Origin of the sequence: Streptomyces sp. NPDC058274, assembly GCF_042881375.1 — a bacterium.
In the GTDB taxonomy this organism is placed as follows: Bacteria; Actinomycetota; Actinomycetes; order Streptomycetales; family Streptomycetaceae; genus Streptomyces.
The window spans coordinates 237786-294598 of record NZ_JBHVXW010000004.1 but is presented as its reverse complement, the minus strand read 5'-3'; the positions used below and the strand labels follow the sequence as shown (position 1 = coordinate 294598).

General features: G+C 69.7%; 51 protein-coding genes, 2 tRNA genes and 1 pseudogene (1 of these 54 only partly in view). 29 read left to right on the top strand and 25 right to left on the bottom strand.

Going from position 1 to position 56813, the window contains the following annotated elements; all coding sequences use genetic code 11:
• Window positions 1-234: the 3' end of a GNAT family N-acetyltransferase gene (locus ACFVYF_RS11195; protein ID WP_389454263.1), read on the top strand. Its footprint begins 243 nt before the window's first position; only the last 234 of its 477 coding nucleotides appear in the window; its start codon lies beyond the left edge, outside the window; it ends in the stop codon at window positions 232-234.
• 73 nt (window positions 235-307) lie between these two features.
• Here ACFVYF_RS11195 and ACFVYF_RS11190 read toward each other — a convergent pair.
• From ACFVYF_RS11190 to galU, 7 genes are all read right to left on the bottom strand, one after another.
• Window positions 308-381, bottom strand: a tRNA-Ala gene (locus tag ACFVYF_RS11190).
• Window positions 382-508: 127 nt separating this feature from the next.
• A complete protein-coding gene (glpR, locus tag ACFVYF_RS11185; RefSeq protein ID WP_389454260.1) occupies window positions 509-1924 on the bottom strand; it encodes a gephyrin-like molybdotransferase receptor GlpR in 1416 nt (471 codons plus the stop codon).
• A gap of 208 nt (window positions 1925-2132) precedes the next feature.
• Entirely contained in the window at window positions 2133-2804 is a 672-nt protein-coding gene (locus ACFVYF_RS11180) for a GNAT family N-acetyltransferase (RefSeq protein ID WP_389454713.1), read from the bottom strand.
• Window positions 2801-3313, bottom strand: coding sequence for a molybdenum cofactor biosynthesis protein B (locus tag ACFVYF_RS11175; RefSeq protein WP_389454257.1), 513 nt, complete (start codon window positions 3311-3313; stop codon window positions 2801-2803). Before ACFVYF_RS11175 ends, ACFVYF_RS11180 begins: the two co-directional genes overlap by 4 nt.
• Complete coding sequence (gene moaC, locus ACFVYF_RS11170) at window positions 3310-3822, bottom strand: cyclic pyranopterin monophosphate synthase MoaC (RefSeq protein ID WP_389454254.1); 513 nt, start codon at window positions 3820-3822, stop codon at window positions 3310-3312. Before moaC ends, ACFVYF_RS11175 begins: the two co-directional genes overlap by 4 nt.
• A gap of 215 nt (window positions 3823-4037) precedes the next feature.
• Entirely contained in the window at window positions 4038-5360 is a 1323-nt protein-coding gene (gene glp, locus ACFVYF_RS11165) for a gephyrin-like molybdotransferase Glp (protein ID WP_389454251.1), read from the bottom strand.
• A gap of 4 nt (window positions 5361-5364) precedes the next feature.
• Complete coding sequence (gene galU / locus ACFVYF_RS11160; RefSeq protein ID WP_389454249.1) at window positions 5365-6267, bottom strand: UTP--glucose-1-phosphate uridylyltransferase GalU; 903 nt, start codon at window positions 6265-6267, stop codon at window positions 5365-5367.
• Window positions 6268-6400: 133 nt separating this feature from the next.
• Here galU and ACFVYF_RS11155 point away from each other — a divergent pair, with 133 nt between their 5' ends.
• Entirely contained in the window at window positions 6401-6976 is a 576-nt protein-coding gene (locus tag ACFVYF_RS11155; RefSeq protein WP_389454246.1) for a 5-formyltetrahydrofolate cyclo-ligase, read from the top strand.
• Window positions 6977-7083: 107 nt separating this feature from the next.
• On the opposite strand, the gene ACFVYF_RS11150 is transcribed toward ACFVYF_RS11155, so the two are convergent.
• Complete coding sequence (locus tag ACFVYF_RS11150) at window positions 7084-9843, bottom strand: penicillin acylase family protein (protein WP_389454243.1); 2760 nt, start codon at window positions 9841-9843, stop codon at window positions 7084-7086.
• 246 nt (window positions 9844-10089) lie between these two features.
• On the opposite strand from ACFVYF_RS11150, the gene ACFVYF_RS11145 reads away from it, so the two are divergent.
• From ACFVYF_RS11145 to mscL, 6 genes are all read left to right on the top strand, one after another.
• Window positions 10090-11607 (top strand): potassium/proton antiporter, encoded by a 1518-nt coding sequence (locus ACFVYF_RS11145; protein ID WP_389454711.1) that lies wholly within the window; start codon window positions 10090-10092, stop codon window positions 11605-11607.
• Between the two features lie 270 nt (window positions 11608-11877).
• Window positions 11878-13146, top strand: coding sequence for an MFS transporter (locus ACFVYF_RS11140; protein ID WP_389454240.1), 1269 nt, complete (start codon window positions 11878-11880; stop codon window positions 13144-13146).
• 68 nt (window positions 13147-13214) lie between these two features.
• Complete coding sequence (locus ACFVYF_RS11135) at window positions 13215-13547, top strand: FmdB family zinc ribbon protein (protein ID WP_389454237.1); 333 nt, start codon at window positions 13215-13217, stop codon at window positions 13545-13547.
• Window positions 13548-13622: 75 nt separating this feature from the next.
• A complete protein-coding gene (locus tag ACFVYF_RS11130; RefSeq protein ID WP_389454234.1) occupies window positions 13623-14522 on the top strand; it encodes an S-methyl-5'-thioadenosine phosphorylase in 900 nt (299 codons plus the stop codon).
• Window positions 14523-14800: 278 nt separating this feature from the next.
• On the top strand, window positions 14801-15331 hold the full coding sequence (locus tag ACFVYF_RS11125) for a hypothetical protein (RefSeq protein ID WP_389454231.1): 531 nt from the start codon (window positions 14801-14803) through the stop codon (window positions 15329-15331).
• Between the two features lie 126 nt (window positions 15332-15457).
• Complete coding sequence (mscL, locus tag ACFVYF_RS11120) at window positions 15458-15928, top strand: large conductance mechanosensitive channel protein MscL (protein ID WP_389454228.1); 471 nt, start codon at window positions 15458-15460, stop codon at window positions 15926-15928.
• A gap of 52 nt (window positions 15929-15980) precedes the next feature.
• On the opposite strand, the gene ACFVYF_RS11115 is transcribed toward mscL, so the two are convergent.
• The 4 genes from ACFVYF_RS11115 to pflB form a co-directional block, all read right to left on the bottom strand.
• Complete coding sequence (locus tag ACFVYF_RS11115) at window positions 15981-16163, bottom strand: hypothetical protein (protein WP_389454225.1); 183 nt, start codon at window positions 16161-16163, stop codon at window positions 15981-15983.
• Window positions 16164-16203: 40 nt separating this feature from the next.
• Entirely contained in the window at window positions 16204-17652 is a 1449-nt protein-coding gene (locus ACFVYF_RS11110; protein ID WP_389454222.1) for a NarK family nitrate/nitrite MFS transporter, read from the bottom strand.
• Window positions 17653-17718: 66 nt separating this feature from the next.
• Window positions 17719-18594, bottom strand: a complete 876-nt coding sequence (gene pflA, locus ACFVYF_RS11105; protein WP_389454219.1) for a pyruvate formate-lyase-activating protein — start codon at window positions 18592-18594, stop codon at window positions 17719-17721.
• Between the two features lie 9 nt (window positions 18595-18603).
• Window positions 18604-20886: a formate C-acetyltransferase gene (gene pflB, locus ACFVYF_RS11100; RefSeq protein WP_389454216.1), complete on the bottom strand. Its 2283-nt coding sequence runs from the start codon at window positions 20884-20886 to the stop codon at window positions 18604-18606.
• Window positions 20887-21114: 228 nt separating this feature from the next.
• On the opposite strand from pflB, the gene ACFVYF_RS11095 reads away from it, so the two are divergent.
• The 4 genes from ACFVYF_RS11095 to ACFVYF_RS11080 all read left to right on the top strand — a co-directional run bounded on the left by ACFVYF_RS11095 (window position 21115) and on the right by ACFVYF_RS11080 (window position 25885).
• Window positions 21115-22338: a low temperature requirement protein A gene (locus ACFVYF_RS11095; protein ID WP_389454213.1), complete on the top strand. Its 1224-nt coding sequence runs from the start codon at window positions 21115-21117 to the stop codon at window positions 22336-22338.
• A 168-nt stretch (window positions 22339-22506) separates the two neighbouring features.
• Window positions 22507-23535 (top strand): P1 family peptidase, encoded by a 1029-nt coding sequence (locus ACFVYF_RS11090; protein ID WP_389454210.1) that lies wholly within the window; start codon window positions 22507-22509, stop codon window positions 23533-23535.
• A 225-nt stretch (window positions 23536-23760) separates the two neighbouring features.
• On the top strand, window positions 23761-24975 hold the full coding sequence (locus tag ACFVYF_RS11085; protein WP_389454208.1) for an Ig-like domain-containing protein: 1215 nt from the start codon (window positions 23761-23763) through the stop codon (window positions 24973-24975).
• A 157-nt stretch (window positions 24976-25132) separates the two neighbouring features.
• Window positions 25133-25885, top strand: coding sequence for a DUF6227 family protein (locus ACFVYF_RS11080; RefSeq protein ID WP_389454205.1), 753 nt, complete (start codon window positions 25133-25135; stop codon window positions 25883-25885).
• Between the two features lie 474 nt (window positions 25886-26359).
• Here ACFVYF_RS11080 and ACFVYF_RS11075 read toward each other — a convergent pair whose 3' ends face one another.
• The 6 genes and pseudogenes from ACFVYF_RS11075 to ACFVYF_RS11050 all read right to left on the bottom strand — a co-directional run bounded on the left by ACFVYF_RS11075 (window position 26360) and on the right by ACFVYF_RS11050 (window position 33400).
• Window positions 26360-26620, bottom strand: a complete 261-nt coding sequence (locus ACFVYF_RS11075; RefSeq protein WP_389454203.1) for a hypothetical protein — start codon at window positions 26618-26620, stop codon at window positions 26360-26362.
• A gap of 149 nt (window positions 26621-26769) precedes the next feature.
• Entirely contained in the window at window positions 26770-28689 is a 1920-nt protein-coding gene (locus tag ACFVYF_RS11070; protein WP_389454709.1) for a PTS fructose transporter subunit IIC, read from the bottom strand.
• Window positions 28690-28707: 18 nt separating this feature from the next.
• Window positions 28708-29153, bottom strand: a pseudogene (locus tag ACFVYF_RS11065) (PTS sugar transporter subunit IIA); the annotation flags it as partial.
• Between the two features lie 391 nt (window positions 29154-29544).
• Window positions 29545-30498: a 1-phosphofructokinase gene (gene pfkB / locus ACFVYF_RS11060; RefSeq protein ID WP_389454200.1), complete on the bottom strand. Its 954-nt coding sequence runs from the start codon at window positions 30496-30498 to the stop codon at window positions 29545-29547.
• A 252-nt stretch (window positions 30499-30750) separates the two neighbouring features.
• The gene (locus ACFVYF_RS11055; protein ID WP_389454197.1) at window positions 30751-31512 is read right to left on the bottom strand and encodes a DeoR/GlpR family DNA-binding transcription regulator; all 762 of its coding nucleotides are present in this window, start codon (window positions 31510-31512) and stop codon (window positions 30751-30753) included.
• A 292-nt stretch (window positions 31513-31804) separates the two neighbouring features.
• Window positions 31805-33400, bottom strand: coding sequence for an MFS transporter (locus ACFVYF_RS11050; RefSeq protein ID WP_389454194.1), 1596 nt, complete (start codon window positions 33398-33400; stop codon window positions 31805-31807).
• A gap of 199 nt (window positions 33401-33599) precedes the next feature.
• Between ACFVYF_RS11050 and ACFVYF_RS11045 the strand changes: the two genes are divergently transcribed.
• A complete protein-coding gene (locus tag ACFVYF_RS11045) occupies window positions 33600-34562 on the top strand; it encodes a helix-turn-helix transcriptional regulator (protein ID WP_389454191.1) in 963 nt (320 codons plus the stop codon).
• A 174-nt stretch (window positions 34563-34736) separates the two neighbouring features.
• Here ACFVYF_RS11045 and ACFVYF_RS11040 read toward each other — a convergent pair whose 3' ends face one another.
• Window positions 34737-35525 carry a TetR family transcriptional regulator gene (locus ACFVYF_RS11040; RefSeq protein ID WP_389454188.1) on the bottom strand — a complete coding sequence of 263 codons (789 nt, stop codon included), beginning with the start codon at window positions 35523-35525 and terminating at the stop codon, window positions 34737-34739.
• A gap of 815 nt (window positions 35526-36340) precedes the next feature.
• Window positions 36341-37342 (bottom strand): RNA polymerase sigma factor RpoD/SigA, encoded by a 1002-nt coding sequence (locus ACFVYF_RS11035; protein WP_389454185.1) that lies wholly within the window; start codon window positions 37340-37342, stop codon window positions 36341-36343.
• 172 nt (window positions 37343-37514) lie between these two features.
• On the opposite strand from ACFVYF_RS11035, the gene ACFVYF_RS11030 reads away from it, so the two are divergent.
• A complete protein-coding gene (locus tag ACFVYF_RS11030) occupies window positions 37515-38033 on the top strand; it encodes a GNAT family N-acetyltransferase (protein ID WP_389454182.1) in 519 nt (172 codons plus the stop codon).
• A 66-nt stretch (window positions 38034-38099) separates the two neighbouring features.
• On the opposite strand, the gene ACFVYF_RS11025 is transcribed toward ACFVYF_RS11030, so the two are convergent.
• Entirely contained in the window at window positions 38100-38897 is a 798-nt protein-coding gene (locus ACFVYF_RS11025; protein ID WP_389454179.1) for a dioxygenase, read from the bottom strand.
• 233 nt (window positions 38898-39130) lie between these two features.
• On the opposite strand from ACFVYF_RS11025, the gene ACFVYF_RS11020 reads away from it, so the two are divergent.
• The gene (locus ACFVYF_RS11020) at window positions 39131-39634 is read left to right on the top strand and encodes a MarR family winged helix-turn-helix transcriptional regulator (protein ID WP_389454176.1); all 504 of its coding nucleotides are present in this window, start codon (window positions 39131-39133) and stop codon (window positions 39632-39634) included.
• 285 nt (window positions 39635-39919) lie between these two features.
• On the opposite strand, the gene ACFVYF_RS11015 is transcribed toward ACFVYF_RS11020, so the two are convergent.
• Window positions 39920-41464 (bottom strand): MFS transporter, encoded by a 1545-nt coding sequence (locus ACFVYF_RS11015; protein WP_389454174.1) that lies wholly within the window; start codon window positions 41462-41464, stop codon window positions 39920-39922.
• Window positions 41465-41500: 36 nt separating this feature from the next.
• Between ACFVYF_RS11015 and ACFVYF_RS11010 the strand changes: the two genes are divergently transcribed.
• Entirely contained in the window at window positions 41501-41644 is a 144-nt protein-coding gene (locus ACFVYF_RS11010) for a hypothetical protein (protein WP_389454171.1), read from the top strand.
• Window positions 41645-41801: 157 nt separating this feature from the next.
• Here the strand turns inward: ACFVYF_RS11010 and ACFVYF_RS11005 are convergent, their stop codons facing one another.
• On the bottom strand, window positions 41802-42446 hold the full coding sequence (locus ACFVYF_RS11005; protein WP_389454169.1) for a TetR/AcrR family transcriptional regulator: 645 nt from the start codon (window positions 42444-42446) through the stop codon (window positions 41802-41804).
• Window positions 42447-42880: 434 nt separating this feature from the next.
• Here ACFVYF_RS11005 and ACFVYF_RS11000 point away from each other — a divergent pair, with 434 nt between their 5' ends.
• The 3 genes from ACFVYF_RS11000 (at window position 42881) to ACFVYF_RS10990 (ending at window position 46351) form a co-directional block, all read left to right on the top strand.
• Window positions 42881-44155, top strand: a complete 1275-nt coding sequence (locus ACFVYF_RS11000) for a M6 family metalloprotease domain-containing protein (protein ID WP_389454166.1) — start codon at window positions 42881-42883, stop codon at window positions 44153-44155.
• A 165-nt stretch (window positions 44156-44320) separates the two neighbouring features.
• On the top strand, window positions 44321-46165 hold the full coding sequence (locus ACFVYF_RS10995; protein WP_389454163.1) for an IclR family transcriptional regulator C-terminal domain-containing protein: 1845 nt from the start codon (window positions 44321-44323) through the stop codon (window positions 46163-46165).
• Window positions 46166-46278: 113 nt separating this feature from the next.
• Window positions 46279-46351 (top strand) — tRNA-Arg (locus ACFVYF_RS10990).
• A 47-nt stretch (window positions 46352-46398) separates the two neighbouring features.
• On the opposite strand, the gene ACFVYF_RS10985 is transcribed toward ACFVYF_RS10990, so the two are convergent.
• A complete protein-coding gene (locus tag ACFVYF_RS10985; protein WP_389454160.1) occupies window positions 46399-46689 on the bottom strand; it encodes a hypothetical protein in 291 nt (96 codons plus the stop codon).
• Window positions 46690-46701: 12 nt separating this feature from the next.
• Between ACFVYF_RS10985 and ACFVYF_RS10980 the strand changes: the two genes are divergently transcribed.
• The 5 genes from ACFVYF_RS10980 (at window position 46702) to ACFVYF_RS10960 (ending at window position 50703) form a co-directional block, all read left to right on the top strand.
• Window positions 46702-46968: a hypothetical protein gene (locus tag ACFVYF_RS10980; protein WP_301973745.1), complete on the top strand. Its 267-nt coding sequence runs from the start codon at window positions 46702-46704 to the stop codon at window positions 46966-46968.
• A 21-nt stretch (window positions 46969-46989) separates the two neighbouring features.
• A complete protein-coding gene (locus ACFVYF_RS10975) occupies window positions 46990-47238 on the top strand; it encodes a hypothetical protein (RefSeq protein ID WP_389454157.1) in 249 nt (82 codons plus the stop codon).
• Between the two features lie 155 nt (window positions 47239-47393).
• Entirely contained in the window at window positions 47394-48737 is a 1344-nt protein-coding gene (locus ACFVYF_RS10970; protein WP_389454155.1) for a hypothetical protein, read from the top strand.
• A 110-nt stretch (window positions 48738-48847) separates the two neighbouring features.
• Window positions 48848-50140, top strand: a complete 1293-nt coding sequence (locus tag ACFVYF_RS10965) for a NucA/NucB deoxyribonuclease domain-containing protein (RefSeq protein WP_389454153.1) — start codon at window positions 48848-48850, stop codon at window positions 50138-50140.
• Between the two features lie 26 nt (window positions 50141-50166).
• Complete coding sequence (locus ACFVYF_RS10960) at window positions 50167-50703, top strand: hypothetical protein (RefSeq protein WP_389454151.1); 537 nt, start codon at window positions 50167-50169, stop codon at window positions 50701-50703.
• Between the two features lie 225 nt (window positions 50704-50928).
• Here the strand turns inward: ACFVYF_RS10960 and ACFVYF_RS10955 are convergent, their stop codons facing one another.
• Window positions 50929-51288, bottom strand: a complete 360-nt coding sequence (locus ACFVYF_RS10955) for a hypothetical protein (protein WP_389454148.1) — start codon at window positions 51286-51288, stop codon at window positions 50929-50931.
• A 511-nt stretch (window positions 51289-51799) separates the two neighbouring features.
• Between ACFVYF_RS10955 and ACFVYF_RS10950 the strand changes: the two genes are divergently transcribed.
• From ACFVYF_RS10950 to ACFVYF_RS10930, 5 genes are all read left to right on the top strand, one after another.
• On the top strand, window positions 51800-53020 hold the full coding sequence (locus ACFVYF_RS10950; protein ID WP_389454145.1) for an argininosuccinate synthase: 1221 nt from the start codon (window positions 51800-51802) through the stop codon (window positions 53018-53020).
• Window positions 53021-53096: 76 nt separating this feature from the next.
• Window positions 53097-54116 (top strand): ornithine carbamoyltransferase, encoded by a 1020-nt coding sequence (locus tag ACFVYF_RS10945; RefSeq protein WP_389454142.1) that lies wholly within the window; start codon window positions 53097-53099, stop codon window positions 54114-54116.
• Window positions 54113-55504 (top strand): argininosuccinate lyase, encoded by a 1392-nt coding sequence (argH, locus tag ACFVYF_RS10940; protein WP_389454139.1) that lies wholly within the window; start codon window positions 54113-54115, stop codon window positions 55502-55504. Before ACFVYF_RS10945 ends, argH begins: the two co-directional genes overlap by 4 nt.
• Before the next feature lie 29 nt (window positions 55505-55533).
• Complete coding sequence (locus ACFVYF_RS10935) at window positions 55534-56325, top strand: phytanoyl-CoA dioxygenase family protein (RefSeq protein WP_389454135.1); 792 nt, start codon at window positions 55534-55536, stop codon at window positions 56323-56325.
• Window positions 56326-56327: 2 nt separating this feature from the next.
• On the top strand, window positions 56328-56813 hold a 486-nt coding region (locus tag ACFVYF_RS10930; RefSeq protein ID WP_389454132.1), incomplete at its 3' end, for a hypothetical protein.

Below are 56813 nucleotides of genomic sequence, written 5' to 3'. Positions count from 1 at the left end.
CTCAAGCGGATGTACGTGATCCCGGAGGCCCGCGGCCTCGGCCTGGCCCGCCGCATCCTGGCCGGCCTGGAGGACGACGCCCGCGCGGCCGGCCGCATCCGGATGGTCCTGGAGACGGGCACCATGCAGCCGGAGGCGATCGCCCTCTACGTCTCCAGCGGCTACGAGCCCTGCACCAAGTTCGGCCTCTACCGCAACGACCCCCTGAGCCGCTGCTTCGCCAAGCCGCTGTAACCCCGGCCGAACCGGGGCGCCGGGCCCATGCAAGAACCCCGCCGGACGAATCCGACGGGGTTCTCAATTGCGGTGGACCTGTGGGGATTTGAACCCCAGACCCCCTCGATGCGAACGAGGTGCGCTACCAGACTGCGCCACAGGCCCTTGCAACGAGAGAAACTCTAGCATCCCCATCCGGGTGCTTGGAAATCCGTTCCTGGCTGGTCAACAGAGGTGGACCGAGCGGCCACGACCGTCGCCTCGACCGAGGGTCCGGGACCCGCGGGGACCGCTACTCGTTGGCCGCCCGCGGCCGGTCCCCGTCCTCGTACTGGTCGAAGAGGGGCGTGCGCCCGCGCTCGCGCGCACGCCGGGCGGACGCGGCGCGACGCGCGTCACATCGGCCGTCGTCGTCCGCCGCTTCCGCGCCGTCCGCACCGTCCTCCGCAACGGCCTCCGCCTCGGGGGCACTCGGCTCGGCGGCACTGGACCGCGCCGAACTCCACGCGTCGGGCGCACCGAGATCGACACTGGACGTCGCCCGCGGCGCGACAGGCGCGGTCACGTACGTCGGCAGCGGTACCGGGACCGGATCCCAGCTGTCTCCGCGCCCGGGCCGCCGCTGCCGCTCACGCTGCTGGTCGACCCACTCGGCGTGATCGGTCTGCTCGACCAGGGCGCGCCGGTCGGCCGCGAGCGCCGACAGACCGGGGTCGGCCTCCGGCTCGGGCAGGTCGTCCGGCTCGTCGGTGCCCGGGTCCACGGCCGGCCGCCGCCGGGGCTGCCGCTCGCGCAACCGCTGCGCCGCCGCCTCGGCCCGCTGCCGGTCCATCGTGTACGTGAAGCGCCGGCGCTCCTGGACGCGCAGATAGGCGATGTATGTGCTCAGCAGCACCGCGGGAGCCGCCGGCGCCCACAGGAACGCGAGCCCGCCGACCGCCGCGACGATCGCGCCGAGCGTGAAGGCCATGAAGAGCATCACGGTCGTACGCCGCCGGCGCGCGAGCACCTTCGTGCGCCGGGCGCGCGCGGCGGCCTCCGCCGAGGACGCCCGCCGCGCCGCCGGCACACCCTTGGCCGCCGGCTTGGGCGAACCCCCGGCGTGCGCCGAAGCCCCGGCGTGCACCGAAGCAGACGGTGCGGACGACGAGTTGGACGGCTTGGCGGACTTGCCGGCCTGCCGCGGTACGGACCTGTCGGCCGTCCTGGAACCGGACTGATCGGCTCCCCGGGCACCGTGATGATCGTCCGCGCGCGAGGCGTGTCGGTCGGCCGCCCGGGACGCGGGCCGCTCCGTCGCCCGGGAAGCGGGTCTCCCGTACGACTGCGGCGCCTCCTCCCGCTGAGCGGCGGGTTCCACCGGAACCTGCGCTTGCACCTGCTGTCGTTGCTGGGCCTGTGCCTGCGCCCGCTTCTGCGCCGGCGCGTGCGACTCGGCCGGCGGCACGGCGAAGGCCCGGACGTCCACCGAGTCGGTGACGCCGTCCGGTTCGGCGCTGGGCTCCGCCTCGTCGGTGGAGCGCGCCTGCAGGTCCTTGGCGTACCGGCGCTCCATCCCCGCCCGTCCGGACAGCAGCCGGATGGCGGTGCTGAAGCGTTCCGTCGGACGGGCTTCGTTCAGCTCGTCCTGCCTACGGAGCCACATCGGCACCAAGTAGGCGGCCCAGGCCCCGACGATGACTGCGTAGATGAGGCCGCTGCTGCTCACGCCTCACACGGTAGAGGGGTTTGCGTGAGGCCATCTGCCAATTGAGCCGGTGTGTCGCACGATCTGGCTGATATTTCGAGCTTTTTTTGTGACCGATGCGATCAGCAGGCCGCCGGGAGCGCGAATTTAACGCCCCGAGACGATCGCCCACCGATCAATTTCGAACACCTATTTCATTTGTCTCCGGCTGCCGACGTATCCGGACGGCTTACGCGGAGTTCCGCGGAGCGTTCGGGGAGGAGTCCCCCGGAGTGTTCTGCCGGGGCCCCTGCGAGCGTCTGCGCTGCCAGCGGGCGAGCAGTCCCTCCGGCACCTCTTCCGCGGTGAGCGCGAAGACGAGATGGTCGCGCCAGGCTCCGTCGATGTGGAGATAACGCGGCCGAAGGCCTTCCTCGCGGAATCCGAGTTTCTCCACGACTCTGCGGCTCGGCCCGTTCTCGGGGCGAATGCAGACTTCGATGCGGTGCAGACCCACGGTGCGGAAGCAGTGGTCGACCACGAGTGCGACTGAGGTCGGCATCACGCCTCGCCCGGCGACCGACTCGTCGACCCAGTAACCGACATGCCCGGAGCACATCGAGCCCCAGGTGATGCCCGCGACCGTCAATTGCCCGACCAGCCGCCCCTGGTACTCGATGACGAAGGGCAGCATCCGGCCGGCGTTGGCCTCCGCGCGCAAGTGCCGGACCATCTGCCGGTAGGTCGGCCGGTGCGCGATCGGACCGGCGGGGGTGGGCGGCGGAATCGTCGCCTCCCACGGCCGCAGCCAGTCGCGGTTGCGCCGGTTGACCTCGCGCCACGCCCGCTGGTCGCGCGCCTTTATCGGCCGGAGGACGACATCGCCTTCCACCAGCTCGACGGGCCAGGATGGGCTGTTCAGCTCGCACCCCCACTGCCGCCGGATCTGGGGTGGTCGCCGCCGCGGATCTGGTCGACGGCGTGGACGAGCAGGGGCTCCAGGACCGCGAGACCGTCCTTCACTCCGCCCGTGGAGCCCGGCAGATTGACGATCAGCGTCCCTCCCGCGACCCCGGCGAGCCCGCGCGACAGAGCTGCCGTCGGCACCTTCTCCCTCCCGAAGGCCCTGATGGACTCGGGAATGCCCGGCACCTCGTGGTCGAGCACGCGCCGGGTGGCCTCGGGGGTCCGGTCGGTGGGCGAGATGCCCGTGCCGCCGGTGGTCACGATGACGTCGTACCCGGCCGCGACGCCGGCCCGCAGCGCGGCCTCGACGGGATCCCCGTCCGGCACGACCTGCGGACCGTCCACCTCGAAGCCGTACGAGGTGAGCCCTTGGGCGATCAGAGGGCCGCCCTTGTCCTCGTAGACCCCGGCGGCGGCTCGGTTGGAGGCGGTGACGACGAGCGCGCGGTACGGCTGTGCGGTCATGCCCTGCTCCAGTGGCCCGACTTTCCGCCCGTCTTCTCCTCCACGCGTACGTCCGTGATGACCGCCCCCTTGTCGACCGCCTTGACCATGTCGATCACGGTGAGCGCCGCCACGCTGACCGCGGTGAGGGCCTCCATCTCGACCCCCGTACGGTCCGTGGTCTTCACGGTGGCGAGGATCTCGACGGCGTCGTCCGCGACCGACAGGTCCAGCTTGACACCCGACACCGACAACGGGTGGCACAGCGGGATCAGATCCGGGGTCCGCTTGGCGCCCATGATGCCTGCGATCCGCGCGGTGGCCAGGGCGTCACCCTTGGGGACCCCCTCGCCGCGCAGCAGCTCGACCACCCGGGGCGAGACCAGCACCCGGCCGCTGGCGCTGGCGGTGCGCGCGGTCACGTCCTTCCCGGAGACATCGACCATGCGGGCTGCGCCGGCCTCGTCGATGTGCGTCAGTCGGTCCTGCTCAGGGGGTCCGGGGGTGTCCCCCCGGGAAGATACGGTCATCTGCTGTGGCGCTCCCGGTCAGGGCCCGTCGCGGTGCGGCGCGTGGCCTGTTGTGCGCGACACGGTACCGCCAACTCGGACCTCTCAGCGGAGCAGGACCCTCCCGGGACCGGCGGCTCGGCCGGGCAGGACCCTCCCGGGACCGGCGGCTCGGCCGAGCAGGCGCTCCCGGGGCGGGCGGCTCAGCCCGAGCAGGCTCTCCCCGGACCGGCCGCTCAGCCGAGCAGGACCACCTCGACCTCGGCACCGGGCTCGACCGAGGTGTCGTCCTCGGGGATCACGATCAGGGCGTCGGCATGCGCGAGCGCCGCGATCAGATGGGAGCCGGCGCCGCCGACGGGTGTCGCCTTCCCCTCCGCGTACGTCCCCCGCAGGAACTGCCGGCGGCCCGCGGGCGAGGTCAGCGCCTTGTCGACGCCGAGCGTCGCCCTGGTCGTGGGCCGGTGGACGTCCTTGAGGCCCATCAGCGTGCGGATCGCGGGGCGGACGAACAGTTCGAAGGAGACGTACGACGACACGGGGTTGCCCGGCAGCGCCAGCAGGGGCGTGTGCTCGGGGCCGATGGAGCCGAAGCCCTGGGGCTTTCCGGGCTGCATGGCGAGCTTGCGGAAGTCGATGCCGCTGCCCGCCTCGTCCTCGTCGCCCACGGAGGACAGCGCCTCCTTGACGACGTCGTACGCGCCGACGCTGACCCCGCCGGTGGTGACCAGGAGGTCCGCCCGGATGAGCTGGTCCTCGATGGTGGAGCGGAGGGTCTCGGCGTCGTCGGCGACCGCGCCCACGCGATAGGCGATCGCCCCGGCGTCGCGGGCGGCCGCGCACAGGGCGAAGCTGTTGGAGTCGTAGATCTGGCCGCTGCCCAGCGCCTCGCCGGGCTGGACCAGCTCGCTGCCGGTGGACATCACGACCACGCGCGGGCGCGGGCGCACGCGGACCGTGCCGCGGCCGATCGCGGCGAGCAGGCCGATCTGCGGCGGGCCGAGGATCGTGCCGGCCTCCAGCGCCCGGTCGCCGGCCTTCACGTCGCTGCCCTTCGCGCGTACGTGCGCGCGTGCCTCCGCGGGACGGTGGACGTGCACCTGGCCGGAGGCGCCTTCGGGGGCCGTGCTGTGGGCGCGCATCCCGGAGACGGCGCCCTCCCCGAGGCCGCCGTCGGTCCACTCCACGGGGACGACCGCCTCGGCGCCGGGAGGCAGCGGCGCGCCGGTCATGATGCGGGCGGCCTCACCGGGACCCACGTACGGCTGCTCGGCCTGGCCCGCCGCCACGTCGCCGACGACCGTCAGGACGGCCGGGTACTCCTCGCTCGCGCCCGCGACATCGGCGACCCGGACCGCGTACCCGTCCATCGAGCTGTTGTCGAACGGCGGCAGGGAGACCGGCACCGTGACGTCCTCGACCAGGACGCAGCCCTGGGCGTCGAGGAGTTGCAGCTCGATGGGTTCGAGGGGGCGGACGGTCGCGAGGATGTCCTCCAGGTGTTCGGTCACCGACCAGAGGTGGTCCTGGCCGGTGACGTGGGTCGCGGCGCTGCTCAAATTGCTACATCTCCTCGGCTACGTAACTGCGAAGCCAGGTCCGGAAGTCCGGGCCCAGGTCTTCACGTTCGCACGCGAGTCTGACAATGGCACGCAGATAGTCGCCGCGGTCCCCGGTGTCATAGCGGCGGCCCGTGAAGACCACGCCGTGCACCGGGCCGCCGACCTTCTCGTCGGTGGCGAGCTGCTGGAGGGCGTCGGTGAGCTGGATCTCGCCGCCGCGGCCGGGCTCCGTCTTGCGCAGTATGTCGAAGATGTGCGGGTCGAGGACGTAGCGGCCGATGATCGCGTAGTTGCTGGGGGCGTCCGCCGGGTCCGGCTTCTCGACCAGGCCGGTCACCTTCACGAGGTCGTCCTCGCCGGTGGTCTCGACGGCCGCGCAGCCGTAGAGGTGGATCTGCTCGGGCGCCACCTCCATGAGCGCGATGACGCTGCCGCCGTGCTGCTCCTGGACCTGGACCATGCGCGCGAGCAGCGGGTCGCGCGGGTCGATCAGGTCGTCGCCCAGCAGGACGGCGAACGGCTCGTGGCCGACGTGCGGGGCCGCGCACAGGACGGCGTGGCCGAGACCCTTGGGGTCACCCTGGCGCACGTAGTGCATGGTTGCGAGGTCGCTGGACTCCTGGACCTTGGCGAGCCGCCCGGCGTCGCCCTTCTTCTGGAGGGCCGACTCCAACTCGTAGTTGCGGTCGAAGTGGTCCTCCAGGGGGCGCTTGTTGCGGCCCGTGATCATGAGGACGTCGTCGAGCCCCGCGGACACGGCCTCTTCGACCACGTACTGGATCGCCGGCTTGTCGACGACCGGCAGCATCTCCTTGGGAGTGGCTTTGGTGGCCGGCAGGAACCGGGTGCCGAGGCCTGCTGCGGGGATGACAGCCTTGCTGATCCTGGGGTGTGACTCAGTCATGTCCGCAACCATATCCGGTGGCTATGTGCGGAAACTGAGGCTCCGGTTAATTCATTCTCATATGAGCGCATTACGAAAGGTACCGGAACGACCTGTGAGTCACCTGGGACGCGAGGCTGAGCCTGCCAAGGGAATGTTGCGACGAGAGATCCTCTCGGTGAGAAGCCGGTTGACGGCTGATGACGTGCGGGAAACAGCCGGGGCTCTCGCCGACCGGGCCCTGGAGCTGCCGGAACTGGCGCACGCGCGCACGGTGGCGGCGTACGTGTCCGTGGGGAGTGAGCCGGGCACCCTCGCGCTCCTGGACGCGCTCCACGCGCGCGGGGTGCGCGTGCTCCTGCCGGCCTTGATGGCGGACAACGACCTGGACTGGGGGGCGTACGCCGGGCAGGACGCGCTCGTTCGTGTCCAACACGGCGGGAAGATGGCCCTCTTGGAGCCGACGGGCGAGCGGCTCGGGCCGGCGGCCGTCCAGGAGGCCGACGCGGTCCTGCTGCCCGGCCTCGCGGTGGATGCGCGCGGGATGCGCCTGGGGCGCGGCGGGGGCTCGTACGACCGCGTACTGGCGCGTCTGGAGCGTGCGGGGGCCGGTCCCGCGCTGGTGGTGCTGCTGTACGACACGGAGGTCGTCGAGCGGGTTCCCGCCGAGGCGCACGACCGGCCGGTGCACGCGGCGGTGACCCCTGCGGGAGTACGGCGCTTCCGCTGACCGTCCTCGCGCCGGCCCCCACCGTGGCCGGCGTCACCCCTTCTGCACACGGACGAAAAGGGCCCTCCACGCACGCGTGGAGGGCCCTTTTCACGATCCGCCCGGCGTCACGGCTTCAGCAGCAACGTGTCCCTGGTGTCCCCGTCCACGGCCTTCTCGGAGAAGGACCAGGACAGCAGCTCACCCTTGACCCACTTGTCCGTCTGGTCGGTGTAGTGGGCGCTGTAGGCGTGCCCCGAGGCACCGGAGAGGTTGATCCACTTGGACTTGTCGAAGTCCCCGAGGTTGACCACCATGCGCATCGACGGGACCCAGACGACTCCGTAGCCGCCCGCCGCGTTCCAGCCGGTCGCGTTGACCGTCGCCTCGCCGCCGCTGAGCTTCCAGGGCCCGCGGTTGAGCATGTACTTCACGACGGCGGGACCGTCGGTGCCCAGCGTCTGGTTCTTCAGGAACAGGCGGTGCAGCCGGCCCCAGCTCCAGGTGTCGATGTCCTTGCCGAGCTTGGCGGTCAGCTCCCAGCGGGCGTCCTTCATGGCGCGGGCGAACAGCTGGTCGCGGTTGGTGACCTCGGTGTCGGTGCGCGTCTTGGGCGCCTTCCACCAGTCGTTCTTCTCGTCGTCGACGATCTTGCGGACCACCTCGAACCAGCGGTCGCCGCCGTCCGGTTGCGCCTGGTCCGCGTCACGCTGGCCGCACTCGCGCACCTTCTGGTCGTCGTCCACGGGGCCGGTGGTGTTGACCGGTTCGACGTACAGGCACTGCCCCTTGACCCGCAGTTCCTTGGGCAGCTTGTTGCCGAAGGCGAGCTTGAGGATGTTGCGCCAGGTCGCGTTGAAGTACGCGGCCGCCGCGGAATCGGCGTCCTGGGTGTAGTCCCAGCCCTCGAGGAGCTTCTGCGCCTCGCGCACGTTCTTGTCGGCGACGTCGATCTTGAGCAGCTTGGGCACCAGCAGCTTGGCGATCTCACTGCTGTTGTCGAGCTGCATCTGGCGCATGTCGTCGGTGGAGATCTTGCCGCCGCCGTCGATCTTCGTCTTGATGAGGTCGGTGATGCGCTGGCTGCGCGTGCCGTAACCCCAGTCCGTGGTCAGCGTGTAGGGGTACTTGTCCTTGTCGACGACGGCCTGGTTGGCCGTCACGATGTAGCCGCGCTCGGGGTCGTACTCGTAGGGCAGCGCGGACTGGGGGATGTAGCCGGTCCAGCGGTACTTGGAGTCCCAGCCGGGCGACGGGAGCGAGCCGTCGCCCTTGCCGCGCGTGGGGATCTTGCCGGGCAGCTGGTAGCCGATGTGGCCCTCGGTGTCGGCGTAGACCAGGTTCTGCGAGGGCACGTCGAAGGACTGGGAGGCCTTGCGGAACTCGGTCCAGTTGCTCGCCTTGTCCAGCTCGAAGACGGCGTCCATGGAGTTGCCCGGCTGCAGCGCGGTCCAGCGCAGCGAGATGCCGTAGCCGTCCCCGCGGTCGGGCGCCGCGCTGTCGACGGTGGCCTTCTTGCCGACCTTGACCAGTTCGTCGTCGCGGTCGGACAGCAGGGGTCCGTTGTTGGTCTCCCGGACGATGATCGTCTTGCTCTTGGCACCCGCGATGTTGATCTTTTCCTTGCGGGTCGTGAAGGGCAGCACCTTGTCGTCGTACTGGTAGCCGTCGCCGGTGAGCTTCTCCAGGTAGAGGTCCGTGACGTCGACCCCCGAGTTGGTCATGCCCCAGGCGATGTCCTGGTTGTGGCCGATGACCACACCGGGCATCCCCGCGAAGGTGTAACCGGACACGTCGTACTGGCACTTGTCGCTGACGCTGCGGCAGTGCAGCCCCATCTGGTACCAGACCGACGGCAGCGACGCCGACAGGTGCGGGTCGTTGGCCAGCAGTGGCTTGCCGGTGATGGTGTGGTCCCCGGAGACCACCCAGGAGTTGGAGCCGATGCCGTTGCCGTTCACACCGACGGCCGTCGGGACGTCGTCCAGGACGTCGTAGAGGCCCGACAGCTGGCTCTGCAGGCCGTTCGGAGCCGTGGTGTTCCCCGCAAGCCCGGTGCCCGCCGTGGACCCCGTGGAGCCGCCGCCGGCGGTGCTGCCGCCCTGGGCGTACGACCCGGTGGCGCTGTCGTACTGACCCTCCTGGACGATCGTCTTGTTCCGGCTGTACGGGTACTCCGGGTACAGGTCGGCGATCTGCTTCGGGCCCAGGCGGCTGGTCATCAGGGAGCGGTCGATCTCCTCCTGCATGTTGCCGCGCAGGTCCCAGGCCATCGCCTTGAGCCAGGCCACCGAGTCGACCGGGGTCCACTCCTGGGGCTTGTAGTCGTTCCTGAAGCCGAGGGCGGCGTACTCCAGGGAGATGTCCGCCCCGTCCTTGCCCTTCAGGTAGGCATTGACCCCCTTGGCGTACGCCTGGAGGTACTTCTTCGTGGCGGGGGACAGCTTGGTGTCGTACTCCTTCTGCGCCACCCGGTCCCAGCCCAGGGTGCGCAGGAATTCGTCGTCCTTGACCTGGCCCTTGCCGAACATCTCGGACAGCCGGCCCGAGGTCATGTGACGGCGGACGTCCATCTCGTAGAACCGGTCCTGCGCCTGTACGAAGCCCTGCGCCATGAACAGGTCCTCGTCCGAGGAGGCGTAGATCTGCGGGATCCCGTAGCTGTCACGCTTGACGTCGACGGGTCCTGACAGACCGTCGAGCTGGATCGAGCCCTTCGTCTGCGGGAAGGAGGCACGGACGGTGCTGATGCTCCAGTACGCGCCGTAGGCGACGCCTCCGACGAGGGCCAGAACCAGAACGATCACGAGCAGACGGGCTCTGCGCCCCTTCTTCCTGCCGGACTTGCCGGGCTTTTGGCCGGAAGAGGCGGTGGTGTTGGGGGGCATCGCTGTCCTTGCTGTCCTAACGCGAGCGGCAGGCGGGGCTGTGCATTTGACTGAGCGCTGGAGCAACCATAGGCGCAGGGCCAACCGCGCCTTGACGCGGAGTCGGCAACCCAGCAGTACGGGCGTTCGATCTTGCACCTGGAAGTGTCAAGAAATCGTCAAGAGTTAGGTAAGGTAACGAAGTACTTGAGTTCGTAGTACGTGAGCTCGCGCCTGAAACGCGTGAGCTAAGGAAGGGAACGGCCGCTGACTGTCCACCACCTCAACCAGCTCCTGCTCGTCTGCTCGCTCGTCCTGCTCATCGCGGTGGCAGCGGTTCGCATCTCGTCGCGCAGCGGGCTCCCCAGCCTGCTCGTCTACCTGGGCATCGGCGTCGCCATGGGCCAGGACGGAATCGGCGACATCCACTTCAACAGCGCCGAGTTGACCCAGGTCATCGGGTACGCGGCCCTGGTCGTGATCCTGGCCGAGGGCGGCCTCGCCACGAAGTGGAAAGAGATCAGACCGGCCCTGCCGGCCGCCACCTCACTGGCGCTCGTCGGCGTCGCGGTGAGCGTCGGAGTGACGGCCACGGCCGCCCACTATCTGATCGGGCTGGAATGGCGGCAGGCGCTCATCATCGGGGCGGTGGTGTCCTCGACGGACGCGGCGGCGGTCTTCTCCGTACTGCGCAGAATTCCCCTCCCCGCGCGCGTGACGGGTGTCCTGGAGGCCGAGTCGGGCTTCAACGACGCTCCGGTGGTCATCCTGGTCGTCGCGTTCTCCACGGCGGGCCCGGTGGAGCACTGGTACGCGCTGCTCGGCGAAATAGCCCTGGAGCTGGCCATCGGCGCCGCCATCGGCCTCGCGGTGGGGTGGCTCGGCTCATGGGGACTGCGGCATGTGGCGCTGCCGGCCTCGGGCCTCTACCCGATCGCGGTCATGGCCATCGCGGTCACGGCGTACGCGGCCGGGGCGCTCGCCCACGGCAGCGGCTTCCTCGCCGTCTATCTCGCGTCCATGCTGCTCGGCAACGCCAAGCTGCCGCACTGGCCCGCCACGCGCGGCTTCGCGGAGGGCCTCGGCTGGATCGCCCAGATCGGCATGTTCGTACTGCTCGGCCTGCTGGTGACGCCGCACGAGATGGGCGACGACATCTGGCCCGCGCTGGTCATAGGCCTGGTGCTGACCATGGTGGCGCGGCCGCTGAGCGTCGTCCTCAGCCTGATGCCGTTCCGGCTGCCCTGGCAGGAGCAGACGCTGATGTCCTGGGCCGGGCTGCGCGGCGCCGTGCCCATCATCCTGGCGACCATCCCGATGGTGAGCGGCATCCAGGAGAGCCGCCGGATCTTCAACATCGTCTTCGTCCTGGTCGTCGTCTACACACTCATCCAGGGGCCCACACTCCCCTGGCTGGCCCGCAAGCTGCGACTGGGGGCCTCCGCGGGGCCCGCCGACCTGGGGATCGAATCGGCGCCCCTGGAGCGGCTGCGCGGGCATCTGCTGTCCGTGGCGATCCCCAAGGGGTCGCGGATGCATGGCGTCGAGATCAACGAGCTGAGGCTGCCTCCCGGGGCCGCCGTGACGCTCGTGGTGCGCGAGGGCACGTCCTTCGTGCCGCTGCCCACGACCGTGCTGCGGCTCGGGGACGAGCTGCTCGTCGTCGCCACCGACCCGGTCCGGGACGCGGCCGAACAGCGGCTGCGCGCGGTGGGTCAGGGCGGCAAGCTGGCCGGCTGGCTGGGCACGGCGGCCAACGGGACGGAACACCAAACGCGACATTAAGGGACGATATGCATTCGCAGGCGAGCAGCGCCACGGTGCTCGTTTTCACAGGCGTCCTATGCCTTCACCCCTGTACGATGAAGGCATACTTTGATCGAACCAACTCTGCTTGATCGAACCAACTCTGCCTGACGCAGAGCTGGCGCGACCGTATGGCGGCCGGGACGCCCTCCCGCAGTGGGCGCCGGTATCTACCGCAGTTCCGCGCAAGAGGACAGCTCTCGGCACCCCCGCACGGGCGCGCTACCAGGCGGCAGAAAGGCACGGGCCGTGGCATCCACGGTCACCTCCCGCCCGGGATACGGACAGCTGCTGCGCACCCGCGGCGCCTGGACGTTCCTGCTCCCCGGCTTCGCCGCGCGACAGCCGTTCGCGATGCTCACCATCTCCATCGTGCTCCTCGTCCAGCACACCACCGGCTCGTACGGGGCCGCGGGCGCCGTCGCGGCCGCCACCGGTGTCTCCATGGCGCTGTTCGCGCCCTACAGCGGACGACTCGCCGACCGCTACGGACAGCGCGCCGTCCTGCTGCCCGGTGTCCTCGTGCACACCCTGGCCGGCCTCTCCCTGACGGCGCTCGCGCTGACCGGCGCCCCCTTGTGGGCCCTTTTCGTGGCGGCCGTCCCGACCGGCGCCTCGGTGCCGCAGATCGGTCCCATGGTGCGCGCCCGCTGGGGCGTGAAGCTCCAGGACTCGCCCCTGATGACCACCGCGGCCGCCTTCGAGTCCGTCACAGACGAGCTGACCTTCGTATTCGGCCCGCTGGTGGCGACCGCCCTGTGCACCGCCCTGGACCCGGCAGCGGGCCTGCTGACCGAGTCCGCGCTGACCCTGATCGGCGGGCTGCTGTTCGCGGCGCAGAAGAGCACGCAGCCCGCCGTCGCCCCCTCCGGCACGGGGCACGCACGCGTGGAGCGCGTTTCCGCGCTGAGCGTCCCCGGGGTGCGCGTGCTGATCGTGGCCTTCCTGGGCATCGGCTCCGTCTTCGGCGGCATGCAGGTCTCACTCGCCGCGTTCAGCGAGTCGATCGGCGAGCCCGGCCTGAACGGCGTCCTCTACGGGATCTTCGCCGCGGGCAACATGCTCTCCGGCATCGTCTGCGGCGCCGTCGCCTGGAAGGTGGCTCCGCAGCGGCGCCTCGTCCTCGGGTACGCGGCGCTCGCGCTGACCGCCTCGGGGCTGTGGGCCGCCCACTCGGTGGTCGTGCTCGCCGGCATCGGCCTGCTGGTCGGCATGTGCATCGCGCCCGCCCTGATCACCGGCTACACGCTCGTCGAGAGCCTGGTGCCGGCGAACGCCAGGACCGAGGCCTTCACCTGGCTGACCGGTGCGGTCGCGCTCGGCCAGGCGGCGGCCGTCACGGTCGCCGGACAGCTGGAGGACCGCCTCTGGGACGGCGCCGGATTCCTGGTGCCGCTGGCCGGCACGGCACTGGCTCTGGTGACCCTCGTGGCCCTGCGTTCACACCTCGCGCCGCGCTCGCGCACCCGCACGGTGGCACGTGGCGTCGGTCACCGCATGCCGGTGACGGTGGACTGATCCCGAGGAATACGTCACTATGGACCGTCGTTAGCACTCACTGAGTGAGAGTGCCAGGAGGAAGACAAGTGCCGACGTACCAGTACCAGTGCACCGAGTGTGGCGAGGGCCTCGAGGCGGTGCAGAAGTTCACGGATGACGCTCTGACCGAGTGCCCCAGCTGTGAGGGACGCCTGAAGAAGGTGTTCTCTGCGGTCGGCATTGTCTTCAAGGGCTCCGGCTTCTACCGCAATGACAGCCGCGGTTCGTCGTCGAGCGCCAGCCCGGCCTCGTCCACGAAGACGTCGGGTTCGTCGTCCGACTCGAAGTCGACGTCCTCGTCGGACTCGAAGTCGTCGTCGAGCGGCTCGTCCAGTGGGTCGTCGAGCGGCTCCTCCTCGGCCGGCAGCACCGCCGCGTAAGGCTTTCCTGCGAGACCCTGTCGTCCTGTGACGGCGGGGTCTTCGGCGTTTCCCGCCCCGGCTAGGGTGCGGGTCATGGCGAACACGGAGAACGCACAGAGCCCGGCGGGTGCGGTGGCCCCGGCGCAGACAGCCCAGCCGTCGGTCACGGCCGAGATCGGGGTCATCGGCGGATCGGGTTTCTATTCCTTCCTCGACGACGTGACCGAGGTCCAGGTCGACACCCCCTACGGGCCACCCAGCGACTCCCTGTTCCTCGGTGAGATCGCCGGCCGGCGGGTCGCCTTCCTCCCCCGCCACGGCCGCGGCCACCATCTGCCGCCGCACCGCATCAACTACCGTGCCAATCTCTGGGCGCTGCGCTCCGTCGGCGTACGCCAGGTGCTCGGCCCCTGCGCTGTCGGCGGCCTGCGCCCCGAGTACGGTCCCGGGACCCTGCTCGTACCGGATCAGCTGGTCGACCGTACGAAGGCCCGGACCCAGACGTACTTCGACGGACTGCCGCTGCCCGGCGGCGATGTGCCGAACGTCGTGCACGTGTCGCTGGCCGACCCGTACTGCCCCACCGGTCGCGCGGCCGCACTGAAGGCGGCGCGCGGGCGGGACTGGGAGCCGGTGGACGGCGGCACCCTGGTGGTCATAGAAGGGCCGCGGTTCTCGACCCGGGCCGAATCCCTCTGGCACCAGGCGCAGGGCTGGTCGGTGGTCGGCATGACCGGTCACCCCGAAGCCGCGCTCGCCCGTGAACTGGAGCTCTGCTACTCGTCGATGACCCTGGTGACCGACCTCGACGCGGGCGCCGAGAGCGGCGAGGGCGTCTCGCACGAGGACGTGCTCAAGGTGTTCGCGGCGAACGTGGACCGGCTGCGCGGTGTCCTCTTCGACGCGGTCGCGGCCCTGCCCTCGAACGATGCGCGGGACTGCCTGTGCACGACGGCGCTGGGCGGGATGGATCCGGGGTTCCCGCTGCCGTAGGGGTGGGGGCGGGGTGCCGGTGGCCGACGGGGGCGAGTGCCGGCCGGGCCGGCCGGGTGTCGTCGGGGCCGGGTGTCGTCGGGGGCGGGGTGTCGTCGGGGGCGGGGTGCCGTCACGGCAATGGCACGTCACGCTCGGGCCGTCCGTAGAGCGGAACGTCCCGTTCGGGTGAGGGAGTTGTCCACAACCCGTCGGTCGTCCACCGGCTCCGGCGGGCTTCGTCACGAGGCCTCATCGTGGGATCGCAAGCCGATCTCTCGTCGCAGGTGGTGGCACCCATGGCTCAGCTCTCCCCTCTGGTACGCCCGTTGGGCACGGACGCACCGCCCACGTGCGACGTCCCGCATTTCGCCCCCGTGCGGGTGCGATCCGGGAAGCTGCCGTTGCGGCGTCTGTTACGGCATCGAAGGCGGGCCCTGGCGGCCGGGCTGGCGGTGACGGCTGCCGCGCTCGTCGCGGCGGGTCCCCGGCACGCCGGCCGGGCGCGGGAGCTTCCGACCGCCGCCTCTCCTCCTTCCGCCGCCGCGTCCGTCCGTGAGCGGCGCGCGGTCGAGATGGTGACGGCGCCGGTGCGGATCGCCGACGGGGCCACGGTGCGCCTGCTGCAGCCGGGCGACCGGGTGGACGTGGTCGCGGCGGACAACGCTGGTGCGGCGCGGGTGGTCGCGGCCGGGGTGCGGGTGACCGATGTGCCGGATGTCGGTGCTACCGAGACGGGCGCACTGGTGGTGCTGTCGGTCCCACGGTCGGCGGCGGCACGGCTGGCCGGGGCGGGCGCCACCTCTCGGCTGGCGGTGACCCTGTGCTGAGCGACGAAGGGATGTCAAGGCCTTCGATCGAGGGACCCAATTGGACAGGTCCGGCACGCCCTGACGTAGGTTGCGGAGCTGTTTGTTCCACAGCTTGTTCCACAACGCGCGCAGAGGGGCCTCTTGGTGATCGAGAAGAAGGAGCCGAGCATCTGGGAGGGCTTCAAGGCCTTTCTGATGCGTGGAAACGTCATCGATCTGGCAGTCGCGGTAGTCATCGGCGCGGCGTTCACGAACATCGTCAGCTCGGTGGTGAAGGGAGTCATCAACCCCCTGGTGGGCGCGATCGGCACGAAGAACCTCGACAGCTACAACTCCTGCCTCAAAGCCCCCTGCACCGGCAGTGGCGACACCGCGAAGGGCATCAGGATCATGTGGGGCTCGGTGCTGGGCGCCACCCTCACCTTCGTGATCACCGCGGCCGTCGTGTACTTCCTGATGGTCCTGCCGATGTCCAAGTACCTGGCCCGGCAGGAAGCCCGCCGCAGGGCGAAGGAGGGCACGCAGGAGGTGCTGGAGGTGACCGAGCTGGAGCTGCTCAAGGAGATCCGCGACGCTCTGGTGGCCCAGCGCGGCTCCGGGCACAACGAGCCGTAGCAGCGGGCCTCCGCCTGGCCGGACGGGCATGGACCCGTCCGGCCGGTCACGCTCAGATGTGGTGGGGCGGCTTCTCGTCGAGGAACCGCTTCAGGTCTGCCGCGCTGTCGCTGTCGGCACCGGGCCGCTCACCCCACCCGCGGTCCGTGTCGTCCGAGGACTGCTGGCTCAGCGGGTCGTCGAAGACCAGCGCCGGCTTCGGATCGCGCGGTTCGGGGGCGGGGGCGTCACTCATGCGTCCAGGGTACGCCGCGGGGGTCGTGGACCGGCCCGGCTCAGCTGGGCGCCTCGGCGCCGGGGCGGGCGTAGAACCACCAGCAGACGACGAGGCAGGTGGCGTAGAAGCCGATGAACAGCCACAGCGCGCTGGTGACGGAGATGTTGGCGAACATCGCGGGGATGAAGAAGAACCCGTAGGCGGCGATCGCGGCGGAGAAGCCGCTGACCGCTCCGGCCTCCATCTCGGCCTGCTTGAGCGCGGCTTGCTGTGCCTGCGGGCCTTGGTCCGCCGCGTTCTTCAGGTGCTGGTCCCGGAAGATCACCGGGATCTGGCGGAAGGTCGAGCCGTTGCCGACGCCGGAGAAGGCGAACGCACACAGGAAGCCGACGTAGAAGGCCCAGAAGCTGCCCTGGTCGCTGCCGGACGGCAGCGCGTTGATCACCACGACCAGCGAGGCGGCCATGCCGACGAAGGACACCAGGGTCACTCGGGCGCCGCCGATCTTGTCGGAGAGCCAGCCGCCGGCCCAGCGCATGAGGGCGCCGATGAAGGGGCCGATCCAGGCGTAGGTGGTGGCCTGGTAGCCCTGGTCGGCGAAGTTGTTCTTGATCAGCATCGGCAGGGCGGCGGCGAATCCGATGAACGAGCCGAAGGTGCCGACGTAGAGCCAGGTCATGAGCCAGTTGTGCTTGCGCTTGAAGATGATCTTCTGCTGACTGAAGGGGGCTGCGGCGACCTTCAGGTCGTTCATGAAGAACCAGGCGAGCAGGGCCATGATCACCAGGAGCGGCACCCACAGGAACGCGCCGTTCTGCAGCCAGACGTCGGTGTTCTTGACCGTGTCACGCTGCGGGCCGCCCGCCGGTGCGCCGAGGACGGCCGCCGTGACGACCAGCGGGGCAACCAACTGGACCACGGAGACACCGAGGTTGCCGAGTCCGCCGTTGAGGCCGTTGGCGCTGCCCTTCTCCCGCTTGGGGAAGAAGAAGCCGATGTTCGCCATGGACGACGAGAAGTTGGCGCCGCCGATGCCGCAGACGGCGGCGATCAGGGCCAGTTCCCAGTACGGGGTTCCGGTGTCCTGGAGCGCGAAGCCCAGCCAGAGCATGGGGGCGATCAGGATGAGCGTGGAGAACGCGGTGAACTTCCGCTCTCCGAAGATCGGCCCGATGAACGTGTAGAGCACGCGGAACGTTCCGCCGGTGATGCCGGGTATGGCGGTCAGCCAGAACAGCTGGGAGGTGGAGAGGCCGAAGCCGACATCGTTGAGGCGGACCGCGGTGACGGACCACACCTGCCAGACGACGAAGCCGAGCATCAGCGCCGGGATGGATATCCAGAGGTTGCGGTTGGCGACCTTGCGCCCGACGGACTGCCAGAAGGAGTCGTCCTCCGGCCGCCACTCGTCGATCGTCGATCCGGGCCGGTAGGTGTCGTTCCCGGACGCGGTGGGGGCGGCGGGCGCGGACGTGCGGGAGGGGCCGCCGTAAGGGGACGGGCTCATGGGGTCACCGTAGGGACGGCGCGGTCCGGTTGCCTGTCCTGTAGGCCGTTCGAGTGTCATTGGGTGCTACACCGCCTTCAGGCCATGGGCCGTGAAGATGTCCTGTGCCACGACTGTCTGCTCCGGAGTCGGGGACGGGGTGTCGTGCAGGGAGAAGGGCATTCCGAGGGCCTGCCACTTGGCCTCGCCCAGCTTGTGGAAAGGCAGGACGTCGACGCGCGAGACGATGCCGAGCGAGGCGGCGAAGGCGGCGACGCCCTCGATGTTCGCGGGGTCGTCCGTGAGCCCCGGTACGAGCACGAAACGGACGTGCGTCTCCTTGCCGAGGCCGGCCAGGCGGTGGGCGAAGTCGAGGGTCGGCCGGAGGGGCCGCCCGGTGACCTTCTTGTAGGTCTCGCGGTCCGAGGACTTGATGTCGAGCAGCACCAGGTCGACATCACGCAGGAGGGCGTCGGTGGCGCGGACGCCGAGGAAGCCGGAGGTGTCGAGGGCGGTGTGCAGTCCGAGTTCATGCCGGAAGCGGTGCAGCAGTTCGCCCGCGAAGACCGGCTGCAGAAGGGGTTCGCCGCCGCTGACGGTCGCACCCCCGCCCGCGGCCGCGATGAACCGCGTGCACTTGCCGGCCTCGGCGATCACGTGGTCGGCCGCCGTCCGCCTGCCGCTCCGCATCCGCCAGGTGTCGGGGTTGTGGCAGTACAGGCAGGTCAGCGGGCAGCCGGCGAGAAAGGTGACGAAGCGGGTGCCGGGGCCGTCGACGCCGGTCGACAGGTCCCAGGAGTGGACGGAGCCCTCGACGGGGCGGCGGGTGGCCGCGGCGGCGGGGGTGACCGCAGCCGTGGCCGCAAGGGCCGCGGAGCCGGTACGGGTGCGCCGGCCGGCCGGTGCCGATCCCGGGGCCGGGGTGGGTGCCGCGGCCGGTGCGGACTGGAGCAGGGCAGTCATCGGGACCTCTCAGAGGGCGCCGTGGAAGGTGCGGTTGATGACGTCGAGCTGCTGCTCGCGCGTGAGGCGGACGAAGTTGACCGCGTAGCCGGAGACCCGGATGGTCAACTGCGGGTAGTTCTCCGGGTGTTCCATGGCGTCCTGGAGTGTCGCCTTGTCGAGCACGTTGACGTTCATGTGGAAGCCGTCACTGGCCATGAAGCCGTCGAGGACGCCGGCGAGGTTGACGATGCGCTCCTCGGGAGTGCGGCCGAGCGCGTCCGGGGTGATGGTGTTCGTCAGCGAGATGCCGTCCTCCGCGTCGTCATACGGAAGCTTGGCGACGGAGAGGGCCGAGGCGATGTAGCCGTGCTCGTCGCGGCCGTTCATGGGGTTGGCGCCGGGGGCGAAGGGGGTGCCGGAGCGGCGGCCGTCGGGGGTGTTGCCGGTCTTCCTGCCGTAGACGACGTTCGAGGTGATGGTCAGCACCGACTGGGTGTGCACCGCGTCGCGGTAGGTGGGGTGCTGTCGGACCTTCTCCATGAAGTGGTGGACGATCCACTGCGCGAGGGAGTCGGCGCGGTCGTCGTTGTTGCCGTAGGCCGGGTAGGTGCCCTCGGTCTCGTAGTCGACAGCGAGGCCCGTCTCGTCCCGGATCACCCGCACGCGCGCGTGCTTGACGGCGGAGAGGGAGTCGGCGGCGACCGACAGACCCGCGATGCCGCACGCCATGGTGCGCAGGATCTGCCGGTCGTGGAGGGCCATTTCGATGCGCTCGTAGGCGTACTTGTCGTGCATGTAGTGGATGACGTTGAGCGCGTGGACGTACGTCCTGGCCAGCCAGTCGAGCATGGCGTCGTACCGGGCGAGGAGGTCGTCGTAGTCGAGGTATTCGCCGGTGAAGGGCTCGAAGCCGTCGACGACGGTCTTGCCGGACTTCTCGTCGCGCCCGCCGTTGATGGCGTACAGGAGGGCCTTGGCGACGTTCACGCGGGCACCGAAGAACTGCATCTGCCTGCCGACGGCCATCGCGGAGACACAGCAGGCGATGGCGGTGTCGTCCCCGTACTTGGGGCGCATCAGGTCGTCGGACTCGAACTGGAGGGCGCTGGTGTCGATGGCGACCTGGGCGGCGTACGCCTTGAAGGCCTCGGGCAGCCGCTGGGACCAGAAGACGGTGAGGTTGGGCTCGGGAGCCGGGCCGAGGTTGTAGAGGGTGCGCAGGGCGCGGAAGGTGGTGCGGGTGACCAGCGGGCGCCCGTCCTCGCCGATGCCGGCCATGGACCAGGTGACCCAGGTGGGGTCGCCGGAGTAGAGCTCGTTGTACTCGGGAGTGCGCAGGAAGCGGACGATGCGGAGCTTGATGACGAAGTCGTCGATGAGTTCCTGGGCGGCGGACTCGGAGAGCCGTCCCGCCTCGATGTCCCGCTGGAGGTAGATGTCGAGGAAGGCGTCGATGCGGCCGAGGGACATGGCAGCGCCGTTCTGCTCCTTCACGGCGGCGAGGTAGGCGAAGTACAGCCACTGGACCGCCTCGCGGCCGGTGGTGGCGGGTCCGGAGATGTCGTGGCCGTAGGAGCGGGCCAGGGACTTGAGTTCGGCGAGGGCCCGGATCTGCTCACAGACTTCCTCGCGTTCCTGGATGACATCCGCGCTGGGCCACTCGGTGTCGAGCTCGGCCTTGTCGGCCCGCTTGGCCTCGATGAGGCGGTCGACGCCGTACAGGGCGACCCTGCGGTAGTCCCCGATGATGCGGCCGCGGCCGTATGCGTCGGGCAGGCCGGTGATGATGCCGGAGGAGCGGCAGGCGCGGATCTCCGGGGTGTAGGCGTCGAAAACACCGTCGTTGTGGGTCTTGCGGAGGTGGGTGTAGATGTCGCGGACGGCGGGGTCGGGCTCGTACCCGTAGGCGTTCAGGGCGGTCTCGACCATGCGCCAGCCTCCGTTGGGCATGATGGCGCGCTTGAGCGGGGCGTCGGTCTGGAGGCCGACGATGAGATCGAGGTCCGGGTCGATGTAGCCGGGCGCGAAAGCGTCGATGCGGGACGGGGTCGACACGTCGACGTCGTGGATGCCGCGCTCGATCTCGGCCGGGAACATGGCGAGGAGCTTGTTCCAGACCTTGGCAGTGCGCTCGGTGGGGCCGGCGAGGAACAAACCGTCGCCCTCGTACGGGGCGTAGTTGTGCTGGATGAAGTCGCGGACATCGATGGCGTCGCGCCACAGCCCGCCCTTGAAACCGTCCCAGGCCGCCCCGTGGACCGTCGGGTCCGCCGTGGCTCCGGTCGTCTTTTCCGCAGGAGTGGCAGTCATCGCGCGCACCTTCCGCTTCGCTCGGTCGCTACGCCTCCATTGCACGCCCGCGAGGAGGCCATGAGCGGCCGCATTGGTCCCCGATCGGAGACCGGAGGTCCTTGGCCCTGGCGGGCACGACGCCCCCTACCTCGCCTGGCCTGGCCTTTTCTGGGGGACTTTGGACCCAAGTCCGCTTGTGAACGCATTCACAAGAATTTCCGGAGCTTTTCTGCTGTGCTTGGCTCCATGACGACCAGTTCCGCTTCCGAATCCGCTCCGGAGCCGCGGCCGGCCGGCGGTGGGCCGTTGCGTCCCATGACCGCCCGCGGCCGTGGCGAGGCCCACCGGGTCGCGTCGCCCCTGGAGCTCTTCTTCGACCTGTGCTTCGTCGTGGCCATCGCCCAGGCCGGCGTTCAGCTGGTGCACGCCGTCGCCGACGGGCACACGGGCGAGGGCATCCTGAACTACGCGATGATCTTCTTCGCGATCTGGTGGGCCTGGATGAACTTCACCTGGTTCGCCTCCGCGTACGACAACGACGACGCCCTCTACCGCGTCGTGACGCTGGTGCAGATCGCCGGTGTGCTGGTGCTCGCGGCCGGAGTGTCGCGAGCGTTCAACGACCACGACTTCGTGGTCGTCTGGCTCGGCTACGCGATCATGCGGTTCGCGATGATCGCCCAGTGGCTGCGCGCCGCGCGGTCCGCCGCGGGCCCCGAGAGAACCACGGCACTGCGGTACGCCGGCGGTGTGCTGCTGTGCCAGATCGGCTGGCTGGGCCTGCTCGTCCTGCCCGAGCACGGACGGCCGTGGGTGTTCCTGGTGATGGCGATCGCCGAGCTGTGCGTCCCGCTGTACGCGGAGAAGGACACGACCACGCCCTGGCATCCGCATCACATCTCCGAGCGGTACGGCCTGTTCACGATCATCGTGCTCGGCGAGACGATCGCCGCGGCCACGGTCGCCGTGAAGTCGGGCCTGGACGAGAACGACGCCCTGGGCGAGCTGTTGCCGATCGCCGCGGGTGGGCTGCTGATCGTGTTCGCCGCCTGGTGGATCTACTTCGTGGTGCCCATCCACGGGCATCTGCGGTCCAACGGGCAGGCGTACCTGTGGGGTTACGGCCACTACCTGATCTTCGCGTCGGCGGCCGCGATCGGTGCGGGACTCGAGGTCGCCGTGGAACAAGCGGTGGGGAAGGCGCACATCTCGACGCCGGCCGCGTCCGCGGCGGTGACGCTGCCGACCGCCTTGTACTTCCTGACCGTATGGGTGCTGCACTCGCGCCATTTCAAGGTGGGTATCACTCAGCAGCTCGTCCTGCCGACGGCGGCGCTGCTGGTCATCCTGTGCACGTTCCTGGGTGACTGGGCGGTCCTGACGGCGGGCATCGTGTCGGCACTGGCGGTGGCCGTCGGGGTGACACTGACGTCGCGGATGGTCGGGCGGGAGAAGACGCGGACCGAGTGACGCGCGGGCCCGCGTGGTGGGGATCGGGATCTGTCCGGCGCGAGAACGGTCCGGCGCGAGACCCGCGTGGAGGGGACCCCTTCCGGCACGAGAACGGTCCGGCGCGAGACCCGCGTGGAGGGGGCCCCTTCCGGCACGAGAACGGTCCGGCGTGGGGAAACTGAGACCATGACTGTTGACGCTCTGACGGATGTCGCGGGCCTGCGGGTGGGACACGCGACGCGCACCGGCGACGGATGGCTCACCGGCACCACTGTCGTGCTCACCCCGCCGGGTGGCGCGACCGCGGCGGTCGACGTGCGCGGGGGCGGACCCGGCACCAAAGAGACCGACGCACTGGATCCGCGCAACCTGGTGCAGAAGGTCGAGGCGATCGTCCTGACCGGCGGCAGCGCCTACGGGCTGGACGCGGCGTCGGGAGTGATGGCCTGGCTGGAGGAACAGGGGCGCGGAGTGCGCGTGGGAGCCGACCCGGCGCACGTGGTGCCCGTCGTACCCGCTGCGTGTGTCTTCGACCTGGGGCGCGGTGGCGACTTCCACGCGCGCCCCGACGCGGCGACTGGCCGGGCCGCGGTCGAGTCGGCCGACGCGAGCCGGCCGGGCGCTCCGGTGCCCGAGGGATGCGTGGGCGCGGGCACGGGCGCGGTGGTCGAACAGATCAAGGGCGGAGTCGGTACCGCGAGCGCCGTACTCGACTCCGGGATCACCGTCGCCGCGCTGGTGGTGGCCAACGCGGCGGGTTCGGTCGTCGAGCCGGAGACAGGGGCGCTGTACGGGGAGTTGCTGCTCGGCCGTACGACGTACCCGTCGGCCGGGGCGCACGCGGCAGCCCAGCAGCATTTGGCCGGCCTCGCCGCGGAAAACGCCCCTCCCCCGCTGAACACCACACTCGCCGTCGTCGCCACCGACGCCGATCTCACGCGCGCGCGTGCGCAGAAGCTCGCGGGAACGGCGCACGACGGCATCGCGCGCGCCGTACGCCCGGTGCACCTGCTCAACGACGGCGACACGGTGTTCGCGCTCGCCACGGGTGACCGGCCGCTCGCCACCGGAAACCCCCTCGCGCTCAACGAGATCCTCGCCGCGGGCGCCGATGCGGTGACGCGGGCGATCGTACGGGCGGTACGGGCGGCCGAGTCGGTGGACGGGCCGGGCGGGGCGTGGCCCTCTTACGAGGAGCTGTACGGGCGGCGGTAGGAGAGCTGTTGGGGGCAACCCGCGGGATGTCGTCCGGCAGGCGGGGGCGTGTCGTGCGGTCGTCGGAGAGGGCGGCTGCGTACGGCAGTTGGCGGGTGGGTGATTGTCCCGGTTCTGTCACGTGATGGCGTTCGCCGCGGCTGGAGGGAACCCTTCGCGCCGCGGCGCGCTCTTTCTCCACGCACTGGAGCGGATCACCCACATCACAAAAACCTGGAGCAGCCCGTGACAACGCCGGACATATCTATGCGGCGCGCACTGGGGGCGTGTGCCGCCCTGATAGTCGGCGCCCTCACCCTCACCGCCTGTGGCGGCGACGCCAGCGCCGACAACGGCAAGGGCGGCCAGAGCTCGTCGAAGACCTCCACGGCGAAGATCGTCATCTCCGCCAAGGACGGTTCGACCAGCGCGTCCATCAACGCCACCGGGGTGAAGGTCAGCGACGGCAAGCTGACCGACGTGAAGATGACGGTGGCGGGGGCCGGGACCGCCGTACCGGGTTCGATCTCCGCGAGCGGCAGCACCTGGAAGCCCAAGGAGCAGCTGGAGCGCGGTACGAAGTACCGGATCTCGGCGACTGCCAAGGACGCGAACGGGCGCACGGCCGCGGCCAACTCCATCTTCACGACGGTGTCGACGAACAACAGCTTCATCGGGACGTACACGCCCGACGGCGGCGCCACGGTCGGTGTCGGGATGCCGGTCTCCTTCAACTTCGACAAGGTGATCAGCAACAAGAAGGACGTGCAGTCGCACATCAAGGTGACCTCCAGCACGGGGCAGCAGGTCGTGGGGCACTGGTTCGGCGCGCAGCGGCTCGACTTCCGGCCCGAGCAGTACTGGAAGGCCGGCTCCAAGGTCACGATGAAGATCAACCTGGACGGCGTGGAGGGCGCGAACGGCGTCTACGGGGTGCAGGACAAGACCGTCACCTTCACCGTCGGCCGCGCGCAGGTCTCCACGGTCGACGTCAGCACGCAGACGATGAAGGTGGTGCGCGACGGGAAGACCGTCAAGTCCATCCCGATCTCCGCGGGCAGCCCGCAGCACACCACGTACAACGGCCAGATGGTGATCTCCGAGAAGTTTACGCAGACGCGCATGAACGGCTCGACGGTCGGCTACGGCGGCGAGTACGACATCCCGGACGTGCCGCATGCGATGCGACTGACGGCCTCGGGAACCTTCATTCACGGCAACTACTGGTACAACCGCGGCAATCCGCCCTTCGGTCAGCAGGGCACGAGCCACGGCTGCGTGGGACTGGCCGACGTCCAGGGCGCGCAGGGCGACACGATCGCCAAGTGGTTCTTCGACAACTCTCTCGTCGGGGACGTCGTGACGGTCAAGAACTCCCCCGACAAGACCGTTTCGCCGGACAACGGGCTCAACGGCTGGAACATGTCGTGGAGCGCGTGGACCGCGGGAAGTGCCGTCTGACGAGGGCTCTTTGACAGCTCGGCGGGCCGTGCGGGAACCTCCCGCACGGCCCGCCCGTTTTCTCTCCGCACGTTTTCTCGGTTCGCGGACATGATGTCCGACCGAGGGGCTACGGTATGCACCCACAAGGTGACATGCAGCAACGCCGGGAGAAGCCTTGAGCGTTCCGTACGAGACAGCAGCGTACGAGCCACCCGAGTCGCCCGAGTCTCCGGAGGAGCATCTCGCGCGACTCCTCGGCCGCGCCCTGAACTCCTTCGAGTTGCCGGACGAGACGATACGGCCGCTCGACTGCGCGCTGGCGCACGACAGTTCTCTGCACTCCGCGCACCACAGCGCGGGGCTGCACCGCGAGACCTACCGGCACACGTGGCTGCTCGCCGACGGCTCGGCGGTCACGCTGTGGGAGCTCGTCCACAACACCGCGCCCGGGAGCGACGCCCAGCACGAGGTGTACGCGGACGAGGAGGAGCTGCGCGCCGCGACCGCCCGGCTGCCGCTGCCGGCGGACACGCCGGACTTCGAACTGCCTGTGCTGGTGCAGCTGTCGCCGATCCCCGAGCCGCGGCACACGTACGCAACCGACGACTCGGCCGACCACGCGCGCCGGCTGCTGCGCCGCGCGGAGAACGTGGACGGGCCCGACACCGACCTCACCACCCTGCTGCTGCGGGAGGCCTTCGCGCACCAGATCACGCAGGCCTTCGGTCGTCCCGGCCGGGCGGGCCAGGCGGCGCGGCTGTGTTTCTCGCTCTACGAGCACGCGTTCCTGCTGCGCGACGGGCGGGAGATCTCCCTGTGGGAGGTCGAGCACACGGCGACGCCGGATCGACGGCACATGTGCGAGGTGTACGCGACGGAGGACGCGGCCCGCGACGCGATGGAGCGCCGGGCTGCGCGACTCGGCTAGCGGGGGTGCGCGCTTTGGCTGGCGCCGGGCGCGTGTTTCGGCTGGCGCCGGGCGCGTGTCTCGGTCGGCGCCGGTGCGGCGTGACGGGGTCGGCGCCGGGCGCTCGACTCGGTTGGCGCCGGGCGGATCTCAGCTAGCGCCGACGCGACACCCCTCGGGTGGTGCCGGGTGCGCGACTCAGCCGGCGCCGGGGCGTTTCCCCTCCGGGAGGCGCGGGCGGCTCCGCTCACGCCGGGCGGGTCTGCTCACGGGGCGCGTGACTCGATCGAGTTCGCGCGGGCGCATCAACGCAGGCGCGCGCTGGCTCAGTTCGGAATCCCCGGTCCACTTCACGCCGGCGCGTACGGCGCGCAATCCGCCACCCCGCACAACCTCACTCCGGCACACCGGCACACCGACCACAGCAAGCCCCCCGCGCCCCCCGCGCCTCAGCTCCGAGCGCACAGCGCGGCAGCACCCCCGCTCCGCACCCCGCTAAAACCGCCGGCTGTCGCTGAACTGCCGTACCAGGCCCGCAAAAGCGGCGCGCTCCTCCGGAGTCAGTTCGACCGACTCGGCGCCGGGCCCGGACTGGCGCTGGGGAGGGATGGCCCGGAGCGTGTCGCCGTGGCGCCACACCGCGGCTTCGAAGCGGCTGCGGCGCAGCAGGCGTACGAGGCCGACGACCCAGATCACGGTCGCCAGGGCGAGGACGGACACGCCTATCAGCTGGAGGATCGACACATGCTCAGGCATGCGCTCCAGTAGACACCACGGTCCGGGACTTTGGTCCCGGACCGTGACGCATCTCGCAGATGCGGTGAAGAACTCACAGTCGCCCTAAAGGGGTCAACTGGCAGGCCGGTTCAGGAGTATTCAGCCCGATTCAAGGAGATTCGCGCTACTCAGGCGGCGACAGGCTCCTTGGTATCGGCGGTGACCGGTGTCGGGTCGCCGGATGCCTCCGTGGTCGCGCCACCGTCGGGGGTCCTGCGCAGGCCCTTCAGGACGACGACCAGGGTTGTGGTGGCACAGACGCCGGCGGCGATGGCGATGAGGTAGAGGAACGGGTTGCCGATCAGTGGCACGACGAAGATGCCGCCGTGCGGGGCGCGCAGCGTGGCGCCGAAGGTCATCGACAGTGCGCCGGTGACCGCCCCGCCCACCATGGACGAGGGGATCACGCGCAGTGGGTCCGCGGCGGCGAACGGGATGGCGCCCTCCGAGATGAAGGAGGCGCCGAGGACCCAGGCGGCCTTGCCGTTCTCGCGTTCGGTCGGCGTGAAGAGCTTGCCGCGCACGGTCGTCGCCAGCGCCATCGCGAGCGGCGGGACCATGCCGGCCGCCATCACCGCGGCCATGATCTTCATCGCGGAGTCGCTAGGGTTGGCGACGGCGATGCCAGCGGTGGCGAAGGTGTAGGCGACCTTGTTGACCGGGCCGCCGAGGTCGAAGCACATCATCAGGCCGAGGAGGGCGCCGAGCAGGACGGCGTTGGTGCCGGTGAGGCCGTTGAGCCAGTCGGTCATCCCCTTCTGCGCCGAGGCGATGGGTTTGCCGATCACCACGAACATCAGGAACCCGACGATCGCCGCGGAGATCAGCGGGATCACCACCACCGGCATGATCCCGCGCAACGCCGCCGGGATCTTGACCCGCTGGATCCCCAGCACCACGCCACCGGCGATGAGACCGGCGGCCAGACCGCCGAGGAAGCCCGCGTTGATGGTGAGGGAGATCGCGCCGCCGACGAAGCCGGGGACCAGGCCCGGCCGGTCCGCCATGCCGTACGCGATGTAGCCGGCCAGCACCGGGACGAGGAAGCCGAACGCCACGCCGCCGATCTGGAAGAACAGCGCGCCCCAGCTGTCCGCCTGCAGCCACATGAAGTGGTCCATGACGGAGGGTGCCTTGTTGACCTTGTAGCCGCCGATCGCGAAGCCGAGGGCGATCAGCAGACCGCCCGCGGCGACGAACGGGACCATGTAACTCACGCCGCTCATCAGCCACTTGCGGAGCTTGGAGCCGTAGCCCTCGCCGGACTCACCGGTGCGTTCGACCGGGGTACCGGGGGCCGAGCCCGCCGTGATCTCGCGCCGCTCCGCCTTGCCGCGGACCTCGGAGATCAGCTCGGCGGGGCGGTTGATGCCGGCCTTCACGCCGACGTCGACGGTCGGCTTGCCGGCGAAGCGGTCCTTGTCGCGTACGGGGACGTCGTGAGCGAAGATCACGCCGTCCGCCGCCGCGATGACCGCCGGGTCGAGCCGGGTGAAGCCGGCCGAGCCCTGTGTCTCGACCACGACCTCGACGTCACCGGCCGCGCGGCCCGCGTTCTCCAGCGACTCGGCCGCCATGTAGGTGTGCGCGATGCCGGTGGGGCAGGAGGTGACGGCGACGATACGGAAGGGTTCGTCGGCCTCGGTGGCGCCCGGCGCCGGGGCGGGTCCGTCCTCGACGGCCGCGCCCGATGCCGGGGCCGCACCGTCCGCGACGCTGTCGGCGGAGGCCGCCGTCGACTCCTCCATGGAGTCACCGGAGGCCGCCGTCGGCTCCGCCACGGAGTCATCGGAGGCGGTCGCCGCCGCGGCGTCGGTCACAGTCTCGGCCCCGGCTGCGGCCGCGTCCTCGGCCGCGGTCCCGGCTGCGGTCTCAGTCGCAACCCCGATCCCGGCTGCGGTCTCAGTCGCAACCTCGATCCCGGCTGCGGTCTCAGTCGCAGCCTCGGTCCCGGCTGCGGTCTCAGTCGCAGCCTCGGTCCCGGCTGCGGTCTCGGCCGCACCCGCACCCGCAGCGGCCCCCGCGCCCGCGCCCGCAGCCGCAGCCACACCCGCGCCCGCAGCCGTCGGGGACTCGTCCCCGCGGATGAGCGCGGCTGCGGCCGCCGCGTCGTCCACGGCCCGCAGCGCGGACGTGAACTCGGCGTTCATCAGCTGGCGGGCGAGCGACGACAGGATCGTCAGGTGCGCGTCGTCCGCGCCCGCCGGAGCGGCGATCAGGAAGATCAGGTCGGCGGGCCCGTCCGGCGCGCCGAAGTCGATCCCGGCGCGCTGCGTCCGAAGGCGAGTGTCGGCTCGGTGACGTGTTCGCTGCGGCAGTGCGGGATGCCGATGCCGCCGTCGAGGCCGGTCGGCATCTGGGCCTCGCGGGCGGCCACGTCCGCCAGGAAGCCGTCGAGGTCGGTGACCCGTCCCAGGGCCACCATGCGCTCGGCGAGGGCGCGTGCCGCGGCCTCTTTGGTAACGGCGGACAGGTCGAGGTCGACCAGGTCCGCGGTGATCATCTCGCTCATCGCGGGCTCCTTCGCACGCGTGCCGCCCGGGGGGAGATACGGGCGGGGGTGGGGACGGGGGCGCCGCGCTCGCAGAACGCGGGGTACACGGGGATGACGGAGGCGAGGCTGGGGAGACCTCGCCTCCCCAGGAAGACCGGGCCGGGGAAACCCCGCCTCCCTTCGAAGGCGGAACCGGGAAAACCGCGCCGACCGTCAGCGACGCAACCAGGAAGACCCCGTCGCCGTTCGGAGACCGGGCCAGGGAAACCCCGCCTCCCCTCGAAGCCGGAACCAGGAAAACCGCGCCGACCCTCAGAGGCGCAACCAGGAAGATCCCGTAGCCCCTCGAAGCCGGAGCAACGCAAACCCCGCCCACCCTCAAGCGCAGCCCCTGGGAAACCGCGCGCCGTCATGACACCGGCTCCGTCAGTACGCGGTCCACCGGGATCTCCGTGGTCACGGTGACGGCGGAGGGGTCGAGGTCGGCCGGGCCCGGCATCACACTGCCGGGCAGCTGTACGGCGGCGGCGCCGTGCGCGACGGCGGAGGCGAGCGCCTCGGGGCCTCGGCCGCCGGCGATCAGGAAGCCGGCGAGTGAGGAGTCACCGGCGCCCACATTGCTGCGTACGGCGTCCACGCGCGCGCTGCCGAACCAGGCGCCCGCGCCGTCCACGAGCAACTGCCCGTCCGCCCCCAGGCTCGCGAGCACGGCGCACGCGCCCAGCGCGCGCAACTCCTCGGCCGCCTTGACCGCGTCGCCCACGGTGGTGAGGGGGCGCGCGACGGCTTCCGCGAGCTCCTCGGCGTTCGGCTTCACCACGTCGGGACGCTCGCGCAGCGCCGCCAGCAGCGCGGGTCCCGAAGTGTCCAGCGCGATCCGGGCGCCCGCCGCGTGCGCCCGCGCCACCAGCTCGGCGTACCAGGACGGCGCGAGCCCGCGTGGGAGGCTGCCGCAGCAGGTGATCCACTGGGCCTCGCCGGAGCGGTACTGCTGTCGGACGGTCTCCAGGAGCTGTTCGGCCTCCGCGCCGGAGAGTTCGGGGCCCGGCGCGTTGATCTTCGTCAGTGTGCCGTCGGGTTCCGCGACCGAGATGTTGGAGCGGGTCGCCCCGGTGATCGGGACCGGCGCGACCTCGATGCCCTGTGCGTCGAGCAGGTCCGCGACGAGTGCGCCGGGCGCACCACCCAGGGGCAGAACGGCGACCGTGCGCCGTCCGGCGGCGGCGACCGCCCTCGAGACGTTGACGCCCTTGCCGCCCGGGTCCATGCGTTCGCCGGTGGCCCGGATGACCTCGCCGCGGTCGAGCGACGGGACCTCGTAGGTGCGGTCCAGGGAGGGGTTGGGGGTGACGGTGAGGATCATGCGCACTCGTTTCCAGAACTCACAGCACTCACAGCACTTCCGCGCCGCTTCTCAGACACATGGCACGTCCGTACGTCCATGCCGCCGCTCAGGCACTCAGCACACCCGTACATCCGCGCCGCCTCTCGAACACCCAGCACACCCAGCACACCCAGCACACCCAGCCCATCCGCAGGTCCGCCCATCCGCCCATCCGCAGATCCGCCCATCCGTCCATCCGCAGATCCGCAGATCCGCGCATCCGCGCCGCTCTCAAACACTCAGCACCTGCGTGCCGCCGCGCTCGATGGCGGTGGCGTCTTCGGGGCTCAGCCCGCTGTCGGTGATCAGCAGGTCCACATCGCTCAGGTCGCCGAAGCGGGCGAAGTGTTCCTGGCCGTGCTTGGAGGAGTCGGCGAGCAGTACCACCCGGCGCGCGGCGCGGACGGCCGCGCGCTTGACGGCGGCCTCGGCGAGGTCGGGGGTGGTCAGCCCGTGTTCGAGGGAGAAGCCGTTCGCCGCGATGAACAGGACATCGGCGCGGATCTCGCCGTACGCGCGCAGCGCCCAGGCGTCGACGGCGGCGCGCGTCCGGTGTCGTACGCGCCCCCCGACGAGGTGGAGCTGCATGCCCGGGTGGTCCGCGAGGCGGGCCGCGATGGGCAGGCTGTGGGTGACGACGGTGAGCGTCGCCTCCAGCGGGAGGGCACCGGCCAGCCGGGCGACCGTACTGCCGGCGTCGAGGATCAGCGTGCCCTCGCCGGGCAGTTCGGCCACGGCCGCCTGGGCGATGCGGTCCTTCTCGTCGGCCGCGGTGGACTCGCGCTCGGCGAGATCGGGCTCGAAGTCGAGACGCCCGGCCGGGATCGCGCCCCCGTGCACACGGCGTACGAGACCCGCGCGGTCGAGGGCCTTCAGGTCCCGGCGGATGGTCTCCGCGGTGACCTGGAACTCCTCGGCGAGGGACACCACGTCCACCCGGCCGCCGTCACGGGCCAGCCGGAGGATCTCCTGCTGCCGCTCCGGTGCGTACATGTCCGTTCGCCTCCGCCTGATGCCCGACCCTGTGGTTTGCGGCGGGAGGCTACGCCCAGATTTCCAGAAAGTAAACAGGCCCGGACTCCACTCGGACATGAACGGACATCTGCGCAGGGAAGCGCCCGCCGAAGGCAAACCGAGCAGGCGCGGCAGCAGAACACGGCAGCTGAAGACCGCAACACAAGGCAGCATCACAAGGCAGCAACAGAAGACCGCAACAGAAGACCGCAACAAAAAGGGCCGGGCCCGGCACACCTGAAGTGCCGGGCCCGCCCCTTACCACCGCGATTCAGCCGACGAGTTCCGGCTCCGACTCCGGCTCCGCCTCCCGCTTCCCCGTGGCGGGCACGCCCACCGCGTCCTCCGCCCCCTCCACATGCTGCGCCGGCCGCTTCGGCAGCGCGAACATCAGCAGGAAGATGAGCGCCATGACTCCGGCGACCCAGTACAGCGCGTTCTGGAAGGCGTCCACGAAGGCGGGGCCCATCTGGACCGGGGTGAGCCGGTCCCCGATCGTGCCGAAGAAGACCACGGACACGAGCCCGAGTCCGAGCGCGTTGCCCATCTGCTGCACCGTGTTGATGAGGCCGGACGCCGAGCCGGAGTGCTCGCGCGGCACCTCCGACAGCACCGCGTCGGTCAGCGGCGCCACGATCAGGCCCATGCCCGCACCCATCACGACCAGCGGAAGCGCCATCTGCCAGGAAGCGATGGCCAGTCCGTACCGCTCGGACTCCCAGATGTAGAGGAGCACGCCGGCCGCCATCACCAGGGCGCCCGCCTGGAGTACCTTGCGTCCGAAGCGCGGGACCAGCTGCTGCACGGACATCCCCGCCGCCACCGAGACCGCGATGGAGAACGGGACGCCGGTCAGACCGGCGCGCAACGGGCTCCAGCCCAGGCCGACCTGCATGTACAGCGTCCAGACCAGGAAGAAGATGCCGAGACCGACACCGAAGACGGTCTGTACGGCGATGCCCGCGGCGAAGCTCTTCACCTTGAACAGCGACAGCTCGACCAGCGGCGAACCGTCCCGCGCCGCCTTCCGCTTCTCGTACGCCACCAGCGCCGCGAAGACGACGAGGGCACCGGCCATCGAGACGTATCCCCACAGCGGCCAGCCCAGCTCACGCCCGCGGGTCAGCGGGTAGAGCAGCATCAGCAGGCCGAGCGTGACGAAGGCGACGCCGACGAGGTCGAGCTTGAGGGCCCGCGGAGCCTTGGACTCGCTGATGAACTTCCGGCCGAGGATCAGTCCGGCCACTCCCACCGGCAGGTTGATCAGGAAGATCGGCCGCCATTCCAGGCCGAACAGGTTCCACTCGGTGAGCAGGGCGCCCAGGAGCGGACCGGACACCGCACCGAGGCCCACGATCGCGCCGAAGAGACCGAACACCTTGCCCCGCTCGTGGGCCGGGAAGGTCGCGTGCACGATCGACAGCACCTGCGGCACCATCATCGCGGCCATTCCGCCCTGGAGGATGCGCGAGGCGACGAGCATCTCCGGGTTCGCGGCGAAGCCGCACAGCGCCGACGCGAGCGTGAATCCGCCGATGCCGATGAGGAAGAGCCGCTTGCGGCCGTGGATGTCGCCGAGCCTCCCGCCGGTGATGAGACCGGCGGCGAAGGCGAGTGCGTAGCCCGCCGTAATCCACTGGATCTGGCTGAACGACGCACCGGAGTCCTGCTGGATGGACGGGATCGCGATGTTCACGATCGTCACGTCGACCAGGTCCATGAAAGCTGCTGTCATCACGATGGCGAGTGCGAACCAGCGCCGCCGGTCGGCCGTGGCCGCTTCGGCGGGCCCGGGGTTCGGCCCGGGGTTCTTCACGGCTCCCGCGCCGGCATCCGGACTGCTGAGAGGGGTCTCGGTGGAGTTCATACTCAGAATCTAGACGGCCAATAGGTCAGATCGTGTCCTAGATCTACGGCAATCTGTACGGCATGACGACACGGAATGGCAAAGGCTCGCGGAGCGGCGGCGAGCGCCTCGGCAACGGCACACCAGGGCGCGACGGCATACGGAACCACGGCCGGCGCGAAGACGCCGCACGGAACGGGGACGGCGCCGGGGAGGCCTCATGAGCACCGACACCCCGGCCCGGCTGCTCCAGCTCCTCTCCCTGCTCCAGACGCCCCGCGAGTGGCCCGGCGGTGAGCTCTCCGACCGGCTCGGGGTGTCCCGCCGTACCGTCCGCCGAGACATCGACCGGCTCCGCGAGCTGGGCTATCCGGTGCAGGCGACCAAGGGGGCCGACGGCGGGTATCGGCTGGTGGCGGGGAAGGCGATGCCGCCGCTCGTGCTCGACGACGAGGAGGCCGTGGCCATCGCCGTCGGGCTGCGCGCCGGGGCCGGGCACGCGGTCGAGGGCCTCGACGAGGCGTCCGTACGGGCCCTGGCGAAGCTGGAGCAGGTGCTTCCGTCGCGGCTGCGGCACCGGGTGTCCACGCTGCAGGCGGCCACCACCCCGCTCACCAGCGGGGACGGCGCCAGCATCGCGCCCGAGACGCTGACCGTGATGGCGTCGACCGTCGCCGGGCGGGAGCGGTTGCGGTTCGCGTACCGGTCGGGGGACGGCACCGCGTCCCGGCGGCTGACCGAGCCCTACCGGCTGGTGTCGACCGGCCGGCGCTGGTACCTCGTCGCCTACGACCTCGACCGCGAGGACTGGCGCACGTTCCGCGTCGACCGGGTCGGCGAACCCTTCGCGACGGGGACACGCTTCGCCCCGCGCGAGCTGCCGACGGGGAGTGCGGCAGAGTTCCTGCGGCAGTCGATGTACGGGCGGCAGGAGACGTACGAGTTCGATGTCACCTTCGCCGCACCCGCACTGTTCGTCGCGGCACGTCTGCCGGCGTGGCTGGGCGCGCCCGAGCCGATCGACGACCAGAACTGCCGGCTGCGCGGCGCCGCCGGCGACTCCGTGGAGTGGCTGGCGGTGCGGCTCGCGATGGTCGACTGCGAGTTCACCGTCCGGGAGCCGGCCGAACTGGTCGGCTGCGTACGGGACTTGGGGGGCCGCCTGTCCCGAGCGGCGGGCTGAGGAGGGACGGGGGTTCCGGAACGCACGGGAACACCGGAACACCGGAACACCCGGACACCGACACCGACACCCGGACACCCGGACACCCGGACACCCGGACACGGGGAACACCTTGAATGCACTGGGCACCCAGGCACCCCGGCACTCCCGAACTCCCGCCCCCAAGCGGGCAGTTCAGACGGCACTCCAGGGAAAGTCCCGCAGCGACGCCACGTTGCGCGCCGCCAGTGCGGCCGGGCTCGCGGGACCGTCGGGCGGGGCGTCCCCCGCGGCCCACGCCTCGACCGCCACCCGCACCGCCGCGCTGGCGACCGCGGCGCTCAGCCGGAGCCCCGGGGAGACGGGCAGCTCATCGACCCCGGCGCCGGTCCCGGTATCGGTATCGGTATCGGTATCGGTATCGGTATCGGTATCGGTATCGGTATCGGTATCGGCGTCAACGTCGGCACCAGCACCACCGCCACCGCCGCCACCAACTCCCCCACCACCAACCGCATATGAAGCACCGGCACCCGCACCCGCACCGCCGCCGCCAACCCCATACGAGGTGCCGGCACCCACACCCGCCACACGCGCCGCCAGCACCCCCGCCAGCTCCCGTTCCGCGGCCTGGCAGGCCTCGCCCCAGACCCTGAGCAGGGCGGGGCTGCGTTCGGCGAGCCGGAGCAGGTTGCGGACCCACTCCAGGGATTCGGGCCGGACCCCGATGCCGGGCGTCAGGGTGGCGGTGATGGCGTGCTGGAGGGCCTCCGGGACGGACAGGTCGGCGGGGGCGTCGCGTACGGCCTCCGCCCACTTCTGTGCGCCGGCGGAGAAGAGCGGTCCGAGGGCCTCTTCCTTGGCGGCGAAGTAGCGGTAGAAGGTTCGCGGGGCGACACCGGCGGCGCGGGCGATGTCCTCGGCGCGGGTGCCCCGTAGCCCGTGCGTCATGAAGAGCCCCGCCGCGGCGCGGGCGATCTCCATCCGGGTCGCCGCTTTCCGCCGCTCGGTCAGCGAGAGGCCCCCGGAACCGTGGGACTCCCCCCGGCCGCCGGCCCGGGACGAGCCCTCGGCAGAGGCAGCCGAAGCCCCGCCGGAGCGCGAGACGCGCCCAGCGGACGCGGAAGGTGCAGCAGAAGAAGCAGCGGCCGAAGAAACAGATGGCGAAGAAGCAGATGCCGAAGAAGCGGAATCCGCGGCCGCCTCGCCCGGGCGGGAGGTGCGCTCGGCGGGAGTGCCGCCGGCGCGGTGGGTACCGGTCACGGCAGGCAGGTTATGCCTCTGTGGCACAATCTGCCATCCGGGTCACCCCGGGGTTCAGGTCCGGGGTGCCTCGGGCAGGTGCGCCCGCCCATAGCAGGGCGCAAGCAGCCCGTACACGAGGGGATTCACAGCCCGCGCCCGAAAGCGCACCCACCCCGCCCCGAACAGCGCGTGCGCCCCCAAGCAAATGGAACCGAGCCCCGGCGCCAGGGGGGGGAGGCGCCGGAGCTCGGCTCGGGAAGAGTCCCGACGCTGGGGGGGGAACGCGTCGGAACTCGGCTATGGGGTTGTGGGCGCGGGGCACACGCCATCGGGGCCGGGCCGGGCTCGCTGTCCGGGGCCTGGGACGAGGCCTGTGATCAGGACTCGCACCCGGGCTCCGAAGCATGGACCCTCGAGCCTGGACCCTCAAGTCGGGACTCTCGAGCAAGGACCCTCGAGTCGGGACCCTGAAGTCTTGTGCCCCGAGCCCGGTGTTTTGAAGCGGCCTTACCAGGCCATCTCCGGGACGGCGTCCGCCGGGGCGGCAGTCGCCGTCACGCCGCCGCGTCGAAACCGGTGTCGCGGGCCAGCTTCTTCAGCTCCATCAGGGCGTGCTTCTCGATCTGGCGGATGCGCTCGCGCGTGAGGCCGTGCTCCTTGCCGACCTCCGTGAGCGTGCGCTCCCGGCCGTCCTCGATGCCGTACCGCATCTTGATGATGGAGGCCGTGCGCTGGTCGAGGCGGCCGATCAGGTCGTCCAGCTCCTCGCTGCGCAGCAGCGTCAGGACGGACTGCTCGGGCGACACCGCCGACGTGTCCTCGAGGAGGTCGCCGAACTGGGTCTCGCCCTGGTCGTCGACCGCCATGTTCAGCGAGACCGGGTCGCGGGCCCAGTCCAGGACGTCGATGACGCGGTCCGGGTTGGAGCCCAGCTCCGCGGCGATCTCCGTCGGCTCCGGGTCGCGTCCGTGCTCGCGGTTGAACTCGCGCTGCACTCGGCGGATGCGGCCCAGCTCCTCGACCAGGTGGACGGGGAGGCGGATGGTGCGGGACTGGTCGGCGATGGAACGGGTGATGGCCTGACGGATCCACCACGTGGCGTACGTGGAGAACTTGAAGCCCTTGCGGTAGTCGAACTTCTCGACGGCGCGCACCAGGCCCGCGTTGCCCTCCTGGATGAGGTCAAGCAGGGGCAGGCCGCTGCGCGGATAACGGCGGGCCACGGCGACGACCAGCCGGAGATTCGACCGGATGAAGACGTCCTTGGCCCGCTCGCTCTCGGCGACCAGCGCCTCGAGCTCCTCGCGGGTCGCGTCCGCCTTGGCGTCGTCGACCTCGCCGTCGATGATCTGCTGCGCGAACACACCCGCCTCGATGATCTGGGACAGCTCGACTTCCTTGGCGGCGTCGAGCAGCGGTGTACGCGCGATCTCGTCGAGATACATGCCGACCAGGTCGCGATCGGCGATCTCGCCGCCTACGGCGCGAACACTGCGCGCCGCGTCGGTCTCGCCGGCGGCGGCGGACTTACGACGGGCGACGGCACGGGTTGCCATGCGTGCTCCCTTGCGATGGTGGCTGGCAGGTGGTCCTGGAAGCTGGGGGCCTCACCCTCCCGGGTGCCCGGCATCCGAAGGAAACAACGACTGGAATCCGGACAGAATTCCCATGGGGCGCCTCGATTTTTCTGATCATGCAGTACCCTGTGCCGCCACAAAGGGAGACAGGATGTCGTCGGAACGTACAGAGGTGCAGGTCAGGCCAGGAGTCGAGGGTGACCTCGGAGCCCTCACGGACCTCTACAACCACTACGTACGTGAGACGCCCATCACATTCGACACGGCTGCCTTCTCGCCGGAAGAGCGTCTGCCCTGGCTGCTCTCCCACCCAGAAGACGGCCCGCACCGCCTGATGGTTGCCACCGACACGGACTCACAGCGGATTCTGGGGTACGCCACATCCAGCGCGTTCCGCCCCAAGCCCGCGTACGCCACCTCCGTGGAGGTGACCATCTACCTCGCCCCGGACGCGGGCGGCCGCGGGATCGGCACCCTGCTCTACAAGGCCCTCTTCGAGGCGCTCGCCGGCGAGGACCTGCATCGCGCCTACGCCGGCATCGCCCAGCCGAACGAAGCGTCCGCGCGACTGCACGAACGCTTCGGGTTCCGGCACGTGGGGACGTACCGGCAGGTGGGCCGGAAGTTCGGCCGCTATTGGGATGTGGCCTGGTACGAGAAGGAGCTGTGAACCCGGAAAGGGGCCGGCCCATCAACCGCCCCCGCAGCAACCGACCGCCCATCAACCGCCCCCGCCTCAACCGATCTGCAGCGACCGCTTCGCCATTCCCAGCCAGAAGCCGTCGATCACCGTGCGCTGCGCGGAGAGCTCCTCGTGGCCCGCCCCCAGGGTGACGAAGAGGGGTGCGAAGTGCTCGGTGCGCGGGTGGGCGAGGCGGCCCCCCGGCGCCTTGTTCTCGAAGTCGAGCAGGGCGTCCAGGTCTTGCGAGTCCAGGGCCCGTCGCCCCCAGTCGTCGAATTCGGCCATCACCGAGGCGATCCGGCCCTCCTGGCTGAGTGCGCGCAGGTTGTGCGTGAAGAACCCGGAGCCGACGATCAGCACGCCCTCGTCGCGCAGGGGCGCGAGCTTGCGGCCGATGTCCATCAGCTCGGCCGGGTCCAGCGTCGGCAGGGAGATCTGCAGGACCGGGATGTCGGCCGCGGGGAACATCTCCACCAGCGGGACGTAGGCGCCGTGGTCGAGGCCGCGGTCCGGGACGTCCTGCACCGGCCTGCCAGGGGTGCGCAGCAACTTGCGTACGGACTCGGCGAGTTCCGGTGCTCCGGGGGCGGCGTACCGGACCTGGTAGTAGTGCTCGGGGAAGCCCCAGAAGTCGTAGACCAGGGGCACCGTCTCCACCGCACCGAGCGCGAGCGGGGCCTCCTCCCAGTGGGCGGAGACCATGAGGATCGCCTTGGGGCGCGGCAGATCGGCGGACCAGGCGGCCAGCTGGCCGGGCCAGACCGGGTCGTCGGCCAGCGGCGGGGCACCATGACTCAGATAGAGGGCGGGCATGCGCTCGGGCACGGCACGCTCCTCGGTGGCGGCGGACATGACGGCGGCTCCCTCCGGGCGTTCGGGGACACCCGGCACTCGACCGCGCCCGGTCTCCCCGACTCCATGGTCGTACGGGTACCCGCACGCTCGTACGGCGGTCTCGTGCTCGTACGGCTCGTACGGCGGCGTTCGCGCCCGCACCGACCAAATAGTTGAAGTCTCAAGCTACAACGCAAACCATACCCCTTGGTTGTTTAAGTTTCAAGGAGGGACCTCGTACAGTGGGGTACATGAACACGGCATCCGCTGAAGAGCCGCGCTGGCTCAATGACGAGGAACAGCGCATCTGGCGTGCGTACATGGCAGCCTCCACCCTCCTCGAGGACCACCTCGACCGCCAGCTGCAGCGTGACGCGGGCATGCCGCACATGTACTACGGGCTGCTCGTGCAGCTCGAAGAGGCCCCGCGCAGACGGCTGCGGATGACCGAACTGGCCATGAAGGCGAAGATCACCCGCTCCCGCCTCTCCCACGCGATCGCACGGCTGGAGAAGAACGGCTGGGTGCGGCGCGAGGACTGCCCCTCCGACAAGCGAGGCCAGTTCGCGGTGCTGACCGACGAGGGCTACGAGGTGCTGCGGCGGACCGCCCCGGGCCATGTGGCGGCCGTACGCCAGGCCCTCTTCGACCGGCTCGACCCGGACCAGCTGAAGGCGCTCGGCGAAGCGGTGCGGATCGTCGCGGAGGGGCTCCAGCCGAAGGACGCGGGCGCGGACCTGCCCTGGCTGCGGTAGGAAGCGCTAGGAAGCGACACGAGGCCCAACTCCCTTGGTCCATGGGCCGGCAGGAAGTCGCCGACCCAAGCCCCGACTCCCGGGGCCCGTGGGCCGGCCGGAGCTCGCCGCCTCGTACCCCTGTAGGTCACAACGCCCCCGGACGCAGGTCCGCCCCGGCTCCGTTGAGCTCGGAGCCGGGGCGGACCCTGGGAGTCGTACGGGCGAGGCGTCCCCACCCCCCGCCCGTACGCGAAGTGCCCGGAGAAGTACCCGAAGAACCTGACGTGCCAGGGGTACGTGGTGTCAGTGGGCGACCACCGGCACCTTGAGCTCGTCCTCGATGTCCGCACCCTCGCCGGAGACCGCGGAGACGTCCGGGCGTCCGGTGTTGATGAGGGTCACGGCGACCGCGGCGGCGAGCACGAGGATGCCGACGGCGAACCAGATCGCGTTGGTGTAACCGTGCACCTGGCCCTGCAGCTGGACCAGCTGCTGCTGGGGCTTGGAGGCGGCACCGGCGATGTGGTCCTTGATGTACGAGGTGGTCGCCGAGGCGGCGATCGTGTTCAGCAGCGCCGTGCCGATCGCGCCGCCCACCTGCTGCGAGGTGTTGACCATCGCGGAGGCGACACCCGCGTCACGCGGCTCGATGCCGAACGTGGCCAGGGACATGGCGGGCATGAACGCCGTACCCATGCCGAGACCGAGCAGCACCATCCCCGGCAGGATCGTCGAGGAGTACGAGGAGCCGATCTCCAGCTGGGTCAGGAACAGCATGCCGAGCGCGGCGACCAGGAAGCCCGGGCCCATCAGCAGACGCGGTGCGACCCGGGTCATCAGGCGCGTGCCGATCTGCGTGGAGCCCACCATCATGCCGCCGATCATCGGCAGGAAGGCGAAGCCGGTCTTCACCGGCGAGTAGCCCTTCACGATCTGCAGGTAGTAGGTCAGGAAGAGGAACAGGCCGAACATCGCGATGATCGCGAGGCCGAGCGAGAGGTAGACGCCGCCGCGGTTGCGCTCGGTGATGACGCGGAGCGGCAGCAGCGGGGCCTTGACCCGGGTCTCGGTGAAGACGAACCCGGCGAGCAGTACCACCGAGGCGGCGAAGAGGCTGAGCGTCACGGAGTCGCCCCAGCCGTCGGACTCGGCGCGGGTGAAGGCGTAGACGAGCGTGACCAGACCGAGGACGGAGAGGACGACGCCGGGGATGTCGAGCGGCGAGCGGTTGCGGCCACCGGCCGGCTCACGGATGACGAAGTACGCGCCCGTGGCGGCGATGATCGCGAACGGGATGTTCACGAAGAACGTCCAGCGCCAGTCGAGGTACTCGGTGAGGACACCGCCGAGGATGAAGCCCACGGCGCCGCCGCCACCGGCGATCGCGCCGTAGATGCCGAACGCCTTGGCGCGCTCCTTCGGCTCGGTGAACATCACGGCGAGCAGGGAGAGCGCGGCGGGCGCGAGCAGCGCGCCGAACGCACCCTGCAGGGCGCGGGCGCCGAGCATCATCGCCTCGTTCGTGGCCGCGCCGCCGAGGGCGGACGCGCCGGCGAAGCCGATCAGACCGGCGACAAAGGTGCGCTTTCGGCCCCACAGGTCGGCGATACGGCCGCCGAAGAGCAGCAGCCCGCCGAAGGCGAGGGCGTAGGCCGTGATGACCCACTGGCGGTTGCCGTCCGATATCCCCAGGTCCTGCTGGGCGGAGGGCAGTGCGATGTTCACGATCGTCGCGTCGAGGACGACCATCAGCTGGGCGAGCGCGATGAAGGTCAGCGCCTTCCAGCGGTTGGCATGTGCATCGGAGGGCGGTGCCGCCTTGGCGGTGGCCTGGACTGTTTCAGACATGGGGGTACCCACTTCGGGACTTCGCAGAATTGGAAAGTGAAGGAGAAGGTGACGGTGAACGTGAAGGTGAACGTGAAGGTGATGCGCGTCGGTGAACAGGGACGGCTCGTCGACGGTGACGGCCGGGAAGCGGAACGGCTCGTCTTCGGTGACGGCCGTGAAGTCTGTCGTCGGTGGTGACGTCAGAGGTGATGACGTGCGCCGGGGCCGGAACTCATCGGTCGCGGTGCCGTGATCGGGTCGGTAGCGGCGCTGCGCTACGGGTCACTGTGGTGCTGTTGGTCTGCGGTGCTGCGGTTCGGGTCGGTTGCCGTACGGGACGGGACGGGCTGAGGGCTCACGCTCGTTGCAGGTCCTCCACGGTCGCGGCCACTCCGGGCAGTTCGGAGCGGGCGGGTGCCCGCATACCGTCCAGGAGCAGCTGCACATGACGGTGCACGAAGCGGTCGATGCCCTGGCACGCGGTGCCGGGCAGCGGCCGGGTGAGTTGGCTGAGGGCGATCATCATGTCGCCGAACTCGACGTCGGGGCGCAGTTGCCCGGCCTTGCGGGCGCGCCCCATCAGTTCCTCGACCAGTTCCGTGATGCGCTCCCGGGCGGCGACCAGATCAGGATGGTTCTGATCGAAGCCCTGGGAGAGCATCGGGCACAGGGCGCCGATGCGCTCGTCCGCAGCGGCGTGCACGAAGCGGCTCAACGCCTCGAACGGGTCACCGCCCACGGCGAGCGCCGACTCGATCTGTTCCGAGGTGCGGTCCATGACCGAGCAGACGACCTCCCGCGCCAGGGAGTCGCGGTCGGGGAAGTTGCGGTACACCGTGGCGTTGCCGACGCCGGCCCGGCGGGCGATCTCGTCGAACGGCACCTCGGCGCCGAACTCGACGAACATCTCTCGCGCGGCGGCGACGATCCGCTCCCGGTTGCGCAGGGCATCGGCGCGCGGCCGGGGCGCTCGACGCTGCACGGGGGTCGCGGTCTCCACGGTGTACTCCTCACGTAGTGCTGTCCGGGTCCTGCTGGGCTCACGTAGTGCTGTCCGGATCCTGCTGGGCTCACGCAGTGCTGTCCGGGTCCTGCTGGGTTCCGTCGCTCCGGGCGCCCCCTGGCTCCGGGACTCCGAAGCGCCGGGTGGTGCCGTCACGATCCGAGGGCTCCGGCGCGCGGCGGTGGTGCCGTCGCGGTCCGGTGGCCCCCGGGCGATCCGGGGATCGTTTCCCCGTTTCGCTCGGACACCTGGCTAAACGGGGAAACGATCCCCGGTTATTTCCCCAGCCGCATGTGACCTGCGTCACATGCCTTCGGGCGATAAACCCACGTTCGGTCTCCCCCAGCGAGCGCCCCCGCATCCCTCCACCGAGGGTGATCGAAAGGGTGCAGCCGGAGACCGGCGGCTGCCGGGGAGCGAAGGGCCCATGCATGCAGCCGACCAGCCGTCGGATACGCCCGCGCCGTGTGGCCGCGCTCGCCACGGTGACCGCTCTGACGCTGGCGGTCAGCACCTCCGCCGGCACCGGACACCTCACGGCGGGCTCGACCGCGGCGGGTTCCATCGCACTGGCCCGCTCCACGGCGCTCGGCTCCTGCATGATCAACGGCGCGATGGGGGTGCAGATGTCGGAGGGCATCCCGACCCCGGCCGGCTACGCCCGCTCCACCGGCACGGTCCACGCCCTCAATCTGATGGTCGACTTCTCCGACGCACCCGGACAGGGCAGCGCACTCGACCGCCTCGCGGAGTTCTTCCCCAAGACCCGGGAGTGGTTCCGCACCAGCTCGTACGGCCGCCTCGACTACCGCCCCGAGGCCCCCATCGGACACTGGCTGCGCATGCCCAAGTCCTTCAAGGCGTACGGCATAGAACGCGGCGCGCCCTTCGACCCCGGCTACCGCGATCTGGTCCAGGACATCGTGGCCGCCGCCGACCCGACGGTGGACTTCCGCTCGTACGACATCCTGAACGTACTGGTCACCCCGAACGCGGGCCCCTCAGCGCTCGACACCGTCCTGTCGGTGACCTTCGCCGGCAACACCGAGGCCCCGGTCGCCGACGGCGTCCCGGTCTCCAACGCGTCCTTCGTCTACAGCCGCCAGGACGACGGTTCCGGCTCCTACACCGACACCGGCTACCGGGTCCTGCCGCACGAGAACGGCCACACCTTCGGCCTGCCCGACCTCTACACCCAGGACGGCGGCGGCGCGGTCGGCCATTGGGACATCATGAGCGAGGACTGGGGGGCCGACAACGACCTGCTCGGCTGGCACAAGTGGAAGCTCGGCTGGCTCGACACGTCCCAGGTCCGCTGCGCCGCCGTCCCCGGCACCACCGAGTACACCCTGACCCCGCTGGCCACCAAGGGCGGCGCCAAGCTCGTCTTCGTACCCCTCGACGCGAAGACCGGATACGCGCTGGAGCTGCGCACGCGCGCCGGCAACGACGAGACGGTCTGCCGCCCCGGCATCCTCATCTACAAGGTCGACGCCGACGTGGACACCGGCAACGGCCCCATCACTGTCTACGACTCCCAGCGCGACAGCGGCGGCTGCACCCGAAGCCCCAACGTCCACGCCGAACTCTCCGACGCGCCCTTCGTCCCCGGCGAGTCCTTCCAGGACCCGAAGACCGGCGTCCGCGTGACGATCGCGGGTGCGGATCTGGCGGGGGACTACCGGGTGTTGGTGACGCGGCGGTGACTCGGGCGCCGTTAGCCGGGGGCGCCGACCGCCGGCCGCGTGACCCGGGCCCGCTCCGCGACGCAGCGAACCGCCCGGCCGAAGTGATCAACCGGGCGCCGTCGATCTGCTGAGGTGGCGGGCAAGCACTACGGTGTCTCACCAGAGATCCGCAACGGAGAGCCCATGCCATCGAACGTCTCGCCCGTCTCGTCGGCACCCGACACCGCCGTACCCGCCGAGGCCGTCGCTCCCCTCATGCGCGGCATCGCCGTACTGCGGCGGCTCACCGAGGCCGACGGGATGTCCAGCCTCAGCGGCCTCGAACGGGCCACCGGGCTCGCGCGGTCAACCGTCGACCGGATCACGGCCACGCTCGCGCGCATGGGATACGTACGTCTGGACGGCCGGGACGCCCTCCTCGCGCCGCGTCTGATGGAACTCGGCAACGCCTATCTGGCCGCCCTGCGCCTCCCCCGGCTCCTCGACGCCCACGCCGACGCGCTGGCCGACGAACTGGACGAGTCGGTGTCCCTGGCCGTCGGTGACCTCGACGGGATCAGGTTCATCCACCAGGCCACCCGGCGCCGCGCGATGTCCCTGAGCTTCCGCATCGGTGACCTGCTGCCCGCGGAACGCACCGCGCCGGGACCGCTGTTCGCCACCGAGTGGGACGCCGAGGCCTGGACCCGCTGGCGCACCCGCCGGGCGGCCGACCCCGAGGACCGCGGTTTCCCGGCGGTGCCGGCGCGGAGCCGGCCGATCGACGACGCGGACGAGGACGACGGCGATGACGGCGATGACGCGCGGGGCGCGGACGCGGCGGGCGGGGCGGCGGGCCAGGGTGTCCCTGGGGCGGGTCGGGCGGCGGCCGGCCGGAGTGCGTCCCTTTCTGCCCCTTCTGCCTCTTCCACCCCTTCCGTTCCTTCCGCAACCGTCGGAGACGACTTCGAGCGGCGTACGGCCGAGGCCCGGGAGGCCGGCTGGTCACTGGACGACCAGCTGATCGAGCCGGGTCTGGTGGCGCTCTCCGTGCCGGTGCGCGACCCCGGCACGGGCCGGATCGCCTGTGTCGTGAGCGTGGTGAGCCACACGAGCCGGCACACCGGGGCGGACCTGCGGGACTCGCTGCTGCCACGGCTGCGGGCGGCGGTGCACGCGATGGAGGAGGAGCTGGGCCGGGAGTCGGCCCTGGCACCGGCCACCGGGCCCGCCACCACGCGCTCGGGCCTCGCCGTGTGGACGGGCGCGTCCAAGCAGGAACTGGGCCGGGAGTTCGTCGAGTCACTGGCCCGCGGTCTGACGGTGTTCACCGCCTTCGGCGAGGGCCGCGCGGAACTGACCCTCACGGAGGTCGCCCAGGCCACCGGGCTCGCCCGGGCCACGGCTCGCCGCGCCCTGATCACCCTGGAGCACCTCGGCTACGTCACGTCCCACGACCGCGTCTTCGGGCTGACCCCGCGGGTGCTGGGCCTCGGCTTCCCGCCTCTGTCCCGGCTGTCACTCCCCCAGATCGCACACCCGTACCTCACGGCGCTCTCGCAGCGGCTCCAGGACTCGGCCTCGCTCGCGGTCCTGGCCGGCGACGACATCCAGTACACCGCCCGGGTCGCCGCGCGGCGCGTGATGAGCGTCAACGTCACGGTCGGCACCCGGCTCCCCGCGTACGCGACCTCCCTGGGCCGGGTCATGCTGGCCGACCTCCCCGACCCCACGCTCCCCGACCTGACCCCGCTGACCCCTCGTACGATCACGGACCCCGCACGGCTGAGAGCCACCCTGCACCACGTACGGGACGAGGGATACGCCCTGGTCGACGAGGAGTTGGAGCAGGGCCTGCGCTCCATCGCCGTACCGGTACGGGACCGTACCGGCCGGGTCGTCGCCGCGGTGAACGTCGCCATGCACAGCAGCCGCCGCACCCCCGAGCAGTGCGTCGAGGAGGTCCTCCCGGAACTCCACACCGCCGCGACCCGCATCGAGTCGGACCTACACGTGGCAGGCCGCTTCAGCCGAGTCCCCCTTGTGTGACCCCGCCGCCCCTCCCTACCCCTCCCTGGGCCTTGACCTGCGAGAACCGGAACCTTTCCGACCGCGCCCCCACATCCGCTAGGCTGGTCGCCGGGTCTCACCGAGATCCGCCCGCCTTCGTAGCTCAGGGGATAGAGCACCGCTCTCCTAAAGCGGGTGTCGCAGGTTCGAATCCTGCCGGGGGCACAACGCATTACCGCCCTGACCTGGGGTTTCTTCCCTAGGGAGGGCTCCTACTCGGCCTCGGACTCCTCGTCCGGGGCCGTTTGCGTGAGCGGTGCGTGAGCGGACGGAGAGTTGATCTCCGAAATTCCTCCCAACGGATCAGCATCATCCGGCACGGGCTCCGGGCCGGGATGCTCCGCGTCGTCGGGCTCTGTCGCCGCTTCGGAGGCGGTGTTTTCGGAGGTCGCGCGGGCGCGCGGGACGAGCCGGGCTGCGGCCTCGGCGATCGCCGGGTCCGCTTCGGGGAGCAGGCTCGTGTACGTGTCGGCCGTGATGGTGATCGAGGAGTGGCCGAGCATTGGAGTGACCCCATGGCCCCCAACAACAGCGCCCGGAAGCTCTTCGCCGACGTCACCGAACGGACCGTACCGGCGTACGTCGAGGCGTTCCTCGGACTGCTCCTGGCCTCCGGCACCACCGCCCTCATCCACCTGTCCACTGTGCTGTCGGCAGCCGTCGCCGCGATCCCGGCCGGCCTCGCCGTCGCGAAGGGAGCAGTCGGCACCCTCCTCGGCCGCACCGGCACAGCCTCCTGGCTCCCCGCCAAGACCGACCCGGCCTCCACCCCCGTCGTCTGACTCCCCTACGAAGAAGTCGCCATGCCCGACAGAGAGATCGCCCTGGAGCTCGCCGAACTCCGCCGCGCCCTCGAAGTCGGGCTCGCGCGCATCGACGGCCAACTCGCGCTCCTGGTCCAGCGATCCGACCAGGTCGACAAGGCCATCGCCGAACTCGACGCCCGTGTAACCGCCTTGGAGCGAACCCGCTGGCCGCTCCCTACCATCAGCGCACTCACGGGGCTCGCCGCCTTGACGGTCGCCGTCTGGTCGGCAATCGGCGGCAGGTGATCGAACCCGCACGGTCCCGCGACCATCTGCACCCGCTACACGTGATGGTTGTCACGCGTCATGATCGACGCGACATGATCCTATGAGCAGACTGTTAGATCATCTGCTCGATACGTTGCCTGCGACCACCACTTTCACGCGCAGGGGGAACAACGTTGCGCATACGTACGAGACTTGCGGCCTTCATATCCGCCGTCGGCGTGGGCATAGCCCTTCCGCTCACCGGCGCGGCACCGGCGCAGGCGGCGGCTCCGAAGACCGCCTGCAACACCATGTACAGCGCCCAGATCACGTTCTGGGCCATGACGTGCGCCCGCCCGGGCGAACCCATGATCGGCGGCTTCGCCACCTGGCGAAACGTACCGATCACCTACGACCAGGTCAGCACCAGCGCGACCGTGCAGACGTCGAACTATCTGCGCCTCACGCCCAATACGTCCAGCAGCGAGTTCGGCCGGAACATCGAGATCGGCCTATACGCCGAGAAGACCGGCAAGACCACCATGACGTACGGGCCCCGCTGGACCGAGCTCGGCGCGAACGGCGGACGCACCAAGGCCATCACCGCCGGAGTCAACCCGACCAAGCAGGACAAGCGGAACCACACCTACATGCTGGTCCGCAAGGCCAGCGGCAATCAGTGGGACGTGTTGTACGACTTCAACACGGTGGGCAGCACCACCGACCAGCTCAAGGTCGTCGGGGGCAACACGAACCGCATCGACGTCGGCCTTGAGGTGACCGGCCCGCAGTACACGAACGTCCCGGACATCTCCAGCCGCATGCAGTTCATGGACGGCAACAAGTCCTGGCACCAGGTCGCCACCAAGAACGTCGCCAAGGTCCTCTCCCTGGCCACGTGCAGCAGCACGAAGAAGCCGCCGTACTGCTTCAAGAGCAAGCTGACGGACAACACCAACTTCACGCAGTGGACGGTGAGCAAGCCGCGCAAACCCGCGGCGGCCTCTACCACCGCGGCACGGGCCACGACCGCGCCTTCGTCGTGGGCCTCCCTGCGGGAGTCCGATGATGTGCCGACCACCTTCAACGGCGTCGACCAGAACGCCCTGTCCGCCTGCCTGGACCAGGACCCCGACAGCTGCCTCCGGACGGTTCCGGGCCTGTCGGAGTGTGTGCGAACCATCCGCGTGTGCAACGCCGTCGCAGTGCACGCTCGTCCGCAGGCCATGACCACCCGCGCCGCAGCCGGGACGGGTGACTCAGGTGATTCCCCCAGCGCGGCATCCCTCCGCGAGCGCGCGGCACGCTCCTTCGCCGTCGACCCGCGGCAGATCAGCCTGACCCAGTCGTCCGCCGACGGTGAGCACTCCCTGAGCACCGCGGCGCAGGCGGAGACGACGTGGACCGTCACGTCCCGGCAGATGACAGCGGGGCTGGGGCACGAGGAGCACCGGCGTTACCGCGGCTTCACCGCCATCTACTCCGCCCAGACCGGCCAGCTCCTCGAAGCGTGCTGGGGCGGGATGTGCCGTTCCTGACCGGAGACGGTCAGGAACTCCCCGTCGGCCAAGGCCGTCACGGGCCATCCCGAGCCAACGCCCCTTCCAGGCCACCCCACTTCGCATCGCTTCACAGGGAGCACGTCCACATGCAGCACCTGAACCATCGAATACGACTGGTCCGTTGGGCCCGCCTGGCGGCAGCCGCCTGCGCCGTGACCCTCTTGACCACGACCGCGGCCACCGCGGCTACTGACCGGACGAACACCCCTCGACGGACCACCGCCGCACGATTCGTCAACGCCTCGGCCGTCCCCAAGTCCGAACTCCAAAAGCTGAACCGCCCCGTTCGGCTTGCCACCTACCAGCGCCGGCACGGCGAGCACGTACCGCTCGACCGCACACTCCGACGCGCACCCGCCGACGACCGGACCGACCTGCGCCAGCAGTGCGCGAATCAGGCGACAGCCGCGAAGACCCAGACCGGCTGGATCAAGAGCCGCTTCGAGAGCTGCCAGAAGAAGCCGTACGACCTGGTCCTTCGCGACAAGAACGGCACCGAAGCCATCGGCCGCCTCTGGTTCGATATGTGGACCCTGGGCTTCGCCTACGACGGCAGCCGCCGAGTCGACTACGTCGCCAGCGTCGAGAACATCCGCGTGCAGACCGTCGGCACCGAGGACGCCACCAAGTGGAGCGTGGGCCAGTTCTTCCGGCACAGCGTCAACGCCAGCTCCAGCGACCCCAACCCGCAGGTGACCGCCCCGGACACGGTCTCGCGGGACGAACTCCTCGGTGTCTGGGACACGAAGCCCACGTGGACGCTCACGTACACCTCCCCCGACCTGGGAGCCCAGTACAACAACGGCAACCAGCAGAAGGTCGCCGCGACGGTCTTCCTGGACCTCACCGTCTCCTCGCCCACTGTCTCCCCGTACCAGGAGGTCGACGCCTACCACTCGGCCGTCCGCTTCGACTACGCCGGCCCCGTGGCAGGCAAGTTCCTGGGCACCGTCCTCACCGGGGCCCGCGTACAGCTCGTGATGAGCCGCATGGACTCCGCCGTCAAGGAGAGCGCCCTGCACATCTACGACGCGCTGAAGCGCCCGGAGCGCACGTTCCCGTCCTTCCAGGGCAAGACCGTCCCCGGCGAGAAGGGCCCGCTTCACCGGCTGATCGACAAGGACAAACAGCAGGCCAACCGCACCAAGTCCATCAAGGAGTGTAAGAAGGTGTGGGGTGACTATTCGGGCAGCGGGTTGGAGTGCGACGAGTACCCCTTCGCCAGCACCAAGGAAGGGTCGAACAAGGGCGACAACCGCTACTCCGTCCGCCTGATCAGCGGCACGGACAACCGCAACGGCGGCAACCGGCTCGACGCGATGTACACCACCAACCGCGTCCTGGACGGCGACGCCTTCTACGTGAAGATCACCGACTGACGGACGATCCGACAGAAAGGCATCCCATGGCGCTCTTCGCCGAATTCAGCGTCACCGCAAGCCCCGACCGCCGGCTCGTCGAGGTCTACGACGCCGACGCCTACCTGGGCGACGAAGAAGCCATGGACGCCGCGGAGGTACAGGTGGTGGCGGGCAATGGCTACCACCTGTACCTCCTCAGTCTCCAGCCCGACATCGACGTACGAATCACCGTCCGCGTCTGGGACACGCCCCCCAAGCCTCCCGCCGACGCCGAGGGCCACGTCCCGGTCAACATCGAGTCCGCGACCGGCACCCTGGTCTTCGGTCAGCTAACCCTGGGCCCGGCCGGCGAGATGACCTTGCCCCGCCCGGGCGTGTACGAGGGATACGCGTGGTGGGCCGGGCGCGCAGCGGCCTCCGCCTACTACGACGAAACCCTCAGCAATATCGACGACGACTGGCCACCCGAACAGATCCGGCAAGCATGGAACCGGTGTCCCGTCGACGAACGCTACGTCCTCGATCTGTCCTTCGTACGGGACCCCTCCCCGGACGACGAGGACGACGCAGACGACGAATGAACAAGTCGCGTTCGGAGACGACGGCGCCCCGGGCAGAGTGCTACTCAGACCCAAGACTCGAACCTGCGGCCGACGGCCGAGCCGATTCATAGGCACAGAGTGGACTCGATGGCGATCCGTGACCCCAGGGACCACGACCCGTAATGGTTCCCATCTGTCTGGTGCCCCGCCGGGGGCACGACGCGTCACCACTCTGACCTGGGATTTCTCCCCCAGGGTGGGCTTCTACTCGGCCTCGGACGTCTCGTCCGGGGCCGTTTGCGTGAGCGGTGTGTGAGCGGACGGAGAGTTGACCTCCGGATTTTCTCCCGACGGATCAGCATCATCCGGCACGGGCTCCGGGCCGGGATGCTCCGCGTCGTCGGGCTCGGCCTCCGCTTCGGGGGCGGTGTTTTCGGAGGTGGCGCGGGCGCGCGGGACGAGCCTGGATGCGGCCTCGGCGATCGCCAGGTCGGCCTCGGGGAGCAGGCTCGTGTACGTGTCGGCCGTGATGGTGATCGAGGAGTGGCCGAGCATTTCCTGGATGTCCTTGAGGTCGGCCCCAGCGATGGTAGGGCAGGACAAACGGCCGCGCAGCGATTCCAAGGCGGCGAGCAGCCGGGCGGTTGATCGGATCGGGAAGCATCGGTGGGCCCCTCTATGAGGCGGCGAACGGCACCGCCGATGCTTCTCTCGTGTCCGCCGCACCGTGGAGACACAGACCCTTTGCCGCTCGCGTGGGCGACTGGCTGACGAATAGTCAGGATGTCGGAGTCGAGATCTTCAACTTGCCTACAGTTAAACCCATTTGAAACCAATCGGCCGACCGTAAGGGTCTCGCATCCTGAGAAGACCCCCAGGATCTCTTGCTAGCTACACGATCATTCATCCAGTCTGATCTCCGGAGGCATGCTCTACACAGTGGGGCAGAGCAGGGGGAATCGGAAGCTACGACACTCTTCACCTGTCGTTCCACGAGAACGTTGCCACGGAACGGGGTCGTCCAGCGAGCCGCTGACAGGACGGCGTGACAGCCAAAGAGCTAGCCACGCTGTGCTCACGCGCGCACGGACTGTCGACGCCCCATTGCCACTTGAAGCTGAGGGACTTTCAGGTAATGACCAAGCCGCGCAAAATTGTCCTGGCCTTTTCCGGGGGACTCGACACATCAGTCATTCTGAAGTGGCTGCAGATCGAGTACGACGCCGAAATCGTCACGTTCACCGCCGATCTCGGCCAAGGCGAGGAACTGGAAGCCGCCAGGCAACGAGCCTTGGCACTGGGCGTGAAGCCCGAGAACATTTTCATCGAAGATCTTCGGCACGAGCTGATGTCCGAGTACGCCTTCCCGATGTATCGCGCGAACGCTGCTTACGAGGGCAATTACCTGATGGGGACGCCCATAGCCAGACCGCTGGTGGCCAAGCGGCAGATCGAGATCGCGCGCCAGGTGGGCGCCGACGCCGTCGCCCACGGCGCGACGGGCAAGGGCAACGACCAACTGCGCTTCGAGCTGGCCTACTACGCCCTCGCACCGGACATCCAGGTGATCGCGCCCTGGCGGGAATGGGACATGGCCGGCCGTGCTCAGCTGATCGAGTTCGCTGACCTGCACAGCATCCCGGTCGCCAAGGACAAGCGCGGTGGGGCCCCCTACTCGGCCGACTCGAACATGCTGCACATCTCCTGCGAGGGCAAAGAGCTCGAAGACCCCTGGGTCACACCAGAGGACGAAGCCTGGGTCCGGACCAAGTCGCCGGAAGAAGCCCCCGACAGGCCGACCACCATCGAGATCGAGTTCTCGAAGGGCGACCCCGTTGCGATCGACGGTGAGACGTTCGACCCGGTGTCCCTGCTGGCCCGTCTGAACGAACTCGGTGCGGAGAACGGCATCGGCAGGATCGACATCGTCGACACCCGGTACGTCGGAATGAAGTGCCGTGGCCTGTTCGAGACTCCCGGCGGGACCATCTGGCTGCAGGCACACCGTGCCATCGAATCCATCACGCTCGACCGCGGGGAAGCCCATCTCAAGGACGAGTTGATGCCGCGTTATGCGGAACTCATCTACAACGGTTACTGGTTCGCTCCTGAGCGGGAAATGCTCCAGGCTCTCGTGGACAAGAGCCAGGAGCGCGTCACCGGAACCGTACGCCTCAAGCTCTACAAGGGGAACGTCATCGTCGAGGGCCGCAAGAGCCCGAACTCCCTCTACAGCCAGGATCTGGTCACCTTCGAGGAGGGCGGCGGATACCAGCAGCGGGATGCGACCGGGTTCATCCGCATCAACGCTCTGCGGCTGCGCCAGTTGGGACACGTGCGCAAGGGTGTGTCGTAGACCGAAATTCGCGCGTACTGCACCGGCGTAGACACCCTCCGGACGGATTCACGTCCCAGGCGAGAGAAATGTGTGCATGACTCACAAGCAGTTGCTGACGATCGACGATCTCACCGCATCCGATGTGCTGGACATCATTGAGGTCGCCGATCTCCTGGAAAAGCACCGCAGGCGTTTCGGCCATCTTCCCGCCCTGTTGCGCGGGAAATGTCTGGGCATGATCTTCGACGAGACATCGCTGCGCACTCGGACCGCGTTCGAACGGGCCATAGGGGACCTGGGCGGCCAGGCGATCCACTACAACGGCGCGGAAGCCCGCGTCGGACGCCACGCGGCGAAGACCGAGCACCTGCCCGACTTCGTGAAGGTGGCGGGCGGATTCAACGATGTGCTGCTGAGCCGCATCTACGACTTCGCCACCCAGGAACAGATCTGTGCGCTGTCCCCGGTTCCTTTCGTCAACGGCATGTGCGACGAGCACCACCCCACGCAGGCCCTGTGCGACTTCCTCACCATCAAGCGGCAGTTCGGCGCCGTGAGGGGGATCAACATCGCCTTCGTCGGCGACGGGACGAACATCGCCCTCTCGCTCGCACAGACCGCCGCCAAGGTCGGCGCACACTTCACCTGTGCGACGCCGGAGAAGTTCGCGCTGCCGACGGACCAGACCGCGCAGCTGGCCGGATTCACCGCCACCACCGACGCGGAGGCCGCCGTCAAGGACGCTCACGTGGTGGTCGCCGACGCGTGGATCCCGATGAACAAGGCCCACGAGGCCGAGCTGCGCCGTGAGGTCCTGGCTCCCTACCGCGTCACCCCCGCCCTCATGGCACAGGCCCGCCCGGACGCGGTCTTCCTCCATAACCTTCCCGCCTACCGGGGCGACGAGGTCGTGCCCGAGGTCATCGACGGACCGCAGTCGGTGATCTACGACGAGGCCGTCGCCCGGCTGCACATCGCCCGGGCCCTGCTGCTGTACTGCCTGCGGCCCGACTGGGCGGACCTGGTGGCCGCCGCGAACGCCGGAACGACCGAGGCGTTCGACCGCCACCTGGACGAGATCGCGGCACTTCCGGCCTCCCGGAGCCTGTCATGAGCGCCGACGAGCGGTCCCTGGCCGCCCGGCGGATGGACGCGATCGGTACGAGCGCACACTACGACCGCCGGCTCGCGCCGTACGACATCGCCGCCTCGCAGGCGCACGTCACGATGCTGCACAAGCAGGGGATCGTTCCGGCGGATGCCGCGGCCGGGCTGCACCGCGGTCTGGACCTGCTCAAGGAGCAGATCGAGACGGGAGCCGACCCGCTCGATCCGGCTGCCGAGGACGTACACACCGCGATAGAGCAGTACCTGGAGACGCAGATCGGGGCCGACGCGGGCTGGCTCGGGACCGCGCGCGCCCGCAACGATCTCGCCGTGACCGCGCTCCGGCTCTGGACCCGCGATCAGGTGGGCGTGTTGACCGGGAAGGTCCTGGCGCTGGCAGAGGCGCTGGCCACGCAGGCCAAGCAGCACAGCGCGACGGTGATGCCCGGTTTCTCTCATCTGCAGATCGCGCAACCGGTGACGTTCGGTCATGTCTGCCTCGCCTACGCGGAGACGTTCCTGCGCGACGCCGAGCGGCTGCGCTTCGTACTGGCCCTGCAGGACGAGTCCCCCATGGGCTCCGCTGCGCTTGCAGGCACCGGATTCCCGATCGACCGGGAGTCCGTGGCGCGGAGTCTCGGATTCGCCCGGCCGACCGCGAACTCGCTGGAGAGTGTCGGGGACCGTGGCTTCGCGCTCGACTTCCTGACTGCCGGTGCGTCCCTGGCTCTCGGCCTCTCCCGCTTCGGCGCGGAGATCGTCTTCTGGTCCTCGCAGCCCGTCGGCCTGATCTCGCTGCCCGACGAACTGGTCAGTTCCTCGGCGGCTCTGCCGCACAAGCGCAATCCCGATGCGGCGGAGCTGATACGCGGAAAGAGCGGCCGGGTCCTGGGCAACCTCCACACCCTGCAAACGGTGGTCAAGGGGCTGCCGCTGAGCTACTTCAGGGATCTGCAGGAGGACAAGGAGCCGCTGTTCGACACCGCGGACACATTGGTGCTGTCGCTGGACGCGGCGATCTCCATCGCCACCCTGATGCGGCCGAACGTGGACGCGATGCGCGCCGCGTCGGATCTCAGCTTCGTCACGTCCGGCGATCTGGCGGACTGGTTGACGCGTGAGCGGAAGATCCCGTTCCGCGAGGCGCACCACCTCGTCACCGAACTGGTGCGCCTGGCCAAGGAGCACCGACTCTCGCTCGGTGAACTGCCCCTGGAACTGCGTCGCGGTGTCGACGAGCGGCTGGCCTTCTCCGAATGGCCGGACATCACCGTCTATGCCTCGGTCGCGTCTCGCGACAGCCAGGGGGGCACGGCTCCGAGCCGCGTGCTTGAGGCCGCGGCACAACTACGTTCAAAACTGGCCGAGTTCACAGCACGCGCTGCGGCACGGTAGATCTTCGACCAAGAAGGGGAGGTCCAGCGTTGCTTGCGACGACGGATCTGGCGGAGAAGACGGAACAGTACTGGAAAGACGGCTACACCGTCCTGACCGGCGTGTACGGAGAGGACGAAGTCGAGGGCCTGCGGAGCGAATGCGACCGCCTCTGGACGCTCGACGGGCTGAACGACGACCTCAACCTGCGCACCGAGTTCCGGCGCGGACCCGACGGTGAGTACGTCTTCGACCGTCTCGACCCGGTCCTCGACATCTCGCCGCCGCTGAACGCTGCCGCGACACACCCGGCCCTGCTTGGCGCGCTCACGACCATCCTCGGCGGCCCCGCGAAGCTCCTCAAGGCCAAGTTGATCCAGAAGCAGCCGGGTGTGCAGGGCTACGCCGCCCATCAGGACTTTCTGTACTGGAAGTGGCTCGACAAGGGTCCGGACACCCTGTGCACGGTGGTCATCAACCTCTTTCCCAGCGACGAGCGCTCGGGCGGAATCGGGTTCTACCGCGGCAGCCACCAGCAGCTGCTCCCCGGCCCCACGGACAATCCGGAAGGCGATTTCGACCCGGCTCAGCTGGACGCATCGACCATCGAGGTCCCCGCGCTGAACGCCGGTGACGTCCTGGTGTTCCATTCCCTGGCCCCCCACTTCAGCGGCCCTAACACGAGTGACCGCCCACGGACCGTACTGCTGCCGTCGTACTGCACGACGGACGAAACCGACCTGTACGAGAAGTACTACAAGCGCGAAGTAGTGCGGCGGTGCAAGGAAATGGTGGGATTCGAGCGGTACTTCGACTCGCTTGACGCCTCCAAAGGTGCGTGAACATGCATTTCCTGCTCCTCCACCCGGTCGCCGAATGGTCATTGGAACGCGTTGCCGAGGTCTGTGACCGTGAGGGCTGGCAGCTGACGATCGTGACGATCGAGAGTTCGACGGTCGGGGACGACGTCACCACACTCCACGAGTGGATCAGGGTGCCGGCGCTGTCGGACTCGCCCGGGGAACTGCTGTCACAGATCGGGGCGCGGCGGTTCGACGCGGTGGCCGCGGGCAATGAGTTCGCGGTGATCGCGGCGGACGTCCTGGCGCGGGAACTGGGGCTGTATCACAACGACGTCGACACGATTCGCGCCTCCCGGAACAAGGCCCTCATGCGTGAGGTGTTCGAGGAGCTCCGGGTTCCGCAGCCGCGGACGATCGCCAGGCTGTCCTCGGCCGAGGACACCCTGGCGAAAGACATGGAGAATGTGGAGATACACCGGATAGTAAAAACCGTATACAAAAGCATTAAACATTTGATGAGCAAAATC

Bases quoted from the DNA above. Each gene is read 5' to 3' on its own strand.
- ACFVYF_RS11175 (WP_389454257.1), bottom strand. From the start codon at position 3,313: ATGACCGCACAGCCGTACCGCGCGCTCGTCGTCACCGCCTCCAACCGA.
- moaC (WP_389454254.1), bottom strand. From the start codon at position 3,822: ATGACCGTATCTTCCCGGGGGGACACCCCCGGACCCCCTGAGCAGGAC.
- galU (WP_389454249.1), bottom strand. From the start codon at position 6,267: ATGACTGAGTCACACCCCAGGATCAGCAAGGCTGTCATCCCCGCAGCA.
- ACFVYF_RS11155 (WP_389454246.1), top strand. From the start codon at position 6,401: ATGTTGCGACGAGAGATCCTCTCGGTGAGAAGCCGGTTGACGGCTGAT.
- ACFVYF_RS11150 (WP_389454243.1), bottom strand. From the start codon at position 9,843: ATGCCCCCCAACACCACCGCCTCTTCCGGCCAAAAGCCCGGCAAGTCC.
- ACFVYF_RS11130 (WP_389454234.1), top strand. From the start codon at position 13,623: ATGGCGAACACGGAGAACGCACAGAGCCCGGCGGGTGCGGTGGCCCCG.
- ACFVYF_RS11125 (WP_389454231.1), top strand. From the start codon at position 14,801: ATGGCTCAGCTCTCCCCTCTGGTACGCCCGTTGGGCACGGACGCACCG.
- ACFVYF_RS11115 (WP_389454225.1), bottom strand. From the start codon at position 16,163: ATGAGTGACGCCCCCGCCCCCGAACCGCGCGATCCGAAGCCGGCGCTG.
- ACFVYF_RS11110 (WP_389454222.1), bottom strand. From the start codon at position 17,652: ATGAGCCCGTCCCCTTACGGCGGCCCCTCCCGCACGTCCGCGCCCGCC.
- pflA (WP_389454219.1), bottom strand. From the start codon at position 18,594: ATGACTGCCCTGCTCCAGTCCGCACCGGCCGCGGCACCCACCCCGGCC.
- pflB (WP_389454216.1), bottom strand. From the start codon at position 20,886: ATGACTGCCACTCCTGCGGAAAAGACGACCGGAGCCACGGCGGACCCG.
- ACFVYF_RS11095 (WP_389454213.1), top strand. From the start codon at position 21,115: ATGACGACCAGTTCCGCTTCCGAATCCGCTCCGGAGCCGCGGCCGGCC.
- ACFVYF_RS11090 (WP_389454210.1), top strand. From the start codon at position 22,507: ATGACTGTTGACGCTCTGACGGATGTCGCGGGCCTGCGGGTGGGACAC.
- ACFVYF_RS11075 (WP_389454203.1), bottom strand. From the start codon at position 26,620: ATGCCTGAGCATGTGTCGATCCTCCAGCTGATAGGCGTGTCCGTCCTC.
- pfkB (WP_389454200.1), bottom strand. From the start codon at position 30,498: ATGATCCTCACCGTCACCCCCAACCCCTCCCTGGACCGCACCTACGAG.
- ACFVYF_RS11055 (WP_389454197.1), bottom strand. From the start codon at position 31,512: ATGTACGCACCGGAGCGGCAGCAGGAGATCCTCCGGCTGGCCCGTGAC.
- ACFVYF_RS11050 (WP_389454194.1), bottom strand. From the start codon at position 33,400: ATGAACTCCACCGAGACCCCTCTCAGCAGTCCGGATGCCGGCGCGGGA.
- ACFVYF_RS11045 (WP_389454191.1), top strand. From the start codon at position 33,600: ATGAGCACCGACACCCCGGCCCGGCTGCTCCAGCTCCTCTCCCTGCTC.
- ACFVYF_RS11040 (WP_389454188.1), bottom strand. From the start codon at position 35,525: ATGGAGATCGCCCGCGCCGCGGCGGGGCTCTTCATGACGCACGGGCTA.
- ACFVYF_RS11035 (WP_389454185.1), bottom strand. From the start codon at position 37,342: ATGGCAACCCGTGCCGTCGCCCGTCGTAAGTCCGCCGCCGCCGGCGAG.
- ACFVYF_RS11030 (WP_389454182.1), top strand. From the start codon at position 37,515: ATGTCGTCGGAACGTACAGAGGTGCAGGTCAGGCCAGGAGTCGAGGGT.
- ACFVYF_RS11025 (WP_389454179.1), bottom strand. From the start codon at position 38,897: ATGTCCGCCGCCACCGAGGAGCGTGCCGTGCCCGAGCGCATGCCCGCC.
- ACFVYF_RS11020 (WP_389454176.1), top strand. From the start codon at position 39,131: ATGAACACGGCATCCGCTGAAGAGCCGCGCTGGCTCAATGACGAGGAA.
- ACFVYF_RS11015 (WP_389454174.1), bottom strand. From the start codon at position 41,464: ATGTCTGAAACAGTCCAGGCCACCGCCAAGGCGGCACCGCCCTCCGAT.
- ACFVYF_RS11000 (WP_389454166.1), top strand. From the start codon at position 42,881: ATGCAGCCGACCAGCCGTCGGATACGCCCGCGCCGTGTGGCCGCGCTC.
- ACFVYF_RS10995 (WP_389454163.1), top strand. From the start codon at position 44,321: ATGCCATCGAACGTCTCGCCCGTCTCGTCGGCACCCGACACCGCCGTA.
- ACFVYF_RS10985 (WP_389454160.1), bottom strand. From the start codon at position 46,689: ATGCTCGGCCACTCCTCGATCACCATCACGGCCGACACGTACACGAGC.
- ACFVYF_RS10980 (WP_301973745.1), top strand. From the start codon at position 46,702: ATGGCCCCCAACAACAGCGCCCGGAAGCTCTTCGCCGACGTCACCGAA.
- ACFVYF_RS10975 (WP_389454157.1), top strand. From the start codon at position 46,990: ATGCCCGACAGAGAGATCGCCCTGGAGCTCGCCGAACTCCGCCGCGCC.
- ACFVYF_RS10965 (WP_389454153.1), top strand. From the start codon at position 48,848: ATGCAGCACCTGAACCATCGAATACGACTGGTCCGTTGGGCCCGCCTG.
- ACFVYF_RS10960 (WP_389454151.1), top strand. From the start codon at position 50,167: ATGGCGCTCTTCGCCGAATTCAGCGTCACCGCAAGCCCCGACCGCCGG.
- ACFVYF_RS10950 (WP_389454145.1), top strand. From the start codon at position 51,800: ATGACCAAGCCGCGCAAAATTGTCCTGGCCTTTTCCGGGGGACTCGAC.
- ACFVYF_RS10945 (WP_389454142.1), top strand. From the start codon at position 53,097: ATGACTCACAAGCAGTTGCTGACGATCGACGATCTCACCGCATCCGAT.
- argH (WP_389454139.1), top strand. From the start codon at position 54,113: ATGAGCGCCGACGAGCGGTCCCTGGCCGCCCGGCGGATGGACGCGATC.